The sequence below is a fragment of the Parabacteroides sp. Marseille-P3160 genome (assembly GCF_900162725.1).
Taxonomy (GTDB): domain Bacteria; phylum Bacteroidota; class Bacteroidia; order Bacteroidales; family Tannerellaceae; genus Marseille-P3160.
Genome location: NZ_LT799418.1, coordinates 995,742 through 1,053,412, shown reverse-complemented (window position 1 = coordinate 1,053,412; position 57,671 = coordinate 995,742). Strand labels below are relative to the sequence as shown.

40 protein-coding genes and 1 pseudogene (2 of these 41 cut by a window edge) are annotated in these 57,671 nt (G+C 43.0%); 13 read left to right on the top strand and 28 right to left on the bottom strand.

What is annotated here, in order from left to right; translation table 11 throughout:
• Both BQ8014_RS18950 and BQ8014_RS18945 read left to right on the top strand, forming a co-directional pair.
• Window positions 1-692, top strand: partial view of a cell envelope integrity protein TolA gene (locus BQ8014_RS18950; RefSeq protein ID WP_087880542.1) — the 3' portion only. It extends 130 nt beyond the left edge of the window; only the last 692 of its 822 coding nucleotides appear in the window; its start codon lies off the left edge, out of view; the stop codon is at window positions 690-692.
• A gap of 18 nt (window positions 693-710) precedes the next feature.
• On the top strand, window positions 711-1,265 hold the full coding sequence (locus BQ8014_RS18945; protein ID WP_087880485.1) for a DJ-1 family glyoxalase III: 555 nt from the start codon (window positions 711-713) through the stop codon (window positions 1,263-1,265).
• Between the two features lie 23 nt (window positions 1,266-1,288).
• On the opposite strand, the gene BQ8014_RS04195 is transcribed toward BQ8014_RS18945, so the two are convergent.
• The 12 genes and pseudogenes from BQ8014_RS04195 to BQ8014_RS04135 all read right to left on the bottom strand — a co-directional run bounded on the left by BQ8014_RS04195 (window position 1,289) and on the right by BQ8014_RS04135 (window position 17,309).
• Window positions 1,289-2,269 carry a TlpA disulfide reductase family protein gene (locus BQ8014_RS04195; RefSeq protein WP_080905808.1) on the bottom strand — a complete coding sequence of 327 codons (981 nt, stop codon included), beginning with the start codon at window positions 2,267-2,269 and terminating at the stop codon, window positions 1,289-1,291.
• Between the two features lie 113 nt (window positions 2,270-2,382).
• Window positions 2,383-3,273: a 1,4-dihydroxy-2-naphthoate polyprenyltransferase gene (locus tag BQ8014_RS04190; RefSeq protein WP_080903266.1), complete on the bottom strand. Its 891-nt coding sequence runs from the start codon at window positions 3,271-3,273 to the stop codon at window positions 2,383-2,385.
• A gap of 3 nt (window positions 3,274-3,276) precedes the next feature.
• Complete coding sequence (locus BQ8014_RS04185; RefSeq protein WP_080903265.1) at window positions 3,277-3,957, bottom strand: queuosine precursor transporter; 681 nt, start codon at window positions 3,955-3,957, stop codon at window positions 3,277-3,279.
• Between the two features lie 62 nt (window positions 3,958-4,019).
• Complete coding sequence (gene ispF, locus BQ8014_RS04180; RefSeq protein ID WP_080903264.1) at window positions 4,020-4,499, bottom strand: 2-C-methyl-D-erythritol 2,4-cyclodiphosphate synthase; 480 nt, start codon at window positions 4,497-4,499, stop codon at window positions 4,020-4,022.
• Window positions 4,500-4,506: 7 nt separating this feature from the next.
• Window positions 4,507-5,688 (bottom strand): type IX secretion system outer membrane channel protein PorV, encoded by a 1,182-nt coding sequence (porV, locus tag BQ8014_RS04175; RefSeq protein WP_087880484.1) that lies wholly within the window; start codon window positions 5,686-5,688, stop codon window positions 4,507-4,509.
• Between the two features lie 45 nt (window positions 5,689-5,733).
• On the bottom strand, window positions 5,734-6,813 hold the full coding sequence (locus BQ8014_RS04170; RefSeq protein ID WP_139785070.1) for a hypothetical protein: 1,080 nt from the start codon (window positions 6,811-6,813) through the stop codon (window positions 5,734-5,736).
• Window positions 6,814-6,820: 7 nt separating this feature from the next.
• Window positions 6,821-7,291, bottom strand: a pseudogene (locus BQ8014_RS04165) (PorV/PorQ family protein); the annotation flags it as partial.
• A 57-nt stretch (window positions 7,292-7,348) separates the two neighbouring features.
• Window positions 7,349-10,753, bottom strand: a complete 3,405-nt coding sequence (gene porU, locus BQ8014_RS04160) for a type IX secretion system sortase PorU (protein WP_080903262.1) — start codon at window positions 10,751-10,753, stop codon at window positions 7,349-7,351.
• A 12-nt stretch (window positions 10,754-10,765) separates the two neighbouring features.
• The gene (locus BQ8014_RS04155) at window positions 10,766-11,380 is read right to left on the bottom strand and encodes a fumarylacetoacetate hydrolase family protein (RefSeq protein ID WP_080903261.1); all 615 of its coding nucleotides are present in this window, start codon (window positions 11,378-11,380) and stop codon (window positions 10,766-10,768) included.
• Between the two features lie 290 nt (window positions 11,381-11,670).
• Window positions 11,671-14,097, bottom strand: coding sequence for a glycoside hydrolase family 95 protein (locus tag BQ8014_RS04145; RefSeq protein WP_080903259.1), 2,427 nt, complete (start codon window positions 14,095-14,097; stop codon window positions 11,671-11,673).
• Window positions 14,098-14,149: 52 nt separating this feature from the next.
• The gene (locus BQ8014_RS04140) at window positions 14,150-15,460 is read right to left on the bottom strand and encodes an aspartate aminotransferase family protein (protein ID WP_080903258.1); all 1,311 of its coding nucleotides are present in this window, start codon (window positions 15,458-15,460) and stop codon (window positions 14,150-14,152) included.
• A gap of 19 nt (window positions 15,461-15,479) precedes the next feature.
• Window positions 15,480-17,309, bottom strand: coding sequence for an ABC transporter ATP-binding protein (locus BQ8014_RS04135; protein ID WP_080903257.1), 1,830 nt, complete (start codon window positions 17,307-17,309; stop codon window positions 15,480-15,482).
• A gap of 333 nt (window positions 17,310-17,642) precedes the next feature.
• Between BQ8014_RS04135 and BQ8014_RS04130 the strand changes: the two genes are divergently transcribed.
• The 4 genes from BQ8014_RS04130 to BQ8014_RS04115 all read left to right on the top strand — a co-directional run bounded on the left by BQ8014_RS04130 (window position 17,643) and on the right by BQ8014_RS04115 (window position 20,537).
• Window positions 17,643-18,149: a radical SAM-associated putative lipoprotein gene (locus tag BQ8014_RS04130; protein ID WP_080903256.1), complete on the top strand. Its 507-nt coding sequence runs from the start codon at window positions 17,643-17,645 to the stop codon at window positions 18,147-18,149.
• Between the two features lie 15 nt (window positions 18,150-18,164).
• Window positions 18,165-18,656 carry a radical SAM-associated putative lipoprotein gene (locus BQ8014_RS04125; protein ID WP_080903255.1) on the top strand — a complete coding sequence of 164 codons (492 nt, stop codon included), beginning with the start codon at window positions 18,165-18,167 and terminating at the stop codon, window positions 18,654-18,656.
• On the top strand, window positions 18,649-19,725 hold the full coding sequence (locus BQ8014_RS04120; RefSeq protein WP_080903254.1) for a TIGR04133 family radical SAM/SPASM protein: 1,077 nt from the start codon (window positions 18,649-18,651) through the stop codon (window positions 19,723-19,725). Before BQ8014_RS04125 ends, BQ8014_RS04120 begins: the two co-directional genes overlap by 8 nt.
• Window positions 19,726-19,805: 80 nt before the next feature.
• Complete coding sequence (locus BQ8014_RS04115; RefSeq protein ID WP_080905806.1) at window positions 19,806-20,537, top strand: hypothetical protein; 732 nt, start codon at window positions 19,806-19,808, stop codon at window positions 20,535-20,537.
• 24 nt (window positions 20,538-20,561) lie between these two features.
• On the opposite strand, the gene der is transcribed toward BQ8014_RS04115, so the two are convergent.
• The 6 genes from der to BQ8014_RS04085 form a co-directional block, all read right to left on the bottom strand.
• The gene (gene der / locus BQ8014_RS04110; RefSeq protein ID WP_080903253.1) at window positions 20,562-21,875 is read right to left on the bottom strand and encodes a ribosome biogenesis GTPase Der; all 1,314 of its coding nucleotides are present in this window, start codon (window positions 21,873-21,875) and stop codon (window positions 20,562-20,564) included.
• Window positions 21,876-21,899: 24 nt separating this feature from the next.
• Window positions 21,900-22,790 (bottom strand): GTPase Era, encoded by an 891-nt coding sequence (era, locus tag BQ8014_RS04105; RefSeq protein WP_080903252.1) that lies wholly within the window; start codon window positions 22,788-22,790, stop codon window positions 21,900-21,902.
• Entirely contained in the window at window positions 22,774-23,778 is a 1,005-nt protein-coding gene (locus BQ8014_RS04100; RefSeq protein WP_080903251.1) for a beta-ketoacyl-ACP synthase III, read from the bottom strand. The genes era and BQ8014_RS04100 overlap by 17 nt, the downstream gene beginning before the upstream one ends.
• Before the next feature lie 100 nt (window positions 23,779-23,878).
• Complete coding sequence (gene rpmF, locus BQ8014_RS04095; protein ID WP_080903250.1) at window positions 23,879-24,064, bottom strand: 50S ribosomal protein L32; 186 nt, start codon at window positions 24,062-24,064, stop codon at window positions 23,879-23,881.
• Window positions 24,065-24,091: 27 nt separating this feature from the next.
• Window positions 24,092-24,673 carry a YceD family protein gene (locus BQ8014_RS04090; protein WP_080903249.1) on the bottom strand — a complete coding sequence of 194 codons (582 nt, stop codon included), beginning with the start codon at window positions 24,671-24,673 and terminating at the stop codon, window positions 24,092-24,094.
• Window positions 24,674-24,795: 122 nt separating this feature from the next.
• Entirely contained in the window at window positions 24,796-28,881 is a 4,086-nt protein-coding gene (locus BQ8014_RS04085; RefSeq protein WP_255376297.1) for a hybrid sensor histidine kinase/response regulator transcription factor, read from the bottom strand.
• A 211-nt stretch (window positions 28,882-29,092) separates the two neighbouring features.
• On the opposite strand from BQ8014_RS04085, the gene BQ8014_RS04080 reads away from it, so the two are divergent.
• From BQ8014_RS04080 to BQ8014_RS04050, 7 genes are all read left to right on the top strand, one after another.
• Window positions 29,093-30,541 carry a glycoside hydrolase family 125 protein gene (locus BQ8014_RS04080; RefSeq protein WP_080903247.1) on the top strand — a complete coding sequence of 483 codons (1,449 nt, stop codon included), beginning with the start codon at window positions 29,093-29,095 and terminating at the stop codon, window positions 30,539-30,541.
• 257 nt (window positions 30,542-30,798) lie between these two features.
• Complete coding sequence (locus BQ8014_RS04075; RefSeq protein ID WP_234997979.1) at window positions 30,799-33,939, top strand: SusC/RagA family TonB-linked outer membrane protein; 3,141 nt, start codon at window positions 30,799-30,801, stop codon at window positions 33,937-33,939.
• 12 nt (window positions 33,940-33,951) lie between these two features.
• The gene (locus tag BQ8014_RS04070; protein WP_080905805.1) at window positions 33,952-35,571 is read left to right on the top strand and encodes a RagB/SusD family nutrient uptake outer membrane protein; all 1,620 of its coding nucleotides are present in this window, start codon (window positions 33,952-33,954) and stop codon (window positions 35,569-35,571) included.
• Window positions 35,572-35,605: 34 nt separating this feature from the next.
• The gene (locus tag BQ8014_RS04065; RefSeq protein ID WP_080903245.1) at window positions 35,606-36,730 is read left to right on the top strand and encodes a SusE domain-containing protein; all 1,125 of its coding nucleotides are present in this window, start codon (window positions 35,606-35,608) and stop codon (window positions 36,728-36,730) included.
• A gap of 12 nt (window positions 36,731-36,742) precedes the next feature.
• Window positions 36,743-37,885: a SusE domain-containing protein gene (locus tag BQ8014_RS04060; RefSeq protein WP_080903244.1), complete on the top strand. Its 1,143-nt coding sequence runs from the start codon at window positions 36,743-36,745 to the stop codon at window positions 37,883-37,885.
• Between the two features lie 98 nt (window positions 37,886-37,983).
• Window positions 37,984-39,108 carry a glycoside hydrolase family 76 protein gene (locus BQ8014_RS04055; protein ID WP_080903243.1) on the top strand — a complete coding sequence of 375 codons (1,125 nt, stop codon included), beginning with the start codon at window positions 37,984-37,986 and terminating at the stop codon, window positions 39,106-39,108.
• Window positions 39,109-39,194: 86 nt separating this feature from the next.
• Complete coding sequence (locus BQ8014_RS04050; protein WP_234997978.1) at window positions 39,195-40,325, top strand: glycoside hydrolase family 76 protein; 1,131 nt, start codon at window positions 39,195-39,197, stop codon at window positions 40,323-40,325.
• A 270-nt stretch (window positions 40,326-40,595) separates the two neighbouring features.
• On the opposite strand, the gene BQ8014_RS04045 is transcribed toward BQ8014_RS04050, so the two are convergent.
• From BQ8014_RS04045 to BQ8014_RS04000, 10 genes are all read right to left on the bottom strand, one after another.
• On the bottom strand, window positions 40,596-41,831 hold the full coding sequence (locus BQ8014_RS04045; RefSeq protein WP_080903241.1) for an MFS transporter: 1,236 nt from the start codon (window positions 41,829-41,831) through the stop codon (window positions 40,596-40,598).
• A gap of 11 nt (window positions 41,832-41,842) precedes the next feature.
• Window positions 41,843-43,258 carry a sialate O-acetylesterase gene (locus tag BQ8014_RS04040; protein ID WP_080903240.1) on the bottom strand — a complete coding sequence of 472 codons (1,416 nt, stop codon included), beginning with the start codon at window positions 43,256-43,258 and terminating at the stop codon, window positions 41,843-41,845.
• 4 nt (window positions 43,259-43,262) lie between these two features.
• A complete protein-coding gene (locus tag BQ8014_RS04035; RefSeq protein ID WP_080903239.1) occupies window positions 43,263-44,396 on the bottom strand; it encodes a sialidase family protein in 1,134 nt (377 codons plus the stop codon).
• A 170-nt stretch (window positions 44,397-44,566) separates the two neighbouring features.
• Window positions 44,567-46,747: a hypothetical protein gene (locus BQ8014_RS04030; protein WP_080903238.1), complete on the bottom strand. Its 2,181-nt coding sequence runs from the start codon at window positions 46,745-46,747 to the stop codon at window positions 44,567-44,569.
• 45 nt (window positions 46,748-46,792) lie between these two features.
• Complete coding sequence (locus BQ8014_RS04025; protein ID WP_080903237.1) at window positions 46,793-48,214, bottom strand: FAD-dependent oxidoreductase; 1,422 nt, start codon at window positions 48,212-48,214, stop codon at window positions 46,793-46,795.
• A 155-nt stretch (window positions 48,215-48,369) separates the two neighbouring features.
• On the bottom strand, window positions 48,370-49,908 hold the full coding sequence (locus BQ8014_RS04020) for an FAD-dependent oxidoreductase (RefSeq protein ID WP_080903236.1): 1,539 nt from the start codon (window positions 49,906-49,908) through the stop codon (window positions 48,370-48,372).
• A gap of 25 nt (window positions 49,909-49,933) precedes the next feature.
• Window positions 49,934-51,265 (bottom strand): sialidase family protein, encoded by a 1,332-nt coding sequence (locus tag BQ8014_RS04015; protein ID WP_080903235.1) that lies wholly within the window; start codon window positions 51,263-51,265, stop codon window positions 49,934-49,936.
• 179 nt (window positions 51,266-51,444) lie between these two features.
• Entirely contained in the window at window positions 51,445-54,018 is a 2,574-nt protein-coding gene (locus BQ8014_RS04010) for a YhcH/YjgK/YiaL family protein (RefSeq protein WP_234997977.1), read from the bottom strand.
• A gap of 150 nt (window positions 54,019-54,168) precedes the next feature.
• Complete coding sequence (locus BQ8014_RS04005; protein ID WP_080903233.1) at window positions 54,169-55,623, bottom strand: RagB/SusD family nutrient uptake outer membrane protein; 1,455 nt, start codon at window positions 55,621-55,623, stop codon at window positions 54,169-54,171.
• Between the two features lie 18 nt (window positions 55,624-55,641).
• A protein-coding gene (locus BQ8014_RS04000) for a SusC/RagA family TonB-linked outer membrane protein (protein WP_080903232.1) crosses the window boundary here: on the bottom strand, window positions 55,642-57,671 show its 3' portion. Its footprint extends 1,105 nt past the window's final position; 2,030 of the gene's 3,135 nt are visible here — the last part of the coding sequence; its start codon lies off the right edge, out of view; the stop codon is at window positions 55,642-55,644.

The following is a 57,671-nucleotide window of genomic DNA, read 5'->3' as shown; positions in this document are numbered from 1 at the left end:
TAAATTTCGGGACTGTGGATGCTGCATCCGGTGAATTTGAACCCCTGTATACCGGAAATCTTTCTTCCGAACCGACGGCCCCACCCGACCTGGCACCCGAATCGCCTGCCAAATCATCGGAGAAAGAGGTGGTAACCCAGGATATGGAAGAGAGCGTAGCCATCCCGGAGAAGAAGGTGGACAACTCCAAAGCCAGGGAAGAAGCGCGAATCCGCCAGCAACAAGCGGAAGAGCAACGCAAAGCCGACGAACAAAAACGGAAAGGACAGGCTATTAGTGACAAGGTAGCCGGCGCTTTCGGCGGAATGGGAAACACGGCCAGCAACAGCGAAGGCACAGCTTCCAGCGGCATCGGCAACCAGGGAAGCCCCTTCGGCAATTCGGACACGGGCCCATATGAAGGAGTCGGCGGTTTCGGTGGCACCCAATTGAAGCTGGACGGGCGTGTCGTAAGGGGAGGTTCCCTTCCACGTCCTGCCTACACGATCCAGGAAGAAGGACGGATTGTAATAGACATTCTGGTTAATCCCGACGGCGACGTCATATCCGCCACGATCGGAAAAGGGACCAACATAGCCAACGACTCCATGCGCAAAAGCGCCCTGGAGGCGGCACGGAAGGCTAAATTCAACAACATCAACAGTGTAAATAACCAAAGTGGAACGATAACCTATCGTTACACATTAAAATAACCTAAAAAAGTTCAGATCATGAAAAAGGCATTTGTATTCTTAGCAACTGGCTTCGAAGAAACAGAAGCCATCGGTACGGCAGACATCCTCCGTCGGGGAGGCGTGGAAGCGGCCATCGTATCCGTCACGGACAAAAAGGAAGTAAAAGGAGCGCATAATATCATTGTAACAGCGGATTTACTCTTAGCTGATGCCGATCTTTCCACAGCAGACGCCTTGGTTCTGCCGGGCGGCATGCCGGGAGCAAGCAACCTGAAAGCCAGCGAACCGCTAAAGAAAGCCCTGATATCCCATTACGGACAGGGAAAATTAGTCGCCGCCATTTGCGCCGCTCCTCTTGTACTGGGAGGACTTGGTTTCCTGAAGGGCCGGATAGCCACCTGTTATCCCGGCTTTGAATCCACGCTTATTGAGGCGACTGTGACCAAAAATCCGGTAGAAATCGATGGTAATGTAATCACAGGCAGAGGGCCGGGGTTGGTTTTCAACTTCAGTTTGGCTATCGTGAGCGCCCTGCAAGGCGAGGCCGTTGCCAGGGAAGTGGCCGAAGGACTGTTGCTCTCCTCCTATTGACCGCTCATCCGGTCAAATTATTTTCAGTGAAGAAGTTCGGCTAACTTCTTCTGCAAGTCTTCTCCGTAAAGATTTTTGGCGAGGATAACGCCGTCCGGATCCAAAAGGATATTGGCGGGAATACCGCGTACGCCATAGAGGGCAGGAACTTCCGAGTCCCAGAACTTCAGGTCGGAAACATGCGTCCACGCCAATTGATCGTCGGCAATGGCTTTTAACCAACTGCCTTTTTCTTTGTCCAAGGAAATGCCGATAATCGTAAAGTTTTTGTTCTTGTAAGTTTGGAAAGCTTTGACAATATTCGGATTCTCACGGCGGCACGGAGGGCACCAGGAAGCCCAAAAGTCGAGCAGCACGTATTTCCCCCGGAAACTGTCGAGCGATACCTCCGTACCTGAAGCGTCCGGCAAGCTGAAGTCGGGAGCCGTCTGCCCTATTTCCACCTTTTCCAGCCGGGCAATGATCGAATCCAATTCCATCACATACGGGTAGGTCGCCAGCGATGGGGCCAGCTTGTCGCGAACGATTTTAAGGCTGTCAAGCGGAAGCTGATAGGTAAAGTAACGATAAAGGTAGTAAGCAGAGGCCGGTGATTCGGGATGCTCCGTAACCAGCTGGTCGATGCTGAATTCAGGCAGGAACACTTCCTGTGCGTTCAGGAAAAACAAATCGTTTAGCGGTGAGTCCGGTATCGTCACCGTCTTCCCGTCTTCTTCCAACGTCAGATCGATCTTCTTGTTTTCCAGAAAGAAAGGAACCGGATATTTCATTTCGCCGGCGATCAAACCGTATAGCACCGGTTGTTCCACCTTCCCCTTGAATGTAAATTTTCCGTTGACGATATCGGCTGTATCCACGTCAAAATACATCTTGTTGCGGAAGACCTGCAAATAAATCTTCCCTTCTTTTACATTCTTTGCCGTCCCGTTGATGACGTATCCTTTCTGCTGCTGGCAAGCGCCGAGCAGTAATAAACAACAGAAAAATCCTATTATCTTTTTCATTTTATTCCGTTTTTGCCATTTGCCTATTTTGCAAAAATAAAGAGAATCCCTTGAAAAAAGGAAATTCATTTCCTCTTTTTCTCTTTTTCCGGGCAAAATTAAATAAGCGCTAATTATCGCAATAAAGTGATGCTAAGCAAAAGAGCGAAAAGGAAGACGTTCCGCGCTGTCTGTCCGAGCGTCCGGTTCAATTCTTTTCCCTGTACCCGCCAGAGATCCTGCCAGGTAAAGACAAAAAGGACAAAAAAGAAAGCGTACAGGAACCAGAAGTTCCAGCCTTTATAAAGCAAGACCGGCAGCGCGAAAAGGATCGCCAAGACGCCGTTCAGCAGATAGAACACCTGCCCGAACCTGCGGCCGAAAAGCACGATTGTCGTCCGTTTGCCGGATAACATGTCCTGTTCATAATCCCGGTAATTATTGACCACCAGTATATTGATAGACAAAAAGCCGATGGAGAGGGAGAGCCAGAGCGACAACCAGGAGAAAGAGAGCGCCTGCACATAGTAAGTAAAGCAGACCGGAATAACGCCGTAAAACAACAAGACGCAGAAATCCCCCCAGCCATGATAAGCCAGCGGATAAGGTCCGGCGGAATAGGCCAACACGCAAAAGGCAATTCCAATCCCCACAAAGATCAGTTCCCATCCGCCATAAAACAAAAGGCCCAAACCACACAGGCAGGCGATTCCCAAAGTAATTAACGTCCCCTTCCACATCGCCCGGGGAGAAATCCAACCGGAAGCAACTGCCCGTTCGGGGCCTAACCGATCGGCACGATCCGCTCCTTTTTTATAATCGAAATAGTCATTGGCAAAATTGCTTGCAATCTGCGCCAGCAAAGCCACCAGCAGGCATAAGACAGCCGGTATCCACTGAAAAACTCCTTCCCGGTAAGCCAACGCACAACCGATTAAAACCGGGCTGATGGAAGCCGGTAACGTCTTCGGACGGGCGGCCTCCACCCATGCCATCAATCTCTGCTTTCCTTTTTCTTCTGTCATCTCTCAAATATCTTTTATTTTTAACGGATTAAAGGAGATATCGCCATCATAAACGTCACTCCCCTCCTTCTTCTTTATATACTTGACTACCCGGATGGTAATCGGCAGGATCACCACTTCGTAGGCGGACTTCAATAAAGCTTGTGTCAGAATCATCCATCCCAAGGCTTCCAATGGAATCAACCCGCCAAATGCAATCGGAAAGAAGATCAAAGAATCGGCACTCTCGCCAACCAATGTCGACACAATCGCACGAAGTGAAAAATGCTTCCCTTTTGAAGCCACTTTCATCTTACTCATAATATAAGCATTCAGAAAGGAACCTGTCAGGAAAGCAATAAAGCTGGCCAATACAATACGCGGAGCCATTCCGAACACGAAATTAAAGCCCTCTTCCCCTTTCCAGAAAGGAGCGGCCGGCAGAAGGACCGCAAGCTGCGCAAAGCCGACCACCAGGAAATTCATCGCAAAACCGCTCCAGATAACCAGCCGCGCCTTCTTATAACCCCAAACCTCTACGATACAGTCATTAATAATATAGGAAAGCGGAAAAACGACCAACCCGGCCGTTGCCGTAATGAAGCCGATCTGGACGACTTTCGTCTCCAGCAAATTGGATGCAATCAGGCATACATTAAATAAAATAGCCAATAGAAGGAAAGGAACGGATACTTTTTCTTTCATTTTTCTTGTTTTTTACGTGGTTATACAAGCACACGGCAGCCGCAAAGGTACGGCTTTTTTTATCATTTCCCCATAATCAAGACCGTAGCATAGGCGGCAATACCTTCCCGGCGGCCGACAAAGCCGAGCTTCTCCGAAGTCGTGGCTTTAATGGAGATATCCCCTGCATCGACTTCCATCACTTCCGCCAGCACATCTTTCATGTGCGGGATATGAGGATTGAGCTTCGGACGTTCGGCGGCGACGGTCGCATCGATATTTCCCAGTTCGTAACCCGCTTCGCGAATAAGTTTCATCGTATCCCGAAGCAGGATCTTGCTGTCAATGTTCTTGTATTCGGCATCCGTATCGGGAAAATGAAAACCGATATCCCGCAGGTCTGCAGCTCCCAGCAGGGCGTCGCAAACAGCATGTATCAATACATCTGCATCACTATGCCCCAACAAGCCTTCGGTGTGTTCGATCCGGATGCCTCCCAGCCAGAGTTCCCGGCCTACAGCAAAAGCATGGACATCGTAACCAAAACCTACGCGAATCTTCATTGCTAGATCAGAATAGGTTTTTCAATCCGTCCATATCAAAGGAGAGAGTAAAACGAAGCGTCTGATCCAACGGGTTCGTCTGCGCCGTACTAATCAGGTAGGCAGCGTCCAATTGGAAGACATTCATCCGGAAACCTACGCCGAGAGAGGCATATTGGCGGTTTCCTTTCAGTTTGTTTTCATGGAAGTAACCTCCGCGGACAAAAAATTGGTCGTTATAGCTATATTCCACTCCCAGCGAGAGGTTGACTTCTTTCAGTTCTTCGCTGAACCCGCCCGGCGCATCGTTGAAGGACTTGAATATACCGGTAATGGGAGAAAGCGAGTTATAGTCACTCACCCGTTGCTCAAATGTTTCCTCCGTTTCGTCGGATCCGCGTACCGGTTCGCTCGGCACCAGGTATTTATTCAGGTCGAGATAGAACCCGATCCGGTTGTAATCGTCCAAAGGATAAAGCAGACCCGTACCAATCTTCAGGTTCGTCGGAATAAACTGGTTGGTCGTACCTCCGTCATAAGAAATCTTATTTCCGATATTGGAGATATTGAATCCAAAGCTCCACAGCGACTCGCTGCTACCCAAGACTACATATTTCTCCATATAACCGGCGATATCGGCGGCAACCGCACCGTCCGCCTGCATATCCTGGTCTCCCGCTCCCATATCCGCATGGATATAACGCAAGGCGACCGCCATTGAAAACGACTCGGATAATTTCCGGCTGTAACTGAGATCGACCGCCAATTCATACGGATTCAAGTCCATCTGATGCATTCCCCCGTAATCATACGTCGGCACATTTCCTAACGAAAAATAACGGACGGAAGCGCCGATAGCCTGCAGGTCGTTGTCGCCTATCTTATAAAAACCCGACAGATAGGCCAACGCCACATCATTGACCAACTTACGCAACCAGGGAGTATAGGCCAGCGACACGCCCGCTTTGCTGTACTGGAAGGCATACTTTGCCGGGTTCCAATATTGGGAAGCCACGTCCGGAGTCGTTGCCGCCCCATTATCCCCCATACCTCCGCCGCGTGCATCCGGCGCAATAGACAAGGAAGGAACAGCGGTATTTATCGGGCTGAACTGATCTATTTTATTATCATCTACCTGTGCATTTAAAATTAATGATACGGCCAGAAGACAAACTATCAATGCAAAACTCTTTCTCATTTTTTCTATCATTAAGACAAATCAATTTGTATATCTATAAACTCAATCCCGGCGGCTTTATTGTCCGAGGATAATTAATTTCTTGGCCTCGCTCGCCTCCTGCGAAGTGCCGGTACTAATGGCCGCACGATACAAATAAACGCCCGGCCGGAGGCGGGAGCCCGCCCCGTTCGTCAGGTCCCAGGTCACTTCATATGCCTTGAACAAATCGGACGAGCCACTCTCTTCGTGCTTCCATTGCAAACGTCCCGCCATATCGAATACCTGCAGGCCGACGCGGAGGTAAGATTCCGGCCGGTTATGGTAAAGATGGAAGGTCACTTCTTCACGGGCTGGAACCGGCGCCGCATAAAGCTCCGTCACGTAGGGCTTCAATCCTTCCACGACCTCGAAGGTGAAAACCTGCGTCGTCGGATTGTTTTGGATATCCCAGACTTTAAATTCGCCCGTATGGATGCCGGTCTCCAGTGCCGGGATGGAAAACTTCACCAATCCCTCCCCGTCGCTTCCGACAAGGGTCTGGTAATATGAGTTCAGCGTATAGGTCAGGTAGGGATTGCCGTCGATCATCAATGTCATATCGTGCCCGATACTTCCTCCGCTGATATTCACCCCGCTCTTGTCCCATAGCCTGGCGACGAAGAAAGGCGTTTCGTTGACTTTCCCGCCCTCGGCGAAAATAGAATCATTCAGGTAGAGCTGGCGGATTTCCGGTCCTTCCGTATCCTCTTCTACCTCTTCGGAGGTCCCGCCGATCCGGAAGTTCTTGAAACTTCCATGCGCCTCGTTTCCGCTCGCCTCATCAGCGGCATAAAGGTTCAGTTTCCCATAGTCGTTGGAATAGGAGATATCTTTCGGAACCATAAAGGTAAAGGAGAATTCACCGCTCCGCACCGAGTCGTTCCCTATATAAATCGAATTCGGGTAATCGGTATAGGTATAGGGCCGTCCCGTATGATTATTGTCCAAAGTCGTCCGTTTGATCTGGCTATCCAGAATGGTCACAGACAGTAAGCCGGAGAAATCAGTCGCCTTCTCTCCTCCATCAGTAATTATCTCGCCTTTGACCGTGATCTTTTCCAAGGCCTTGAATTGTACCGGATTGCCGGTAACGGGGATGCCGTTGACCTCGGTCACCTTNCGACTCGGATAATTTCCGGCTGTAACTGAGATCGACCGCCAATTCATACGGATTCAAGTCCATCTGATGCATTCCCCCGTAATCATACGTCGGCACATTTCCTAACGAAAAATAACGGACGGAAGCGCCGATAGCCTGCAGGTCGTTGTCGCCTATCTTATAAAAACCCGACAGATAGGCCAACGCCACATCATTGACCAACTTACGCAACCAGGGAGTATAGGCCAGCGACACGCCCGCTTTGCTGTACTGGAAGGCATACTTTGCCGGGTTCCAATATTGGGAAGCCACGTCCGGAGTCGTTGCCGCCCCATTATCCCCCATACCTCCGCCGCGTGCATCCGGCGCAATAGACAAGGAAGGAACAGCGGTATTTATCGGGCTGAACTGATCTATTTTATTATCATCTACCTGTGCATTTAAAATTAATGATACGGCCAGAAGACAAACTATCAATGCAAAACTCTTTCTCATTTTTTCTATCATTAAGACAAATCAATTTGTATATCTATAAACTCAATCCCGGCGGCTTTATTGTCCGAGGATAATTAATTTCTTGGCCTCGCTCGCCTCCTGCGAAGTGCCGGTACTAATGGCCGCACGATACAAATAAACGCCCGGCCGGAGGCGGGAGCCCGCCCCGTTCGTCAGGTCCCAGGTCACTTCATATGCCTTGAACAAATCGGACGAGCCACTCTCTTCGTGCTTCCATTGCAAACGTCCCGCCATATCGAATACCTGCAGGCCGACGCGGAGGTAAGATTCCGGCCGGTTATGGTAAAGATGGAAGGTCACTTCTTCACGGGCTGGAACCGGCGCCGCATAAAGCTCCGTCACGTAGGGCTTCAATCCTTCCACGACCTCGAAGGTGAAAACCTGCGTCGTCGGATTGTTTTGGATATCCCAGACTTTAAATTCGCCCGTATGGATGCCGGTCTCCAGTGCCGGGATGGAAAACTTCACCAATCCCTCCCCGTCGCTTCCGACAAGGGTCTGGTAATATGAGTTCAGCGTATAGGTCAGGTAGGGATTGCCGTCGATCATCAATGTCATATCGTGCCCGATACTTCCTCCGCTGATATTCACCCCGCTCTTGTCCCATAGCCTGGCGACGAAGAAAGGCGTTTCGTTGACTTTCCCGCCCTCGGCGAAAATAGAATCATTCAGGTAGAGCTGGCGGATTTCCGGTCCTTCCGTATCCTCTTCTACCTCTTCGGAGGTCCCGCCGATCCGGAAGTTCTTGAAACTTCCATGCGCCTCGTTTCCGCTCGCCTCATCAGCGGCATAAAGGTTCAGTTTCCCATAGTCGTTGGAATAGGAGATATCTTTCGGAACCATAAAGGTAAAGGAGAATTCACCGCTCCGCACCGAGTCGTTCCCTATATAAATCGAATTCGGGTAATCGGTATAGGTATAGGGCCGTCCCGTATGATTATTGTCCAAAGTCGTCCGTTTGATCTGGCTATCCAGAATGGTCACAGACAGTAAGCCGGAGAAATCAGTCGCCTTCTCTCCTCCATCAGTAATTATCTCGCCTTTGACCGTGATCTTTTCCAAGGCCTTGAATTGTACCGGATTGCCGGTAACGGGGATGCCGTTGACCTCGGTCACCTTCATGTCAAGCCCGGGATAAGCCAGCGTCAAAGCCGGATCGCCGACAAGCATAAAGCAGTTGGCATAAGAACGATAAGAATTATACATATCCTCCTTCGTTTTTCTCACCACTTCCCCCAGCGTCATCCTTTTTCCGTCCTTTTTCTGAAAAAGGTTTTTCAGGAACGCTTGGTTAATATTAAGATTCGGAACGGAAAAAGCGACCCGGGTTGTCGTAAACAAAGCAATCCCTCCGCTCTTGGGCCTCAGGAAAACATCCTCTCCTCCCGAAGTCGCCATCTGGTCGAAAGGAGTAAAGTCGCAAGAGGCGGTAATCCAAAGCGGCAGGTTGGTATAAGTGAACTGGTTGATATCGGTTTTAGTCACTACCTTTTCATCGCTCCAGGCCTCCGCACTTCCGTGCCCGGTATAATTAATCAGCATAAGCCCCTCTTTCAATTGCTTTTGGATGTTCGACTTGACATCCGGATAAGTAGAATTCCCTCCCGCGTTATTCTTAACGAATGAATCGAAAAACTGTTTGTTTACCAGGAACTCCGGATAATTCGATTCGACCAGTTGGGCCAACGTATCAGATTGGATCATATGGACGGTAGAATATGGAGGATTGTCTATCGAACTTCCGTCATCCCCTACAAAAAGAACTTTGTTTTTCCAACTTCCTTTCGATGTGTTATCCATATAAGTAATAACCTTATCGACAGCCGCCTTCGCTTCCGTCGCCGTCCGGACGGGAAAACGCCCGATTCCCAAGCGGACACGCTCGTCGTTCCCGAGCCTTCCGTAATAATCATCAGTCACATAAGAATAGACGTTCATCGAGTTTTCCGACTGGTAAGTCAACAAATAATTATCCGGCTTTACCCGGTTCCATTCGGACGAGATAAAGCGGTTGTCATAAGCTCCGTCACCGAAAAGCAAGAGATAGTCGGGAGCATCCGCTTCCGAAGCGCTCCGGTCGTAAAACATCTTCATGAAACGGCGGATGGCGGTAGCATCCGGCGTACCGCTCGAAAACTCATTATAGATCGCCTCGGGCGTAACGACGCCGACCGTCAATCCGTTTTGTCCGCGATGCGCTTCGGCCAGGCGCTCCGCCTCCTTGACAAAAGCGGAAGGTGCGACAATAATCATGTCCGTTTGCTCCATGCCGTGCAGGTTCTGCACCGCCACCTCGCCGACTGTTTCGGGAGCCGGGAAGGTTTTCGACAGATCGATAAGGGCAAATTCACGCAAGGCAATGCTCTTGGGCAGGGTGAAAGAGAGCTCCGTACCGCTCAATTGTGTTTCTATCTTTTGGGGGTTCAGCCGGTCTGTTACATCAAAGACCAACATCGAAGACGTCGCCTCCTTAATCACGAACCTCGAAATATTATCGACCGAACGAAGGCTTCGGAAAAGGAGATAAGGCTCATTATAAGCTTTTAATGTTCGTTTGACATGCAGCCGGATATAATCCAGATGCGTATTTTCATCGCCATACTGGCTATAAGTGATGTTTATTTTGGGTGTTTGGCTCTTTTCGCCGCTCCATATACCGTTCCCACGTACTTCTTTTGCTTTCGTGTATGTGGAAAAATCATCATTGACATAGGGAAGGATACTCCAACTGCTGACAGGTGTGAGCGAGGCCTCGTCGACCTTCAGCGTAACGCGCGCAGTAGAATTACTGGTCTTGGAAATAAACCGGAAAGAAACAAGCGCATCTTCCGACGTAATGCCCGGAATACTGAAAGGAAAAGTCTGCGAAAGATTCGTCACAAAGGATTCGCCAAAGAGTTGGCGCCCCGACTGCGCCACGGAATAAAGTTCCTTTTCATGCAGGAAATAATCGTCGAACGTTTCTATTTTCAGCGAAGCTCCTTCCGTCGAAGAAGGCACCTCCGCCATTGTTTTGGTCTCCGTCGCATCGGTCAGAAAATAGTATCCGTAGATGGAATAGGGATTATTCACATGCTCGAAGGTCGTTTGCCCGTCCGATTTGACCTGGCTCCATTGCGTCGCACCCTGGGCGTAAAACAAGAGGTACCCCTCCCCGCGCCAGATTGCCGTCGCCGGCAGGTCATCGATATAAGAAGCCGAGAAGTCTTCGGACAGAGGCGCGCCGCCATATCCGTGAACGGACACTTTGGACGGATCGGCAAAGCCCATCTTCCGGAGCTCCGCATCCGTCAATTTATAGATACCCGTCTCACTGACCCGTATCTTTACCCATTTACCCTCGGCAAGGACCGACTTGTTTGCATATTGGCTCCCGTCCGCCCAGGCGGTGGTGAAAAGGCAAAAAGCAAAAAGGAACAGCCCGTATAATTTCCTTCGCATACATTCTTTTTTTTATCTCACATAGAAATCAAGCAACTTACGTTCCCCGATATATCCCTCCAGATGATCGTCTATATGAACGGGACCGACTCCCGCCGGCGTACCGGTGTAAATCAAATCCCCGATCTTCAAGGTAAAGAAGCGACTGGCATAGGCGATAATCCTGTCTACCGGGAAAAGCATCCAAGCCGTATTTCCCTCCTGTACCTTCTTGCCGTTGAGATCCAGATGGAAAGGAAGTTCCGCGATCTTTCCCACTCTGCCCAACGGGACAAACTCTCCCACAACGGCTGAGGAATCGAAAGCCTTACTGATCTCCCAGGGCAATCCCTTCTTCCTCAAGTCGGTTTGCAGGTCACGGGCGGTAAAGTCGATACCGACAGTCACCTCCTCATAATAACGATCGGCAAACCGTTCCGCTATGTTTTTCCCCAACCGGCTGATCCTGACGACAATCTCCGTTTCGTATTGTACGTCCGACGAAAAATCCGGAATAAAAAACGGCTTTCCGTCTTTCAGCAAAGCTGAATCTCCCTTCATAAAAAGGGTAGGCTCTGATAATTCTAACGAATGATGCATCTCTTTATTGTGATTGGCATAATTCATTCCGACTGCAATGATCTTCATTTTCTTTTCCTTATTTAGTATAATATCTTTAAAATCAAATATCCGTCCAGAGTAAACATATTAATTATCATTTATTTGCATAATGGCATTGGGGGAATCGTCATTATACAATTCCCCCTTCATTTTGAATGAAGATTTCACCTTGGGCTTTATTTCAAAAAAAACTTTTGAGCCGATCGAGTATAATTGAGTGGTTGACATATTATCCCTTAATTCAATGTTGGCATAGCTCAGAGGTTGATTAAACGTATTTTCTATATGGCAAGCTGTCCTGAAAAAATTGGCCTTTATCATTCAAAGAAGAGGCTGATCTCATCCCCGGAATGCATTGAAACGGATAGGCTTCCCCCGATGACTGGCAAAGAGACCGGCTTTTGATTCATCCGCAGGCTCAGGCGCTCGGAATTGGGAGGCAACTTGATCCGGAACGTCCCATTCGTTTCCGCTTTTAGAGCGGCAAAAGTCAACAATCCGTCCCGCCATTTTGCAGCAGCGACTCCTCCTCCCCGGACCCGCAAGCCGGTGAAACTGCCGGTCTTCCAAGCTTCGGGTAACGCCGGAAGGTATTCGACGAAACCGCTTTGGCTCTGAATCAACATTTCGGCGATGCCGGCGCATCCTCCGAAATTGCCGTCAATCTGAAAGGGAGGATGTGCACAAAAGAGATTCGGATAGGTGCCGCCTCCCTTGCCCATATCCATTTTAACGGCATCGGTCGGATGCAATAAGGCTTTCAATAGTCTGTATGCATGCTCGCCGTCATGCAGCCGCGCCCAGAAATTAACCTTCCACGCCATTGACCAGCCAGTGCTTTGGTCACCCCGTACCTCCAGCGTCTTGCGGGCCGCAGCGACCAATTCGGGAGTTTGTTCCGGCGAAATTTCGTTGCCAGGGTAAAGGCCGTACAGATGGGAGACATGGCGGTGCTTGGGATCGGCTTCCGGAAAAGGCTCCAACCACTCCATAATGCGCCCGTCCGCACCGATGGTGGTGGGCATCAGCCGGCTTCGCTTGGCAGCCAGTTCCCGCACGAAAGCCGAATCCACCTGCAAGGCGGCGGCCGCTTCCATCGTATTCGTAAACAGTTCCCGCACGATCTGGTTATCCATCGTAGAGCCGGCGCATACGCTGACGGTCGCTCCAGAAGGGGTCAGATAAGCATTCTCGGGAGAGGTCGTCGGCGCCGTCACCAGATAATGGCTACGCGGATCCTCCACCAACAAGTCGGTAAAAAAGAGGGCCGCTCCCTTCAGGACAGGATAAATTTCCTTCAGGTAGGTTGTATCCCGGTTGTATTGGAAATGTGTATACAGATGCTGGCAAAGCCAGGCGGCCGACGTATTTGTCGCTCCCCAGGAAGGATGCTCGCCGGGAGCGGTAAACTGCCAGACATTGCCGAGTATATGCGTCACCCAACCCCGGGCATTATAGAAAGCCTTGGCTGTGCGCTCTCCGCTCGGAACCTGTTTTTTCACCCATTCGACCAGTGGAAGGTGCAGCTCCGGGAGGTTCCCGACTTCCGCCGGCCAAAGGTTCATTTGCAAATTAATATTCAGATGGTAATCGCCGTTCCAGGGAGTTTGGACGGTATTGCACCATAACCCTTGCAGGTTGGGAGGCAACAGGCCCGGGCGGGTAGAAGAAATCAGCAGGTAACGGCCGAACTGGAAATACAAGGCCATCAGGGCAGGATCTTCCTTGTGCTCCCGGATAGCATGTAGCCGTTCGTTGATCGGCCTGTCCACCTGGTCAGTCTGCCCGAAGTCCACATCGACCCGGTTGAACAGTCTCTGATAGGCGGCAATATGTTCACGTTTCAACACATAATAGCTTTTCCGTTGGGCGGCCATTAACAGCGCGCCGATCTTTTCATTTACACTGCCGCCAAAATAATCGGTCCCCATACTGACCAGGAGAATCGCCTCGGAAGCATTCCGGACCGTCAGGGTGCTATCACCCGGAACCAACTCTCCGCCTTTCGGGAGTAAGATGCGGAGGCGTGCACCATAGCGGATGCCATTGCCGTCTACCCCATTATTCAATTGCCCCTGCATCAGCAGATCCTTGCCTTCGACCGATACCGCATACCGCTCCGGACGGTTCATTCCGACGGAAAAGTTCAGCATCCGGTCCAAATCCGCCGTCAGGTAGACGACACCTAAATCCGAGGAAAAAGAAGTAAATGCTTCACGCAGATAGGTAACCGCTCCACGCCTAAAAGTAACCGAAGAGAGGGCCTCCTGCAGATTCAAATCCCTGCGGTAAGCGTAGGTCGAAGCCCGTTCATCGGGATAATGATAATCGATCAGAAGATTTCCAAGCAATTGATAACAACCATAAGGGGCGTCCGCCGCATTTCCGAGGGCGCTTCCTGCTCCCTTGCAAACAAAGGTTTGGTACATAAGTTCCTGCGCCTCTTCGTTTTTTCCTTCAAAGAGCAAGCTTCGGATACGGGGAAGATACCAGGAGGCGCTGGGATTATCTGCATCTTGCGGCCCCCCCGACCACATGGAAATTTCATTTAATACGATCTTTTCTTTCCGGATTCCTCCGTCGGACATCATTCCCAGACGCCCATTGCCCAACGGGACGGATTCCTCCCATGCAGCCGCCGGGTGATCAAAATAATAGGAAAGCGTTTTCGCTTTATTGACTTCAGGTAGCTCACAGCCAGTCAATAAAAGGATAATAATAAGATACAGATTAAACTTTGCCATACCTAAATATCTCTGTAAAACACTTACAAACAATTGACTCCGATTAATAAATTCAATCCAGTGCAGCCAGGCACCGGTCCAGAATATCCAGCATCAGTCGAATTTCTTCAACGGTGACATCCATGGTCGGGCGTAAACGGATGCTATCGGTGCCAGCTTCCAATAAGATCAACTTTTCTTCATCCTGGGCATACTCAACCAGTTTTGCCAGATTTTGGGGATTGACTAACGAAAAGCCCTGATAAAGGCCCATCCCCCGGACATTCCTTATTTTATCCGGATGCTTATCTTTAAGCGCATTCAAGCCATCGAGCAGAATCGTTGTTTTCTGTGGTACGTGCTCCATAAGATGCCCCTCTTCAAGGACTTTCATTTCCTGGCAAAAACGGACCATATCAGCAAGATTACCGCCCCAGGTTGAATCGAGGATTCCCTTGTCTTCCATCGGATAAAGCATATAGACAACCCCGTTAGCCAACTTTTTACCGGTCGCAATGGCTTGCGGCGGATAGGGCAAATCATAGCTGTCTACCGCAAAGAAAGAGCCGGTCTGGCCCCCTGCTGTCTGTACTTCATCAAAGCCCAGGCTAATCTCAAATTCATGGGCAATCTTACTCAATTCCTGAAAGAAAAAAGGATAAGTAGAGCGATGGCCCCCTGCTCCTTGGATCGGCTCCACAATGATACCCACAATCTCATCGGGAGCAGACTCTATCTCTTTACGCAGAATCTGCAAACAGTCGTTTACAACTTGATTGTTTTCGGCTTCGGTCTTGTCATTATCGATCGCGGGGAAGGGCACCTTGATATTATCGACCGTCATGTGTTCGAAATTACGGTTGATGATGGGTACATGCGAGAGATTCGTTATATTGAGCGTGAAAATGGTCCGTCCGTGAAAAGCCTGATCGAAATAGATCATCCGTTTCACGCCAATAGGTTTATTTTTCTCTTTCATCCTGGCGTCATACAGATTGATAAAGTATTTCAGCAGGTTTTCAATGGCTTCCGCTCCCGAATTTACGGCATAAATCTCCAGCTTCGGATTCTTCATACATAAAGGCGCCAACGCATAGATCTTACGGTAATATTCTACGCATTCCGGAGTCAGGAAGTCGGGATTAGCCATCTTATTGTTGGCGGCAAAAATGAGTTTCTCAATATAATCGGACTCAAACATTTTCGGATGATTATGTCCTATGAGCCTCGAACCGTAATAACCGCACCAATCAAACAACTCCTCCCCGTCGATTGTATGAATCCACATGCCATGGGAATGCTTCAGGTCTACCACAAAAGGGAAAGGCTGCATGACAACATATTTAGCAAACTCGTCTAAATAAACTTTACTTTTTTCGTACATAGTTATAAATCATCTCTTTTTAAAAACTCTGCATGTCGCAAAGCCGTTTATAGTAACCATTCAAAGCATAAAGCTCATCATGTCTGCCGCGTTCCACGATTTCACCTTCGTGGAGCACACAGATCTCATCCGCATTCTTGATAGTGGACAGGCGATGGGCGATGGCAATTGTGGTACGGCTCTTCATCAGCTTTTCGAGGGCATCCTGTACCATATGCTCCGACTCAGTGTCCAGCGCCGAAGTCGCCTCATCCAGTATCAGAATGGCCGGATTCTTCAAAACGGCGCGGGCAATACTAATCCGCTGCCGCTGCCCGCCGGAGAGCTTGCCTCCGCGGTCGCCGATCATCGTATCGTATCCTTGTTCCGTTTCCATGATAAAATCATGTGCATTCGCAATACGCGCCGCCTCCTGCACTTGCTCCGGGGTGGCTCCTTCCGATCCGAAAGCAATATTATTGAAGAAGGTGTCATTGAACAGGATGGCTTCCTGGTTGACATATCCGATCATGCTCCGGAGATCTTTTGTCCTAAAATCCCTGACATTGACCCCATCGATCAGAATTTCTCCTTCCTGGACATCGTAGAATCGGGGCAAGAGGTCGACCAATGTAGATTTTCCGGAACCGGACTGCCCGACCAACGCAATGGTTTTCCCCCGGGGAATGTCCAGGCTGACGTTTTTCAGGACTTCCCTCGTTTCGTACCGGAAGGAGACATTCCGGTATTCGATCTTCTCCTGCAAACCTTTCGGTTCAACCGGATGTTCCGCCTCCTTCATGTTATTCTCCGCCATCAGGATACGATCGATCCGCTCCATGGAAGCCAGTCCCTTCGGAATATTATAACTCGCTTTGGAAAATTCCTTCAGGGGATTGATAATGCTGTAAAGGATGACGATATAATAAATAAAGGTGGGAGCGTCGATACCTGACTGGTGTCGCAAGACCAACGTACCTCCGAACCAGAGCACAATGACGATAAGTGCCGTTCCCAGGAACTCACTCATCGGATGAGCCATCTGCTGGCGGGTATTTACCCGTCCGATAATGGTACGGTAATCGTTCGCACTCCGATCGAAGCGTTCTCTCATCCCTCTTTGGGCGTTAAATGCCTTGATTACCCGCAGCCCTCCTAAGGTCTCTTCCAATTGGGACATCAAGTCGCTCCATTTTTCCTGCGCCTCCAGGGACCGGCGTTTCAGTTTACGCCCTACAAATCCCATAAACCACCCCATTCCGGGCACAATCACGATGGTGAATAGCGTCAACTCCCAACTGATCATCAGGAGTGTTATAAAATAAATCAGGATCAGGATAGGATTCTTAAACAGCATATCCAGAGAACTCATGATCGAGTTCTCCACCTCGTTCACATCCCCGCTCATCCGGGCGATAATATCTCCTTTCCGTTGTTCGGAGAAAAAAGAAAGGGGCAGGCTAAGTATCTTATGGTATATCTGTACCCGCAAGTCGCGTACCACTCCGGTGCGAATCGGAATCATGGTCGCCGAAGAAAAGAAATAAGTCGCCGTCTTCAAAAAAGTCATGACGACCAAGAACAGTCCCAGAATCAGCAAGGCAGTACTCGGCCCGTAATACCGGACGATCTCCGAGATATAATAATAGAAATTATTAATGACCAGATCCTTCAGGCTCTCTCCGGAATCCCAAGGGATAAAGGTGTAAACCGCCTCACTGATATTAAACAGAATCATCAGGATAGGGATGATCAGAGTGAAAGAGAACACATTCAAGATCGCGGATAGAATATTAAACAACACCGCCAGGGCCAGGCTTTTCTTATAAGGAGGCACAAAACGGCTCAGTATCCGTAGGAAATCCTTCATATTATTTCATTCATGTTTATTAAAGGACCGCAAGTTACGCAATATCCTACATTCTGCAAGTCCCGGCAGCCCGGAAAACATTCAAAAGCCATCGCTTACCCGCTAAAAATTCATACCTATGAATGAACGCAGTCATAACTATGAACGAATACAGTCATAACTATGAACGGACACAGTCATAACTATGAATTTTTGAAGGAATCTTCTTTTTCTTTTTTATTCTATACTTTTAATCAGACAGTAGTGAAAATCTTATAAAAACACAATAAACGATGCAGCATTTATCGTCTTTCTCTCATCTATTTATAAAGATTAATTTCTAATTTTACTCTTATGAAAAAAATACATCGAAAACTCATTAAAGGAACCAACTGGGCGTTGGCCGGCATCATTTCCTTACTTGGCTTCTCTGCCTGTTCGGATGACGACGAAGATGAAGATTTAAAAGTGGATGCTTATATCGATAGTGGCTTTATGTTAATGTACGGAACCATACCTACAACATTCAAGGCCGATATTATTTTACGCGGACGAGTGGTCGATGAAAACGGCACCCCTGTCCCCCACCTGCAATTTGAGGCGAAAAGCCAACAATCAGGTTCTCTGCCCTTCGATGAATTCCGGAACGATAAAAAAGGGGAATTCAAACGGAAATATAGGGCCGTAACGCAGGGGGGCGTAGCGTTTGAATTGATAGCGAAGGATACGGACGGGGAATTGAACGGCGGAGATTTCAAAACGGATACGACAGAAATTATTATCTCTAACGAAGAATTGCAAGAAGAACTGGTCAAAAAGAATTACGTGATCCGATTATCCAAAAAGACAATCAATGAATAAAAATAGACAGTAATTATGAAAAAGTTTAGCCAAACGCTTATTAAGGGAATGAATTGGATGCTATTAGGGATACTTACCTTATTAGGTTTTCCTAATTGTAAGAATACGAGCGCAGACGAATACGGCACTCCCTATGCCGAATATGTTATCAAAGGAAAAGTTGTCGGAGAAAAAGAGAATCCTCTTATCGGCATTCCGGTAATTGTCCGTGCCGAATTCACAAAAAAAGATGGAGTCATCCTAGATAATTATCATCTGTATACCGATACCGTCTATACCGATCAGCAAGGAGAATATATCCAACAACGGACAGATTTCCCTTCAGAACTTGACATGACCGTCATCGCCAATGGCGTCGAAGAAAAAAACGATGCAACCTATGCTACCGACTCCATAAAATTCAATATAACCGGGAAAGATTTCTCCGGAGGAGACGGTTGGTATAGAGGGAAAGTAGAAAAAACAGCTCCGACTGTTAAACTCGGAGAAAAAAAGACTGATGAATAAAACATTGACCTTCAAAAAAAAGGTTGCGCTGGAACTATTCAGACGGATTCGGAAGAACCGGACGAAGATACATGACTTACATACGCTCTTCTGGGAATGCACCTTGCGATGTAACCTCTCCTGCAAACACTGTGGAAGCGACTGCCGTGTCATGGCTAATCAACCGGACATGCCGGTGGAGGACTTCCTTAAAGTAGTAGATGAGATTACTCCGCATGTCGAACCGAACAAGGTAATGGTGGTCTTCACCGGTGGCGAAGCATTATCGAGAAAAGACCTGGAAGTCTGCGGCCTGGAACTATATAAGCGGGGATTTCCCTGGGGAGTTGTCTCGAATGGCATGTATATGACCCGCAAGCGTCTGGATTCCCTTTTGGCGTCCGGCTTGCATGCGGCAACCATTAGCCTGGACGGCTTCGAAGAAGTACATAACTGGATGCGGGGACATCCGAAAAGTTTTGAGAATGCAGTCCATGCCATCCGCATGCTGGCTGAAGAGAAAGAAATCGTCTGGGATGTCGTCACTTGTGTGAATCGTAAAAACATAAATGAACTGAAGGAGTTCAAAGAATTCCTTCTGCAGACAGGGGTCAAAAGATGGCGTATCTTTACCATTTTTCCGGTAGGCCGGGCGGCGCAACATCCCGAATTTCAATTAAATGACGAAGAATTTACGCGTGTACTCGATTTTATTCGTGACACTCGCCGCGAAGGACGTATCCGGTTAGACTATGGTTGCGAAGGCTTCTTAGGAGGTTATGAGATGGAAGTCCGCGATCATTTTTTCCAATGCAATGCAGGTATTGACACCGCCTCCATACTGGCAGACGGTGCCATCTCCGGTTGTCCCAGTATCCGGGCAAACTTTCATCAGGGAAACATCTACCGGGACCATTTTATAGATGTTTGGAATCATGGTTTTGAGAAATATCGTAACCGGGCATGGGCACGTAAGGGAAAATGCGCCGACTGTAAGATGTTCCGTTACTGCGAAGGAAACGGCATGCATTTATACGATGACAATAGTAATCTGCTCGTTTGCCACTATAACCGGATTATCGAAAGGTAGAAACTGCTATTTTTTTTCAAATCAATAGTTTGTTGTAAATCAAAATAAATATGATAAATATAATCAAAAGTAATAGAGTTATGAAGAAATTAATATCATGTATCGCTTTATTCGCTTGCATATTCACCTATACCGGTTGTAATGAGATGGAAGACGATGGCTCCAGAGGTTTTATGAGTGATGCTACAATTGTCGGTGATTCAGAGAATGGCTACTATTGCTATTTGGATCATGGCGGGTTAGTCATTTCATATAGCCGGGAACTCGCGGATAAAGAAAGAGGCTACTTTTCTTTCAATTATATGGAGAACGATTGGACAACAGCGCCCAACGGTCTAAAATATATCGACAATGCCCATGTCTATGCTTCTCAAGAATATGACGTGATTCATCCCATCACTCAAAAAGAGGCCGAGGCTAAACACATTACCGATAAGGATAGTTGCTTTGTTCCTTCATTCTTGTCGGTGGATTATCCATCTAATGGCTACTTCGATATAAATGCCAGATTTGCTACTGTAATTAAAGAAAAGGAAGAAAATATCTATGGCGAAGTAAATATCGTATACGATGCTGCAAAACAAGATCCCGATACTTTGCGGTTGCAACTTTGCTATAATCCACACATACCCGACGGTTGGTCGAAAGTAGGAAATATCAGCCGCACCGTCTCGTGTGATATTTCCTCTCTTGCCTCTCTCCAACAATGGAATGACTCGGTAACGATCGTCATTGACGATGCCGACAAGGGTCAATATATAAGGAAAATAAGAAAAAATGATTTTTTGAAGCCGACTGTCAAGGTTGATTAATCGTAATATAATGCGTCCCTTGAGTTATTTCTCCCGGATATTGATGTTAATCGGCGTGCCGGTGAAATCCCAATTCTCACGGATCTTATTTTCCAGAAAACGTTTATAGGGATCCTTTACCCATTGCGGCAGATTACAGAAAAAGACGAAAGTCGGAATACTCACGTTCGGTATCTGCGTGACATATTTGATTTTAATGTATTTTCCTTTCCAGGCCGGCGGCGGATAATTCTCAATCACAGGAAGCATAACCTCATTCAACTTGTTGGTAGGAATCCGTTTCTTCCGGTTGGCGTAGACTTCTTCCACTGTCTCCAACACCTTCATGATACGCTGTTTGGTCTGCGCCGAAATGAACAAAATTGGAAAATCGACAAACGGTGCAAAACGACCATGAATGGCTGAAGTATAGCTGTTGATCACCTGTTGGCTCTTATCTTCAAGCAAATCCCATTTATTCACGCAAACGACCAGCCCTTTTTTATTCTTCTGTATAATGGAAAAGATGTTCAAGTCCTGGCTTTCCACCCCTCGGGTCGCATCGATCATCAGGATGCAGACATCGGAATTTTCGATCGCACGGATGGAACGAATCACGGAATAGTATTCCAAATCTTCGTTAACCTTCCCTTTTTTACGAATGCCAGCCGTATCGACCAGATAGAAATGCTTCCCGAACTTATTATATTGGGAATATATGGAATCACGGGTCGTACCGGCGATATCCGTCACAATATTGCGCTCTTCTCCGATGAAGGCATTGACCAAGGAGGATTTGCCGGCATTGGGCCGCCCGACAATCGCGATACGAGGAAATTCCTCCTCCGGTTCGTCTTCGCTGTGATCGGGGAACAGAGTGATGATCTTGTCAAGTAGATCACCCGTACCGGAACCATTGACCGCCGAAATGCAATACGGATCTCCCAAGCCTAACCGATAAAATTCAGCCGAATCGGCATACATCTCAAAAGTATCGGCCTTATTTGCCACGACCACCAATGGTTTTTTACTGCGCCGGAGAATTCCAGCCACTTCCTCATCCAGGTCGGTGACACCATTTAAAATATCGACCACGAAGAGGATCACATCCGCCTCTTCAATCGCAACCTTAACTTGTTTGTTGATTTCTTCTTCGAAGACATCGTCCGAATTTACCACCCAACCTCCGGTATCGACTACCGAGAAAGCAACGCCTCCCCAGTCGGCTTTACCATACTGCCGGTCACGGGTCGTACCCGATTCTTCATTAACGATTGCCTGGCGCGATTGCGTCAGACGATTAAACAACGTGGACTTACCCACGTTCGGTCTCCCGACTATAGCGACAACATTTCCCATAATTGTTTTTTCTGAATTGTTTTTTTAATCTAACTGGTATCCGAAATTCTTCAGAATCTTATCCCGGTTACGCCAGTCCTTTTCTACTTTAACAAACATTTCCAGAAATACTTTCTTATCAAAGAAACGTTCGATCTCTTTCCGGGCCATTGTTCCGACTTTCTTCAAGGCCTGGCCTTGATGTCCGATAATAATCCCTTTCTGCGAATCCCTCTCTACAATAATCAGTGATTTGATGTGAATGCCGGTTTCGGTTTCCTTAAACATTTCGACGACGACTTCCACCGCATAAGGAATTTCTTTCTGGTAATATAACAAGATCTTCTCCCGAATGATCTCCGTTACAAAAAAGCGGGCGGGCCGGTCTGTCAAAGCGTCTTTCTCAAAGTAAGGCGGAGATTCCGGAATTAATGTCTCCACCCGTTTTTTCACGTAATCTACATTAAACTTATTCAAAGCCGAAATCGGTAAGATCTCCGCTTTGGGAAGCAACTCTTTCCACTTGCCAGCCAAGTCGGCCAAGCCGGCCTGATCGGTCAAGTCGATCTTATTAATCAAAAGCAATACGGGAATCTCCAGCGTTTGTACCCGGTGGAGGAATTCCTGGTTTTTATCGATTGTCTCAACCACGTCGGTCACATAAAGCAATACATCCGCATCGCCCAATGCCGATTCCGAAAAGTTGAGCATGGATTCCTGCAGTTTATAGTTGGGGTGCAAGACTCCGGGTGTATCGGAATACACGATTTGCATCGTATCGGTATTGACAATCCCCATGATCCGGTGGCGGGTGGTCTGCGCTTTCGATGTAATAATCGAAATGCGCTCGCCCACCAACAGGTTCATTAATGTGGATTTTCCGACATTCGGATTACCGACAATATTGACAAATCCCGATTTATGCTGTTCCCCCATTATAGCCCCATTTCAAATAAACGGCTCCCCAAGTGAATCCCGCGCCAAAGGCAGCCAGGATCAGATTATCCCCTTTTTTCAACCTATCTTCCCACTCCCATAAGCAAAGCGGGATCGTACCGGCGCTGGTATTTCCATATCTCTGGATATTAACCATTACCTTGTCATAATCAATCCCCAAACGCTTGGCTGTAGCATCAATGATGCGCAAGTTAGCCTGATGAGGGACGACCCAGTCGATATCGTCATGCGTCAAATGATTACGCTCTACGATCTCTGCCGCCGTATCCGCCATGTCGGACACGGCGCATTTAAAGACGGCTTTCCCTTCCTGATAAACGTAATGCATCCGCTTATCGATCGTTTCATACGATGACGGATAGGCGGAACCGCCCCCGTACATATGCAAATGAGAGCAGCCGGAACCGTCCGTTCTCAGGATAGTATCGATTACCCCCAGGTTTTCTGCCGTCGGCTCTATCAATACTGCGCCGCAACCGTCGCCGAAAAGCGGACAAGTCGTACGGTCGGTATAGTCGGTGATAGACGTCATTTTATCGCCCGCTACAACGATTACCCTTTTGTATCGCCCGGAGCGGATATAGTTTGCTGCTGTTTCCAACCCGTAAAGGAATCCGCTGCAAGCTCCTTGCAAATCAAACGTCATTGCATTTTTGCAACCGGTATGATAAGCTATCAGGGAAGCCGTAGTCGGAAAGCCGAAGTCCGGGGTAGTCGTTGCACACAAAAGCATTTCAATGGATTCCGGATCTACGTCCGTTTTTTTCAATAATTCCTGGACGGCTCGGATTCCCATATAGGAAGTACCTTTTCCTTCTCCTTTAAGGATTCTGCGTTCCTTGATTCCCACCCGCGTCAAAATCCATTCTTCCGTTGTATCAACCATTTTCGAGATATCGTCATTCGTCAATACGTCTTCGGGGACATAGCCGCCGACCCCGGTGATAACCGCGTTTACATTACTCATATCATTTAATCTCTGATCTTGTCACTCCCCAAAAGTAAAAAAAAGCCCTAAATAATCAGGGCTATTTTTCTTTGATTTGTAAAAATCTATAACTATTTTTTTATACAGCGGCTTCTTTTACGATCGCCAATTTACCTCTATAATATCCACATTCACCGCAAACGGTGTGATAGATATGCCATGCGCCACAATTAGGGCAGATGGCCATTGTTGGAACTACAGCCTTGTCATGAGTTCTTCTCTTGGCTGTTCTGGAATGTCCTTGTCTTCTTTTAGGATGTGCCATTTTCTTTCTATTTTAATTATTAATCTTTCAAATCAAGTCCTTCAAGGCATCCCAGCGAGGATCCGCACCTCCGCCGTCACTCCCATCGTCAATGGAAATATCCGTATCGGTATTCGTCTCTTCTTCATCCAGTCCGTCGTCTTCCTCATCCGCGCTTTTAGCCGAATGCTTCTTTAACTTGGAAGACATTGCCTTGTTGCATTTTCCCGGAGGATGTACATGTTTCATTGGGATCGCCAATGCTACAAACTCATAGAGAAACCAAGCTAAATTGATCGCCCCTTCCTCCTCCGGAATGATGACTATTTCATCACTCTCTTCTGCGTATTCTTTCCCAAACTTAACGACCAGCCGGTTCTCCGTCTGAACAGGAATATCCATGTCATCGAGACAACGGTCGCAAGGAACAATGACAGTCCCTTCAATACGGAACTTCATATCAAACACAGAGTTTGTACTTTTTACCGTACAATAGACTTTAACTTTCCCTTTCTGTACTTCAGGTCCGTCAATATCCAAGAAGAATTTATTCTCCAACGTATACTCGATTTCATGTATACCGGGAGTGAATTTCTTCAAATCGACATTATATAAATCAAATTTACTCAAAGTCTGTATATGTAAAAACCTTGCAAAGGTACGAAAAAACTTAACACAATCGCAATACTCCTTTTATATTTTCAGAACAAATGCACTTAAAAAAAATCGACCGTTTCCCAAGGAATTGGATTTCATTCTTGTTTGAAACCCTCTTCTATTTTCACTTCCCGGTATTTCTTAGGTGTCATTCCGTATTTCTGTGAAAAGAGTCGATAAAAATTGCCCCGGTTATTAAATCCGGCTTTATACATGATCTCATCTACAGAGTTCTGGCTGGTTATCAATAATTTTTCCACTACGGAAAGCCGATATTCCTTGATTAAATTCGCAGGAGTTTGATTCGTAATATCTTTTAGTTTTCTATATAAATGCCGCGGACTAAATCCTAATTCCTTAGCCAATTGATCTGTTGAAAAATCCGGATTGGTCAGATTCATATCAATTATCATTACCATCTTTTCAAAAAAATCCTTATTCTCTTTATGAATGAATTTGCCGTCCGCAAACTCATAGGCGCTAATTGCCGAACGGTAATAATCTTTCAAATCGTTTTGACGTTGAAGCAATCGTTCAACGAGTGATTGAAGGTATTCCACATTAAAAGGTTTCACTACGTATGCCTCCGCTCCCGCTGTAATTCCTTCCGTTTGTTCCTCGGGAGTATTTTTCGCGGATAATAAGATAAAAGGGATATGCGAGGTCCGCCGGTTCGCTTTTACTTGCTTCATTAAGGAGATTCCATCTAATTCAGGCATCATGATATCCGAAATAATTAATTGAGGTTGCATTTCCTCCAAATGATTAAACACGGATAATGGATTTTCAATTGAAATGACATTATAACGCTCATTTAAAATTTCGGAGACGAACCAGCACATTTCCGGGTCATCGTCAATTACAAAAACGGTCAGTTTTGAGAGTTCCAATTTATTATAATCCAACATTCGGTTTTTCAGAGACAATTCCATAATGCTTGGAACATCCTCCTCCTTTTTTTTCTCCGTCGCTTTATTGCTTATCTCCTTGGCAGGGAACGATACTCGGAATTTTGTGAATTCATCAGGAATGCTCCTGACTGTTATCTCACCATCCAGTAATTTGACCATATTGTGACAAATCGCTAATCCTAGACCGTTTCTTGAAAAAAATCCTCTTTGTGTCTGTTTTTCAAAATTCTCTAATACCCGGTAACGGTCAAAAACATAAGGAATGTCTTCCTCTTTTATTCCTTGTCCGGTATTGGAGATCGAAAGCTCCAGATAATCTCCCTTTTTTCGAATGTAGAAATCAATTTTCCCTCCATCCGGAGTATATTTGAAGGCATTCGATAATAAATTCGTAAGAATTTTCGTGAAACAATTTTTATCCGAATTCCAAAAAAGTTCAGGTTCTATTTCAAACTGATAATGAATATTCTTTGCTTCTGCAGATTCAGCAAAGGAATCTACAATTTCAGTAGATAATTCGGTGATATCCAATCGCTCTATGATACATAATTTATGTCCGGTTTCAATCCGCCGGAATTCGATCAATTCCTGAATAAGGGAATTAAGGCGTTCGGCATTTTTCATGATCATACCGGTATATTTTTTTATGAAACCGTCGGATTTTTCATACGAAAGAATACGATCGCACGGGCCATAAATTAAGGTCAAAGGGGTGGAAAATTCGTGGGTAATATTCGTAAAGAAACGAAGTTTAGATTCATAAATCTCCTCTTTTTTCTGTTGATGCACCTTCTCGATAAGGTATTCCCGTTTGCGCCTGTATCTTTTTCTAACTAATTGTATCGAATAATATACCATAATAAGAAACAACAATGCATAACATATATAAGCCCAAACGGTCATATACCAAGGCGGAAGAATCACGATGGTTAATGAATAGGCATCTGTTACCGAATCCCCATTATCACATTTGACATGAAGAATATATTCTCCGGGAGAAATATTGGTGAAGTTTACCACATTGGAATGTCCGTTTTCAATCCATTTGGAGTTAAAGTTTTCCAGGTTATAAAAATATTTACAATTCTGTCCATTCATATAATCTAATGCCACAAAGGAAATAGAAAAGAAGTTTTGGTCATAAGTCAGCCGAAGGTATTCCCTATTCTCTTTTCGACGAATAAAATCGTTCAGGTTATGTTCATTCTCATAAATCTTTAAACCCGTGAAAAAAATCTTCGGAACAAATTCTTTTTTGACATAGATGTCCGGTGAGATAGTTACAAAGCCATTAATCCCTCCGAAAAACAAAGATCTTGTATTTTCATCTTTTAGATAGGCTCCATCACTAAATTCAAATACTTCCAATCCACTTTTTTGATTGAATACATGGAATTTCCCCGTTTTTGTATCAAACCGGACGATTCCTCCGTTTGTACTGACCCATAAAGATCCCCTGTCATCTTCTAAAATGCCGTGGATCGTGTTATTGGGTAACCCTTCGATTTCGTTGTAGTTCACAAAGGAGATCTTACGAGTTGCTGCATTATAATGCAATAATTTAATAATGCCGAAGCTTGTCCCCACCCAAAGAATTCCTTTGCTATCCTTATATATACTGAGTATATCATTAATGGTACGAATCTCTTTTTGCGGGAATAGGATTTGTTCGAAAGTTTCATCCTTGAGATTCAACCTTCGTAAACCGTACCCGCGATTACCAAACCAAAGCGTACTGTCGTTCTCCTGACAAGCTGTAAAAAAATAATTAGAAGACATCTCTCCTTTTTGGAATGTAATCCGTTTAATCGATTGGATAACCGGTTCGTCATTTGTACCGGAAATAACAACTTTATATACCCCTGCTCCGACAGAGGCCAACCAAAGGACGGAATCACTCACTTCGCAAATAGCATGAATAAACAGGATGGGAGTTTTCGCATAGGAAGTTACTTCCTTTATCCTTTTTTCTTTATAGGAATAGTAATTCAATCCCGGCCCATCTCCTCCGATCCAAAGGATATTCCGCCGGCTTTTTTCGAAGGCGTAAATTGAATTATTAGTCAGACTACTGTTTGAAGTCGTGATATGTCTGGTCTTTTTGCCATTAATATCTTCGCCTACATGATAGTTCTCTATCAATAAGATTCCATCATCTTTCGTACCGACCCATAGATTATTTTCTTTATCCAGCAACAAAGCCCTAACCGGTTTTTGTATGGAGAATTGTAAATGTTCGAAAGTGGCTGACCGGATGGAAAACAGATTGCGTGTATGCATATATACTCCTTGCCCGTCTGTCCCTATCCAGATGATATCTTGTTTCTCATCTTTATATAAGCAGAAGACACCACAATAAATTTCTATCTCCTTTATTTGGTATTTTATTATATTTTCAGGTGTATTCTGAAGCCTCAATAGCCCGTTGGTTTGGAAAGCAATCAGGTAATCTTCGTTATCTTTAATAATGGAAGAAACAATACCGCGTTGCTCTATTTCTTTCTTCAGATTTAAGATCAGGCTTTTCTTCCGGGAAGTCGCCTCCATTTCGAAAAGGAAGTACTCCTCGTCAATGAAATAAATGCGGTTATTCTCTATAAATGCATAACGGATGCCGCAATGATGGACAAAGTCATTTAAAGCGGTAATAACCGGATGCCCCGAATTAAATGAAATTAGAGCATTATGAATTTCCCCTTTGTTTGTTACAATCCATAGTACATTCTTTTTATCTATAAAAATCCGTTGTATGTCGCTTTTAGTTATACCAGGATAATGGATCGGTATAAATTGTTTTTTATATTTATCATAATAATTAATTGTATTATTCTCATGAATCACGAAAATTTCATTTGTTGATGTCTTGGTCCAATAATATTTTCCTTCAAATTCATTATAACATTTTATCTCTTTTGTTTTTTTATCATAGCGGTTGAGCCCATGGTTTGTATTGATCCATATGATTCCTTCTTCTCCTTCCCAAACCCCTTCGATCAGATTGCCGGAAAGACTTCCGGGGGCATTGATATCAGGCTTAAATATATTTATGTCTGCTCCGTTATACACATTCAACCCGTCGGCAGTTCCAATCCACATGAACCTTTCACTGTCTTGACAGATCGATAAAATAGCGCTGTTCGACAAGCCCTCCCTACTCGATAATTGACGTAAATTATAAGCACCCACTGAGAATGTCAAAAAAAAGAACAACTGAAAAATATATATCTTTTTGATTGGAAATAGGCGTATAAAACATCTTTGATTTTTCATTACTATTGATATAAAGTAAATAAATGCAAAAACAATGACAAATATAAACCCTTTACAAGAAGTTTTTTCGATGGAAATATTATTTTTTTTGCAGCACGGACAGCATGTCATAAAAACGTAAAAGCATGTCATAAAAACGTACACCCCCCTGTCTATTTTCACACTATTTTCGCTTTTGAAACGATTAATATCAGTTAACCAATAACAGATCATGATAACACGAAGAAATTTTTTAAGGAAAGGCGGCTTAGGTTTAGCCGCAATGGCTTTAGGGAATAAAGAGATAATTACCGGAGGAGAAAATATTATTTCCCAGGGAAATCAATTTATTTCAAAACGCCCTGAACTATCAAAGAGAAACTTCACATCAAAAATAGTAGAAGAGACCATTATTCGGGTCACTGCACAAATTAAAGACCCCAAGTTAGCTTGGATGTTCGAAAATTGTTTCCCTAATACATTAGATACGACTGTACATTTCAAAATACAGGACAATAGACCCGACACTTTTGTATATACCGGTGATATCCATGCCATGTGGCTGAGGGATTCTGCGGCGCAAGTTTGGCCTTACCTCAGCTTAATGCAAAAAGATGAACAGTTACAACAGCTGATTGCCGGAGTTATTAATAGACAAACCCAATGTATCTTGCTGGATCCTTATGCCAATGCTTTCAATGACGGAGCTGTCGGCGGCGAATGGATGTCGGATCTTACAAATATGCGACCCGAATTACACGAGAGAAAATGGGAAATAGATTCCCTCTGCTATCCCGTACGTTTAGCCTATCATTATTGGAAATTATCCGGCGACATATCGGTATTTACGTCCGAATGGGAAAAAGCGATGGAGTTAATTCTTAAAACTTTTAAGGAACAACAACGGAAAGAGGACTTAGGACCGTACAAATTCCAACGAAAAACAACGCGGCAATTAGATACGCTAAGTAACGATGGTTACGGCGCTCCTGTCAGGGCTGTAGGATTAATTGTTTCTTCTTTTAGGCCATCAGACGATGCAACTACATTCAATTTCCTCATTCCCTCCAATTTATTTGCGGTCACATCTCTCAAACAAATTGCGGAAATTTTAACCAAAGTACGTAAAAACAATGTATTTGCCTCACAATGTATTGCTTTGGCAAACGAAGTGGAAACTGCTGTCAATAGCTATGCGGTTACCAATCATTTAAATTACGGGAAAATATATGCATATGAAGTAGATGGCTTCGGCAACCGATTATTCATAGATGACGCAAATGTTCCGAGTCTTTTGGCGTTACCTTATTTAGGATGCATAGACAAAAATAATGCGGTATACCAAAATACCCGGAATTTTGTATGGAGCCATGATAACCCCTATTTCTTTAAAGGTAAAGCAGGGGAAGGCATCGGTGGGCCTCATGTCGGATACGATATGATTTGGCCCATGAGCTTAATCATGAAAGCAATGACCAGTGACAACGATACGGAAATCAAGTATTGCATAAAAACGCTTAGGGATACGGATGGGGATACCGGTTTTATGCATGAAAGTTTCGACAAAAATGATCCGAAGAAATTTACCCGTTCTTGGTTTGCCTGGACTAACACCTTATTTGGGGAACTGGTACTTAAGCTAATAAACGAAGGAAAAATAAACCTATTAAATAATATATGACAGAATCACCAATTTCACCTAAATTAACACATTATGAAAAATAGAAATTCCCCATGATTTTTCTCTCTGTATTGAGATGAGGGAGCGTCAAAAATCATTTGTTTATTAACTGAAATAATGATAGTAATGAATGATCGCAACCAGTACTGTGAATGCAAACGTTCATAGCATTGAATTTTTACAGGAAGGATTTGCTTTTGATGCACGCTCGTCTGATTCGTATTTTGAGTTATTATGTCCACCACAAAACATTTATTATGAATGATTTAACAAACAAAACAAAAACGCGGGTTGTTGAAAAATGGCTTATTTGTTTTTTCACCTTATGTTTATTTTTAACATCAGGTGAGCTGAATGCCCAAACACAACCTAATCAAGAAAAGATTAAAGTGACAGGTAAGGTATTGGATCCTTCCGGAGAATCCATGGTCGGCGTCAATATCTTACTTAAAGGAACCAGCTCCGGGACTTCTACGGATTTGGATGGCAAATTCATCTTAGAAGTTCCTCAAGGAGGCATCATTACAATCAATTATCTCGGATATATCCCCGAAGAAGTTGTTATCAGAGATGAAAAGCCTTTAACTATTACATTAAAGGAAGATGTCCAGAAACTGAATGAGGTTGTAGTAATCGGTTATGGTACCCGCCAACGCAAAAGCATTACGGGGTCTGTAGACCAAGTCGGCTCCGAAATTTTTGAAAACCGGCCGGTATCTAATTCCATGCAGGCATTACAAGGCGCTTCCGCCAATTTGACTATCCAGCAAAGGAGCATGAACCCGAATGATAACAGTATGAATATTAATATTCGTGGTATCAGTACAATGGGAAATAACGATCCTTTGATAGTCATTGACGGATTAATATCGAGTACCGGAACTCTAAACAATATGAATCCGAATGATATTGAGAATGTATCCGTATTAAAAGATGCCGGTAGCGCCGCCATTTACGGTTCCCGTTCTTCCAACGGCGTTATCTTGATTACTACGAAGAAAGGTTCTAAAACGAATAAACCCGTTGTAAAATTCAGCGGAATGGCAGGTTATGAAGATCCGGATATTTTGTTTAAACCCGTTGAAGGATGGCAAAATGCCATGTATAGAAACGAAGCGAATATGAACACAGGAAGCAGTCCAGTTTTCACGCCTGAACAGATCCGTGATTTATATGACCACCGGAGTGAAGAATATTGGTACTTGGATAAGGTAATGGAAAAAGGACTTCAACAGAACTATAACCTGAATGTTTCCGGAGGAAGTGAGAACAGTACTTACATGGTTTCTGCCGGTTATTATAACCAGGAAAGCAATTTTGTCGGCAATTTCGGTGTGGAACGTTATAACTTCCGTAGCAATTTGACGACTGAATATGGACGGTTTAAACTTACATCCTTAATGGCTTATAATCGTAAAAACGATCGAACCGTCGCAGGCGGTACCGGAAATGTCCTTATCAACTCTTCCCGTATCCCGCCTTATTATTATTATCAATTGGAAAAAGACGGTAAGTATCTTATCAATGATGTAATTGGTGATGATAACACATTAGCTTATCTTAAAGAAGGCGGTTATGAAAAGAAAGACGAGGATAATTTCATCGGAAGCATGAATCTTGATTTCAAAATTATGCAAGGGTTGACGGCCAAAGGCTTAGTCGGTTTGGACTTAACTCAACACCATCGATACCGCAGAGATATGAAAGTCCCTCTCTATTCGTCGTCCGACCTGGAAACGCCGGTCATTTATATACATCCGAATACTTTGACGGAAGATTATAATAGCAAAAAGCACACCTTGAGTACTCAATTCTTATTGGATTTCGACCGGACATTTAATTCTGTTCATAACGTAACAGGACTGCTCGGCGTGTCTAACGAGTCATATACTTTTAAAGCGAGCCGTATCGCCTGGGAATACACGGATGAAGATCTCGGCCTTCCGACAACGGATAATGCCGTACAGAATAAAGATAATAAGAACTCCAACGGAGATACGGATCAAACAAGCATTACTTCTTTCTTCGGGCGTTTCGGATATAATTATATGGATAAGTATTATGCAGACGCTTCTTTCCGTTATGATGGTTCCTCCAAATTTGCCAAAGACCAACGATGGGGGTTTTTCCCGTCATTCTCTGCAGCATGGAGACTTTCCGAAGAGTCCTTCATGGAGTTTTACAAAGAAAAAATAGGCGATTTGAAGCTTCGTACTTCCTATGGCGTATTGGGTAATCAAAATGTAGACAATTATTCTTACCAGACGGTTTACCAAATGAATACGAATACGTATGCATTCAATAACCTCCCTGTACCCGGAACCAGTTATACGTATGGAAATCCGCTTCTGACATGGGAAAAATCAGGGAATTTCAATATTGGAGTAGATGCAACTTTCCTGGATAATAATTTATATGTGTCGTTTGATTACTTTAATAAAAAGACCTGGGATATCCTTTTATCTCCTCAAGTCTCCAACGTTTTCGGAAGTTCTGCGGCTAAACAAAATGCCGGTGAAATGAAGAATCGTGGCTGGGAAGCGACCATTAACTATAAACTGACCTCCGGAGATTTCAGGCATAATTTCAATTTGAATGTTTCCGACTCTAAAAATGAAGTTACCGATTTTGGAGGGAAAGAACGCATCGACCAAAACGACCAGTTATATAAATTAATCCGTGAAGGAGAAGCCTTAGGTTCTTATTATGGCTATAAGACTGACGGTTATTTCCAAAGTTATGAGGAAATTGCGAATAGCGTACTTCCTGTCGGAGTTTCTGTGCAACCGGGCGATGTAAAATACGTTAACCAAAACGGCGACGATGTCATTGACGAAAAAGATCGTGTCGTGATAGGCAATGCCTTCCCGAGATATACATTTGGCTTTAATTACAACCTTGAATATAAAGGATTTGATTTCGGAGTGCTCCTCCAAGGTGTCGGTAAACGCGATATGTACGTACGTGGTGAACTGATCGAGCCTTTCCATTCCAATTATTCCTATGTCATTTACCAGCATCAGCTGGACTTCTGGACACCGACTAATCCGGATGCGAAATGGCCTCGCTTAGTAGCTCCGGGTTCTGCTTCCAGCAATAACAACTGGGGAAAAGCGGGTTCTGATATTTATCTTCTGGATGGAGCTTATCTGCGCGTAAAGAATATCCAACTGGGATATACATTACCCAAGCAGTTAACTTCAAAATTTGGAGTTCAGAAATTACGTGTCAGTCTGAATGCACAGAATATTTTGACATTATCCAAGAACTCTTTCATAGATCCAGAATCTTCGGAGTTCGGAAATAATATGGGGGGAATTGAAGGTATTGGAGCAAATAGCGCCCGTAACTATCCTACTTTAATATACTACGGATTTGGTTTGGATTTGGAATTTTAATGCATGTATGGTATGAAAAAGATATTATTAAAATATGGTGTAGGAGTAATTTGCATGATATTGGCAACTTTTACTTCTTGTAACGACCTGGATTTGGCACCGACAAATAAGTTTACGGATTTGAATTATTGGACTTCATCGGAGAAAGCCTCTGCCGTATTAAGCATGGCTTATAGCCAAATGTATAATTCGGGATATTTCTTTTCCAATGAGAGACTATCCGACAACCTTTATGAAGGCCGTGGAAACAGTGATGAAAAAATTATTACGGCCGGACAAGCCGACGCTGCCCTCGGACGTTTTTCCACGGAATGGAAGGATTGTTTTGCCGGTATTAAGACTTGTCATACTTTCTTGGAAAATGTAGACCGGGTTCCAAATATGGATGAATCGCTGAAGGAAAGAATGAAAGCGGAAGCCCGGTTTATCCGCGCTTTGCTCTACCTCCGTCTGGCTATGCAGTATGGGGATGTCCCGTTGTTTGATCATAACCTTCCTTTAGAGGAAGCCAATAATGTCTCGCGTTCTCCCAAATCGGAGGTGGTTGACTTTGTAAGGAATGAATTGAATGAAATCGTAAGCCTTTTACCGACCAGACAGGAATATGCCGCCAAAGACAATGGCCGTATAACGCAAGGAGCGGTTATGACTTTGCTTGCCCGTACGTACTTGTACGAAAACGACTGGACAAATGTTTCTTCGGTCTGTGAAAAGATTATCAACGGCCAATACGGGCAATATGAGTTATTCCCCAGCTATGAAGGTCTTTTCTTGCCGGAAAATGAATACAACAGCGAGGTAATCCTGGATATGGGATATGTTCTGACTTTGAGAACCTGGGCTGAGTATTATGATGCGATTCCTCTTTCTGTAGGAGGCCGCATTAACGGTTTTGCACCTACCCAGGAACTGGTGGAGGACTATGTCATGAAAAACGGAAAAGGAATTCGTGAAGCGGGTTCGGGGTATGATGAAGAGAATCCTTATGTCAATCGTGATCCGCGTTTTGCCCTTACCATCGTATATCATGGATATAGATGGAAAAAGGGAGATGGAACGACTTCTACTATTTATATCAAGCCGGGATCTTCGGCCGAGGCAGGTGTTTCCAACCTGGATGAATATGCCGGCCCGGGACAAAACGCAACCGCAACGGGATATTATCTCAGGAAAAACTTCGATCCGACCGCTCCGGCAGGAATAGCAGCCGGGCTGAATTTAATCTTGATGCGTTATGCCGATGTCCTGTTGATGTATGCAGAAGCTAAAAACGAACTGGGGCAGATGAGCGAAGCGGTATGGAACCAAACAATCCGTCCTATTCGTCAACGGGCAGGCTTTACGGATGCTTCCGCCCTGGATTATCCGGGAACGGATTTACAAACGATTATTCGTCGCGAACGCCGTTCCGAATTGGCTGTTGAAGGGTTGAGACTATTCGATATCCGTCGTTGGAAAACAATAGAAACGGTTATGAACGGTTATCCTCATGGAGCGAAATTTGCCTCTAACAACTCTCAGTATATTCAGCTGGATCAGAGGAAATTTAATTCGGCGCGGGATTATCTGTTCGCTATTCCCCAATCAGAAAGAGATATTAATAAGAACCTTACTCAAAATCCAGGATATTAATAATGGGTATGTTTTGAGTTAAAACAAAGAAAATATGAAAACAATATTGTTTAAACTGACTATGATAGTCGCTTTCGCTTTTACCTTTATTGCATGCAGCAATAATGGAGAAGTGAGAGACACGGGAGTGACGGCTGTTAAAACATTATATGAACCGGATAACGGAAAAACGATCGCCTTGCAACCTTCTGCTTCTGCAACTTTATACTTCGAATGGGAACCTTCCAGAGCGGAAGACAGCGGAAATGTACTGTATGAAGTCGCTTTCGATAAAGCGGATGGAGATTTCTCCGACCCGGTTTATATCACTGCAGCTGATAATAACGGCGGAATAAATCATGCAACTATTACGCATAAGCAATTAAACCGGATTGCGGCTATGGCCGGTATTGAATCTTCGGAACAGGGAACCCTTAAATGGACAGTCTATGCTTCCAAAGGAATCAATCCGGTAAAGGCGGAAGAAGAACGTAAGCTGACGGTTACCCGCTTGGCTGGTTTTGCGGATATTCCCAACCAATTATATTTGACCGGAGAAGGTACGGAAGCGGGCGCCACTCTCTCAAGCGCCCTGGTGATGAAGAAAGTAACAGAAGGAGAATTTGAAATATATACCAAATTAACGGAAGGCAAAACATTCAAATTTGTAAACACCCTTACCGGAACGCCTACGGAATATGCTTTAAGCGGCGAAAAAATTGTAGAAGGTGGGACTTCTACAGTCTCTAAGACCGGAGTCTACAAATATTATCTGGATTTCAATATCGGTTCTTTTACCGTGAAAGAGGTTACGAAAGTGAGCTTGTATTTAAATTGGTCGCAGATGAAGATCGAACTTCCTTATAAAGGATTGGGTATTTGGGAAATCACGAATTATACGATTACAGGACTTTCCGGAAATGATGATTCGGACGATCGTTATAAGTTCAGAATGGAAAGCTCGACCGGAGAAACAGAATGGAGAGCGGCCAACAATGACAGCAAGCCGACCGGGAACGAAGCTTATTATTATATGGTGGAAAAGACGGATGTGGAGCAATGGACGAATAACCAGATCTGGAAAAATCCGTCTACGACCGGGTGGAGTGACAAAACATACGATATTACATTCTCTTTGGCGGCAGACGCTCCCTATACTCATAATTTGGTAATCAAATAATAGAATGGAATTATGAAAACAATCTGGATAAATTTAGCATTTATAGCTTCTCTGGTGTTCGCTCTTGTGTCATGTAACGATACGATGGGGGATACGGATAGCCGGTTGGCCGATGTCAAATCCCTTATTGAACCAACCAACGGTAAATCGGTCGCCTTGGAAGCTTCCGCTTCCGCTACGGTTTATTTTGAATGGGAATATGCAAATGCCGGAGAAGGCGGGACTTCTGTTTATCAAATTGCCTTTGATAAAACAGACGGTGATTTTTCAAATCCTGTTTACATGACGGTATCCGACAATAACGGGTTCTACAACCATGTAACGATTACTCATAAACTGTTGAACAAGATAGCAGGCATGGCTGGTATTAATCCTTCTGAAACCGGAACGCTTAAATGGACTGTTTTTTCCTCAAAAGGGATGAAAGCAGTCAAAGCCGGACAGGAGAATACGATTACCGTTACCCGCTTGGCGGGTTTTGCAGATATACCTATCGATGTATATGTGACGGGCGAAGCTTCCGAGGGAGGCACGGATCTGTCGAAAGCTCATAAAATGAAAGCAGTCGCCAGTGGAGAGTTCGAAGTTTATACCAAACTGGCGGCAGGCAAGTCTTATTCTTTTGTTGACGGTATTTCCGGTTCTCCCCGGCAGTTCTATACTTCAGATGGTCTGGTTAAAGAGGACGGGACAAGTACTATCGCGACTGACGGTGTATATAAAATCACACTTGATTTCAATACGGGTGCCTGTACCTATACATTAGTGACGAGAATCGGGTTTTATTTCTGTCCGGACGGCGCTATTTTGTTCGACTTGCCGTATGCCGGCTATGGAGTCTTCAAGGCGACCGGTAAAACTGTTACGTTCAAACAGGAAACCTGGGGCCGCGACGAACGCTACAAATTCCGCATGTTCGTTAAGGAAAACGGAGGAACCGGTGAGGAGAAAGAACTGGAGTGGGCTACGTTGAACCAGACTGATTCACGGCCGACGGCATCCAGTCCGGAGTCTTACTATTATCTCCAATTGCTGACAAATTTGTCGCAATGGGATAATAAATGGAAACTAATGGGTGATTTCGATGGAGTACCGGCTGATTATACAATATACCTGACGGCTGATCAACCTTATACACATACGATAACCAAGTAAAGTCAATTTAATTGTCAATTAAGAATTGAAAATGATTTGTGCTATCTTTAGACACGAATTGTTTTCAATTCTTGGTTTCTTATTTTAATTATAGTGTAATGAAAAAGAATTTTTTTTTACTATCTCTGCTTATTTTACTGGTGGCCTGTAGTAGCGACGATGATCCCAAACCCGATCCCGGGGAAGAGAGTGAGATCAATTGGAGTGCGGCAGCAGACAGTAGCAGCAGAGCGTTAACAAATTCATTCTGGAACGCAAGCGGTAAATATTTTAATTCCGACAGTAATGGAGATGTTAATTTCCAGTATTGGCCGCAAGCGCATGCTTTGGATGTGTTGGTCGATGCCTATCAACGTACAGGTGATGCCGTGTATAAAAATTATATCGACCAATGGTTTGAAGGGGTCAAGATTAAAAACGGGAATACATTTAAAAATGACTTTTATGATGATATGGAATGGAATGCTTTAGCCATTCTTCGCGCTTATAAAGCGACCAATGATTCCAAATTCAAAGAAGCGGCATTGCAAATCTGGGAATATATCAAAGTCGGTTGGAATGAGAACGCCGGGGGAGGAATCTCATGGGTGAAAGGTCAGGAATATAGTAAAAATGCCTGTTCCAATGGCCCAGCCTGTATTTTGGCGGCGCGTTTATACCAGGAGTTCGGCGATGAAAGCAATAAGGAATGGGCGCTCAAAATTTATAATTGGGAAAAATCAACCTTGTTTAATAGCAATAACGGGATGGTTTATGACAATATAAACAGTGAAACGGGAGTGATCCAGAAGGATTGGGTCTTTACTTATAATCAAGGTACTTTTATCGGCTCGGCTGTGGAACTGTACAAGATAATGGGGGAAAGGGCCTATCTGAATGATGCGGCCTTGGCTGCCGATTATACAGCCAGCAGTTTGGTCAGTAATTCGATTCTTAAAAGTGAAGGAACAGGTGATGGCGGACTTTTTAAAGGGATTTTCATTCGTTATTTTACCGATCTGATCCAGCAGGATCGTTTGGACGCTACGGCAAAAAAACGTTATATTCAATTTCTGGAGCATAACGCCGAGACCTTATGGACGCAAGGTACCAATAAGCCGGCTGTTTTCTTTGGCCCTAACTGGAGTACGAAGCCCGGATCGTCAACCGGATTGACCGAGCAGTTGAGTGGAAGTATGCTGATTGAAGCGATGGCGCTCCTGGAGAATAAAGGAGCATTATAAAACTATTACTCTTCAAATGGAACGTTATGAAAGAATTGATGAAATGTAAAATTATAGTATGCGCGTGTTTACTGTGCGCTGTTTGTATGGCAAAGGCTCAGGAAAGCACTGAAAGCAATTTGGATCGTGCCCGGCTGACATTGGAGTCTATCTATAAATATTATTCCGCACAAGGTACGGCTTTACTACATGAAAATTATCCGTTTGACGCTAACTATTCGGCTACTTATTTGGCTTCCGCCGACACGGGAGCACAGAAACAATTTGCCTATTTATGGCCTTTCTCCGGCACTTTTTCCGGCGTAAACGCTTTATTGAGATCATCAGGGGATAAACAATACCTGAAGATTATGACGGAACGGGTATTGGACGGATTGGAGAAATATTACGATCATTCCCGGCAACCGCCCTGCTATGCTTCTTACCTGAGCGAAGTAGGGCTATCCGACCGCTTCTATGACGATAATGTCTGGCTGGGTATCGATTTCGTGGAGTTATACCGCCAAACAAAGAATGCGTCTTATCTGGATAAAGCCAAGGAAATCTGGACGTTTATCCTTAGCGGGACGGATGAGAAACTGGGTGGAGGCATCTACTGGTGCGAGCAGAAGAAGCATTCCAAAAACACCTGCTCCAATGCCCCCGGCTCTGTCTTGGCATTGAAGCTTTTTGAAGCGACAAAAGACAGCTCCTATTTCAAAACGGGATTGGAACTTTATCATTGGACCAAAAAGAATTTGCAGGATCCGGAAGACCTGCTTTATTGGGACAATATAAACCTGTCGGGTAAGATCGGCAAGGCGAAGTATCCCTATAATAGCGGACAAATGCTCCAAAGTGCGGCCTTGTTATATAAACTGACAAGGGATAAACGCTATCTGGTCGAAGCGCAGGCTGTCGCAAAGGCGGGCATTTCCCATTTCACCCATGAGATCGTGACGGAGCAGGGAGAAAAGTTCCGCCTGATAAACCCGGGAAATATCTGGTTTGTAGCTGTTATGATGCGAGGTTTCATCGAATTATACCACCAGGATCAGAATAAAGAATACCTGGAAGTCTTCAACAAAAACCTGGATTATGCATGGAAACATGCACGGGATAAGCATGGCCTGTTCTTTGATCATTGGGACGGTAAGTCGGACAAGCAAGCGAAGTGGCTGCTCGACCAGGCCGCTTTCGTAGAAATGTACGCCTCTATCGCCGCGGTCGATCGTTAATTGCCTATAAATCTTTCTCATGCCGCCAAAAGATCTTTTTATGGGGCTGTCCAAAAAGTCGTGACTTATATGGAAAAAATCCAGTGCACTCAATTTTATAAATGAGTGTACTGGATCAATTCATTGAGTGCACTGGCTTTTTAGGGCAGCGCAGTGCTTTTTTAGACAGCCTCATAGAAAATAAAAGAGCCGGTGCAACGAAAAAGAAATCAGCACGTTGAAATACTCAAAAGCCAACGCCCAAATCGCATCTTCGATTGTACCTTTTTTTTATGTCATTTCGTTCGTTTTAGGGCGCAGGACAAGCAGTTGGATGACCAGTATAATGCCTACCACGCCAGCCATCAGAACGAAATCCTGGCCCAAATGTCCGCTGTCCATGGATTTCCCTAAAAGGGAAGTAACCAAGGCGCCGGCAAAAACACCGGTCATATTCATGATACCATAAGCTGTTGCGCGTAACCGGGAAGGAACGAACTGGCAGAGAATCGGCATGTTATTCGCATCGAACATTCCGAAGCCGAGACCGAAGCAAACAGCGCCTCCAATGACCGGTAGGAAGGTATGCCCATAACCCAGGAATAATAATGCCGGAATCATAAGTCCTAAACCTATCGCACCTGTATACACCCTTCCTCTCAGATTTTTTTGTATCCACCGGTCGGAAAGCATTCCTCCTAAGAGAACTCCGATGAAGGAAGAGATAGCTATAGTAATTGTAGACATAGGACCGGCTTGCGACATATCAATAGATAGATTCTCCGCAAATAAAGTAGGAAGCCAGTTTTTGGTTGCCCATCCCGGTAAACTCGGCACGGCAAAATAGAACAGGATAACCCAGAAGGCTATATTGGAGAACAACATCGCCATTCCTCGCATGACCGAGATTCGAGAGGTTTGTGGAACGTCTTGTTTCAGTTTCTTTATAGAATGTCCTTCCTTTTCATGTAAGAAGAAGATTAAGACAAGACTATAGACAACACCAATGATCCCAAAATAATGAAAGGTAGCTTCCCAAGAATAAAGGTTTGCGACCGTAGCACCAAACCCGCCGATCGCTTGTCCGGCATAAAGACCTGTCATATGGATTCCGATGGCTAAAGAACGTGTTTTGTCACTATGATAGTCCGCAATCATCGACAGCGCAGAGGGTATATACAATGCCTCGCTAACTCCCATAATAGCTCTTAAAACATATAATTCGGTAAAGTTATCGGCATATCCCATCCGCCAGGTAACACCTGACCAAACGAACAAACTTCCGACAATCAACCATTTCCGATTTAACCGATCGGCGATAAGTCCGGAAATAGGACTCATCAAACCATAAATCCAAAGAAAAACAGCCATGAGCCTGCCAAAATTCGCCGCTAATTCTAACTCTTCGATATCAACCATCATCGCTGAACGCATCGTAGATAGCATTTGGCGATCCATATAATTCAACAAAGCAACCACCCATAACAAGGCAACGACAGCCCAAGGGTAATATTTACTGTTTTTCATATCTCTTAAAATTACCAGGTATCCGTCCGGAAGGAAGAAGCGGGTAGTCCTGCATTATTGTATAAATATCCTTCCACATAGTTGTCCCATCCATAACGAACAGCCACGGGTTGTGGTACGGAATCGGAAGACACGATTACATTTTTCCCTTTAATAATTGCTTTAACCGGATAAAATTTCTTATCGCTTCCGGCAATACTAAAGCCTTCCAAAGGTTTACCCAAAGAAGTCAGTCCATTCTCTGCAAAACTGAAATCGAGAATTGCTTCTCCCCCTTCAATCTTCATACTCTTATAAACGGGGCCGGAATATTCAATGCCTTCGATATGATACGTTTTTGCGAGCGCCCAGTAAGCCAACCGTTTCCCCACGGCCACTTTATTCCCCGGATGGATGGTACTGTATTCACCGACATCTAAAGTCACAGCCATTCCGGTATTCGGAACAGACAACATGGTTTTTAATTGGGCTTCCCGCAACTCAGCCGAGTTTTTATCGGAATCATATCTATAAGGAGCGATTTGAACAAAATAGAATGGGAATTCCCCAATCCCCCATTTCTGTCTCCAATTAGTAACCATCGCAGGAAATAGACGTTCGTATTGAGTCGGATTCATTCGGTTTCCTTCTCCTTGATACCAGATAACGCCACGTATTCCATAAGGGATTAAAGGGTGCAACATCGCATTATAAAGAACGGCAGGCGATCTATGTTTACTTTTCTCAATTAATTGTATCGGAATATCTTTAAAAGAGCGCTCCAGTATTTCTTTATCCGTCCATGCTTCCGCCGGAGTACCTCCCCAACTGGCATGAATCAGGCCGATAGGGACATTCAGTATTTTATATAAATAAGCTCCATAGATATAGGCAACGGCACTAAAATTAGCGACTTCTTTCGGCTCGGAAAGAATCCAAGCTCCCTCGCAATCCTCTAAAGGAGTCTCGCTAATGTTTCGTTTTACTGTAAATAAGCGTATCTGAGGATTGTTACTTTGCGCTATGATATCATTGCTTTCATAGACCGGTTGGGAAATAAAACCTTTAAGAGGCATCTCCATATTCGACTGCCCGCTGCAAACCCAAACTTCACCAATCAATACGTCTTTAATTACTTTACGATCATTAGCCGATTGAAAAGTTAATTCATAAGGCCCTCCGGCCTCCGGTGTCTTTACTCTCACTTCCCATTTCCCGTTAGAAGAAGCTACCGCGGAATAGGATTCATCCGGATTCCAATTGGCCTGTACCGAAATACGTTCTCCTTTGTTTGCCCATCCCCAGAGACTCACGGTCGAATTGCGTTGAAGAACCATACGATCTCCAATTACGGAAGGGAACCGTATGGATGCATTGGAAAATGAACTACTTAAGAATAAGAAAAATACGAAAAGAAAACAAGAAGGATATTTACAATAATGTTTCATTGTTTTATTTAATAAGTTGTTCAGAAGAAATAATTATAAAACCTATTTTTTCGTATGGATTTTGTACGCCATATTCATACAACAATCCTATATTACCCTCCGGAAGGTTTACTAAATCGGAATAGGCACTTGGCCCTGGATAAACTAAATGAGAACATGGCCATGTTTTTCCGTTATCTTCGCTCAATCTAATTGTCATTTTCTCTCTTTTATCGGTCGACGCCGGATTAGAGAAAAGCAGTTTATTACTGTTCTTTCCAGATTTATTATAATTCAATGTGCTTCCTTGGCATACGGGTTCAATCAATTCCGGTAAATATTTCATTTCCGACCACGTTTTTCCGCCATCCGAACTGACAGCAATAGAACGGGTTTTATTTTCTTCCCGGTTATAATTTCGCATATTCAGCATCAAATCACCGTTTCCCAATTCTACTACGCTACTTTCATTCCCTCCATGCTCTCTAACCACTCCTCCGAGATTCCAAGTTTCTCCCTTGTCGTCAGAATAAATAATGTGTGAATGATATAATTTTGTACCAGCAACTATGTGATTGGCAGGAATAACAAGCCTTTCCTTATATCGTTTATTTTGTAACTGAATGCCATGACAAGGACCTGTTGCGTACCACGTCCACTCCGAACGTTTGACTGTTGATGTTATTTCTTTTGGTGCAGACCAAGTTTCTCCGTCATTCTCTGAATAAAGAATGAAAATCCTGCGGCTATTTTTACTTGTTTGAGCTATAATTTCTTTTTCATGATCTTCGCCTAAATTCCAACAAGATACTAATATTATACGTCCGGTAGTTTGATCTATCACCGGAGTCGGATTACCACAAACATTATCCCCATCATCCCATACCGTAATCATTTTACTCCAGGTTTTACCACCGTCTTCAGAACGTTTTAAAACCAGATCTATGTCACCTGTATCGGAACAACTGTTTTTGCGTGCTTCAGCAAAAGCCAACAAAGTACCTGTTTTACTCTGAATAATAGCAGGAATACGGAAACAAGCATATCCGTCCTGATTTTTACGAAAAACATTCGTTGTCGCTTGAGTATTTCCCTGAGCATACATAAACATATTTACCTGCGCCAGTAACATAAAATATATTAACACAATTCTATTCATATCATTTTCTTGTTTATTGAGATTATAAATTCAATTCTTTTTCTATTTGCTCTAATGATTTTCCTTTTGTTTCAGGAATTCATATTTTCACAGTTTATACTGTATATTTTCAAACTAAAAGTTTACTACTGTTAATATAGTTTGAGTCTATTGTCTCGTCTCTTTACTATTTATTTATCTAATAATACGGATTTTATGTTTATTTTTAATGAATGCTTTTTCTTCGAATCTAGTTTGATAGGTTTCATCTCTTTTGATAGCTTATCAGGCTGATGGACATAAATGCCTGTACAAGATAAGTCAGAAAGTCTCTCTATTTGAAGTAATCCATATTCTCCTTCTCTATCTATGTCTAACGATAGCGATAGATTTCCAAAAGGCGTTGCAATATCTCGAAGTTTAATGGTCATCCCAGGCTGTATCCATTCAATAGGTAATCCTTCAAATAAATGTAATTCATTTCCACGATCCAAAGCAAGCATGTGAACAACTAAACGGAGAAATTCAGCACTAGCCCAATTGTGTGGCATGTCTCCGACAAATTCCCGATGTAAATCACGAGTATTGTGTTCTTCCCTCCAAGCATAAAGAGGTGACGCGTGGTTTGCAAAAGCATACAAAGACTCTGATGCTCTTTTTCCATCCCCCATCCAAAGACATGCATGCCCGTAAAAACTTGCAAAATAATTCCAAATACCTTCAACAATCCAACCTGTGCCCATAACCATGCCTTCCTGTAAAGTTGTGTGCAACATATTCATAGTTCCTGTTGCTATAGGATCGCCTTGTTCAAATATTTGTCCCGGGTATACCCCATGGCAAAATGTCCATTGTGCCCGTTGTGGTAAATCATGATATTTGGGGTCCATCATTATAGGCAAGTATTTGTTCCCAAAAGTATCACATACTATGTCTCGATGAGCAGCCTGCTGGAATTTTTTGTAAAATTCTCTATATTCTTTTTCCCATGCTTCTGCATCTTCCCTTTTCTCAAGCCAATATGCTGCTTGAATCATAGCTTTTAACCCTGCTAAATTCCAATAAACATTCGAATATTCTGCTTGTCCGGGCCCCCCCCATAAACCACCGTCTATTGAACCAGGTGGCATTAAGCCATCATCCAGATCAATATCATTTTCAAGGCTTAAAGCTCGTAATTTTTGAATGAATTGAACAGTTTTTCTAAGTTTACTCCAGATAGATTCCAACCAATGTTTGTCTTGGGTCAGCATTGCATGCCGGACACATGTCCAGAGCGCAACTCCGTTTGCTTTCCAAAAATCAGGTTTATGCTTTTCGATTTTACCATTTTCAGATTGAAAAGTCAACATGTAATCTATTCCATGACGCGCATCTACACCACGACCAAACATTGTGGCTGCCTCAAGGATAAAGGCACCATCTACAATCCATAACCCACGGTAACAAGTCGGGCCAACTTGAAAACTTATTTTATTGTCGACTATTTCCCGGGATTGCCAGATATTTCTCAGGGAAGCATCAATCAGATTCTGAATTTCTTTGTCCGGAATTGAGATATACCCATATGGAATATCTGTTTTATTATTCCAGTAATCAACAACATTTTTTTTCAAATTGGTAATTTCACGAACAATGGCTTGCGGATTCTGTTTGAATTTATTTGCCAAAACAGATGGCATACCGTTATCATAAAGGACAACTATCTTACGATTGTCTCCGGGGACAAGTTCAATCGGTCCGAACTCAATCAATGTTTTAAAATCAACTAAATTCTTACGTACCCGTTTAACTGGTTCACTGATCAAAACATTCTTATTTCCATTAATATAAACAATGCCATCCTTCAAATCTACCGGATACTTTGAATCAATAATTAGCATTGGTTTTATCGTTCGATGTTGATTTGTTTTGTTTGTCACAGTAGTAATAATAATGTCCTCCCTATTGCCTTCTTTGGTTGAGATGCCAACTTTCATATAGTCCTGTGCAATGGAAAAGGTCTCCTGTAAAATATCCATTCCCCCGTAAGTACTATACGTTTCAACAATTGGTACACGTGGGGAATGTAATTTTTGAGAGTTGATTTTCATTCCTTCATCTGCAAAGAAATGAAGGACCGTATAGAATCCCCGTCCTTTGATGTACGGATAAAAAATCTCCCCCTTTTCTCCGATGGCACTAAATCCGTAAAACATCTGTCCCAAAGGACCAACAACTGTTTTAAATGAATCGTCTGGGAAGCAAATATTTGTAACGTACCAATCAGGTGCATATCTGTAGTCAACCTCTTTAAGCTGAGCAGATAAACAGATGCTTTGGAATGTCAATAAAGAATACAAGAGATATTTTCTCATATCTAGTTGTCTCATTATAAATAATTAAAATATTAACAAAGTCTTTACAGAAGATATAAATTAAACAAGAGCGCCAACTGTTTTTAAATGTTTTCTCAGTTCAACGCCGTTGAGTTCAGATACCGAAACATCATTAATAATGCAAAGAGCTGCAGCAGTTCCTGCAGCTTGTCCCAATGCCATACATTGTGCCTGTACCCTAATTGTTCCAAATGCTTCCCGTGTTGCTGAAAGTAGCGCTCCTGCAACAAGTAGATTTTCAGAGTTCTCCGGAACTAAAGTACGGTAAGGAATATTATAGGGTCTGGTTATAAAACGGGCATTTTGTTGTGTATCTCCAGACAAATGAATATCAATAGGGTGTCCGCCGCGCGCTACTGTATCAGGGAAATTCTGAGGTTCGAGGACGTCATTAGCGGTCATTGTATAGAGTCCATGAATGGTACGTGTTTCACGGATACCGATTTGAGAAGCTGTGTCAATAAGATAACAGTTTGAAAAGGCTTGATGCCGTTTTCTAAATATGTCAATGATGGTATATATTTCTTCTCGTAAAACGAGCTCTGCTTTTGATAAATCGTGTACATCAGCGCCATTCCCTCCTATACGAGTAACATTTACCGATACTTCTCCGGGGCGGATGGTGCTACCATGCACAGTCCACGGTCCACCAAAGTTTCGCAGTCTTCCCGCCCTGACTTCCTCCTGCAAGATTTCTCGAAGGACTGGATTCGCATACTTTACACCATCATTTGCCATTAAAAGGGTTAACCGGCACGTATCCACTCCGCCAAGGCGAAAATACAATGTCATGGGTTGTAACTCGCCAGAAGTATTTCGGTTGCGCATTTCCCATGGCAAGCTCGTTTTTACGATGAGATCACCAGTTCCCGTGCAATCAATGAACATACGCGCAGATATTGCGAAACGCCCTGATTTCGTTTCAACAATAACGTGTGACAATTTTCCAGGTTCTTTTAATTTAACCCCTGCAACTAATGTATGTAATAATACACTTGCACCAGAAGATTGTACCATCCGCTGTGCTGTGATCTTATATGCCTCTACATCGTAAGGTACATTACCACTTGGCAAATCAATAATTGCACCATTCATATCGTGCATAGCCCGGATAAATTCTCCTGGAATTCCGTCAACAATACGTTCTCCGTTAAAATTAAATTTACTTAACGGCCCAACCATTCCGGCTGTTGCCATACCTCCTAGAAAACCATATTGCTCAATCAATAACGTCCGCACACCCATCCGTGCTGCAGCAACGGCAGCAGTAAAACCGGCAGGACCGCCACCACAAACAACAACATCGGTTTCTATACAGACTGGGAGAGAATGGGCTTGTTCAACAATTGAATTTGAAGAAAGAGGGTTATGGTTCTTTCTATCTTCGTATTGACATTGTGGAATTACACTTAGCGTTCCGGTCGCTAATATACTCCTCCTAATAAAAGTTCGCCTATTCATATTAGAATATCATTTATTTTAACAATTACACCTCTAACTTTTATATCAACTAAGTCTTAGATACCTTTGCCATATTCCGGTTTTGTATATAAAACACTACGAAAAGGAACAAAAGCATTAATATGCTTATTCATAATTATAAATTAATTGCGGTTTTAAATCTGATCAACTCTGGGATAAATTACCGGCAGTTGCTCCCGGTCAATAATAGCACCGGCTTCTTTTAACCTAGCACGAAGCCCCTCAATGTCAATATTTGTAAAAGAAGCATTTCCCATAACTACTTGTTTCGTAGCTATTCCCGCAGCCTCCCCCATAGCCATACATGGAGCCATCACTCTCACAGGACCTAACACTTGGCCTTCAACACTTACTGCCCGTCCCGGACATATCAGATTTTTTATCGTTTTAGGGATCATTATTCGGAAAGGTAACGGCGTTGTTAAGCCTTTCTGTACTGTTTGTTTAAACCCTGTTTTTTCATCATCAGCAAAAGGTTGGACGCTCGGTTTATTGGGATCAGGTAAATCCCAACCATACATACTGAAACCAATGCAATCATCAAAAACTTTATCATTTTTAAGATCTTCAACAGTCATTACATAATCTCCAATGATTCGACGAGTCTCTCTCACACCCAGTTGGGAAGCAACAGATTTTATCCGGGCATTTTTAAAGCCGGGAAAATATTTCTGGAATAAACTCATTAATTGATGCGTTTCTTCACGTCCTCGTTTCATTCCTTCCGAAACCGATCTACCATCCGTACCATCAATACCGACCAATCGACAGGTATTAATATAAAACTCTCCTTTCGCTGGTAATCGGGTGCAAATAAAAATATCATAGGGGAATGTCCATTCTCCGATTTCTCTCAACTGACGTATCAAATCACGGAATTTGGGATCTCTGTTCTTCTCTATTGCCTGCGTCAATTCTTGTTCATTTACATTATAGGCATGAAAAACAAGAGAGGTCGGCGTCATTTTTCCATCTTCTTTGCGTCCTTTCATTGTTTCACAATTACTTCGATAGGCCACTTCCGCATTTCCCGTCGCATCGATGACCGCCTTTGTCGGAACAGCGAATAATCCGCTCCGATTATATAGTATGACCTGTGTAATTCTGTCACCTTCTACTACCGTATCTACAAAATAGGTAAAGAGAAGGACATCCACTCCGGCCTCTCCCATTTTTTCATCTAAGAAATAGTCTATGGAAAATGGATCCAAAGGAATGCCATGAATGAACCAATTATACCAACCATATGGATGATAATCTTTATTAGGGCTCAAGGAAGGGATAACGGCATAACCCTTTTTCGCCGCTTCCTCTGCAATAGTTTTAAAAAGTCCTTGAACTACCCATTCGCCTTCTTGAGTACGTCCTCCCAGCCAATGAGATACATGCCCGCTCGTCGCCATACCACCTAATTGCCCCAGACCTTCAACCAGTAAGACTTTCAGACCTTCCCGTTTGGCAGCTAAGGCCGCAACCGTACCGGACGGACCTCCTCCGCACACAATGACATCATATTCTTCCATAAGAGGGATCTCTCTGACAAAGTTGGTATTGCTCATTGCTTTCACCTCATTGCCCGGCCTATTATCGGAACATGAAATCAAAGTTGTCGGAATCAGGCTAACAGTTCCTAATGCAGACATATACTTAATGAATTTTCTTCTACTATTCATACTCTAATGATTATTTTATATTGTTTTATTTTTCTATGGAATCTTTTCCGTCGGTAAGCCATTCCAGATTAAATTTCACACAATACATCGGTTTAAATTTCTCAGTTTCATATAAAACAAGAATACTCTTATCAGGCAAAACAGCGATATCACTGTAAGCAACACGCCCTTTATCCAAAGTCTTTGCCAAATTCCAAGTTAATCCTTCATCATAGCTTATTCTAACAACTAAATTTTTTCGTCCTTCAAGGGACTCATTTTTTGAATATAAAAGCCGACTCTTTTTATTTCCTTCTTTTTTGCTTGTTAATCGAGCCAAACCTCCGTCACAAGAATTTGACAAAGGAAAATTTTTATCATCAATATGTTCTTTCGACCATGTAATTCCACCATCGTGACTAATCGCTATAACTCTATAATAGTTCTTTTCTGTTGGATTATTATTTGTATAACGAGCGTTGATATATATATCTCCATTATCAAGTTCTACCATACGTGATTCATTCATATTAAGCCCATCATGGCCAAAGAAGGAGCCATGTCTCCACGTTTTTCCATGGTCATCACTATAAATGGTTGAAAGTCCATATTGGCGATCTGATACATTTATTTTTGTCCCATTCATCTTCTCTAAATTCTTCCGATGCCACACCTGAAGCAATAAACGTCCTGATGAGAGCTGTATCCCATGTCCCGGGCCAGGCATGTGAAATGCACGACCAAGGAAATCACATGGAAATCCGTTTATATCTTTAATCCATCTTCCGTTTTCATCCTTATTAGGTCTTCCGCTTTCTTTCACATGAAAAATATCTGTTATTTCAACCCTATCAGACCAAGACTCTCCTTCATCATCACTATATCGATAAAACACACGGGTATATCTCTGCAAATTCATACCTTTTACAGCTCCTTCACTCAAAGAATAAAAGAAATAAATACGCCCGGTGATTTTATCCACTAAAGGAGCCACATTAGTCCACACCTCTTGCTTTTCTATTGTATCTACGGGATCTATCATCTCCCGATGCTCTTTCCAGTAACGACCATCACTCTTCTCAATATAGTATGTTTGTGACCACGATAAACCTCCGTCTATACTCCTTTTCATTACTAAATGTTTAGGATCCTCGTCAGCATAAGTTATACGAGACTCGGAAAAAGCCAAAACAGTTCCTTTCGGAGTAACGACAATTCCAGGAATACGATATCCTTCAATGCCGTCTTCTCCTTCATCCCACACAACACTTTTAATATATTGTTTGCCGTTATTCAATGAATCGGGTGACGACGCAGATAAGAATGAGATAGAACAAGATAAAAATATTAACACAATTAAGAACTTACATTTTTTCATTTTATATTTTTATTATATTACTCTATAAAACAATCGTTTTCAATACATTGTATTATTAATGATATCGGCATTAAAGACAGCCCTGCCGGGACATAGAAAGCCTCGCTTATTCCCAAAGCATGCCGACTACAATCCACAGATAGGATTTCTTATTTTGCAACATGGAGTACTTTTTAGATTTATTCTTTAAATGGAATCTTTACGACAATTTTCCTTACCGAATCGTTTCCATTCACTTTTATACAAGGTTTATGGCCATCTTCAGGAAAGAGTACCAGAAAATTGTCTCTATTTGCTAAATGCCGGGTATATCTGTCCTTATCAAAAAACTCAATGTCTTTCTCTCCTTCATAAGGAGTAACTTCCACCCTACCGTCAAGCGGCGTTATCAGGATATATTCCTGTCCATTTGCGACATGTTGAATATCAATATATTTACGATGAGCCTCGAAATGAGCCGAATCTTTCGTCAAGTAATCAGTCACCGTCGCAAAAGTTCCATCGTCCGACAATTCATATTTACCTTTCGTCATTTTATTGAAATTACTTTCTTTCATAAATCTCATCGCCGCTGCCCACGATTGGGGGTTAAGCACATTTTGTTCAACAAACAAGCGTTTATTGATGCTAACATCCGGCTTCATAGGTAATATGGTACTCCATTCAGACTTTACATACCAATCATCTATCTGCTTCTCACTCCATTCTCTTACATTTTTTTCATCACAAGCCGTCATAAACTCTTCCAAAGTAAAACGAGTTGATACTACGGAATTTTGTTCTTTTCCTTCCCTATATTTAATATAAGTCGTAGCCACAAATGTCCCGTCAGGTAACAATTCCAATCCGGGATAGCCGCAATCACCGCCTTTATAACTATGTAACAGTTTTATCTTATACTGCCCTTGTCCTCCATTAATTAAATCTTCATACTTCCCAACCCATGCAACAAAATGATTACGCATGAGGCTTTCTTTCCCCGTATCACGAAAAACAATCACTAGTCTGCCATCTTTGGCATATTTAGCTTTATGCCTATCCCCATGCACAGCTAATGGTAAGGGTTTGATTTCGGACCAAGTCTTTCCTTCATCGTTGCTGATTATATATAAAGAGACTCTTTTCTGATTTTCCCGAATCAAACAAAGTAACTGTTTACCGTCGGGAGAACGGACAATTTCCGGTTCACAGGGTTTCAAACCTCTTATATCAACAATAATTTTGCGAGGAGACCAAGTGAATCCACCATCCTTTGAAATGCTTTGTACAATAACATTCGATCTTTCTTCTTCCTTTTCGTCCGGTCGACGGATATTTGTCATGGCTAACAATTCTTTCCCTCCGTTTATAGGCTCTATAGTGCAAAACGGCATTACACAAGGGCCAAAACCATTGCTTTTCATCTCGGACCATGTTTTACCTTCGTCTTCGGAACAAGCTTGGTACATACTTCCATCCGGCCCTTCTCCAGCAAAAACAAATAATCGGGATTTCCCTTTAGGATCAGATAAACGATAAATGGTGGGGCAGTTTCGAACAGTTGTCCAACTTTTCGGTACGGGTAATAATTCACTCCACGTCCTACCGCCGTCCTCACTCTTTTTCATTGGTCCGCAAGGTCCTCCGTGTTTATAGGTCCATACGCAATAGAGGGTCTTTCCATCCGGCAAAAGAACGGTAGTCGGATGGCCTTGATATATTTCATCTGTCCCTTGAGCGACAACAACCTGCCTTTCCGAGTCCCCGGAAATATCAAACCTCTTTATGCCTTGAATCGGTTGATGCATCATTAAGTTTTCGATAAGACAAGTTAATTTTTCCTTTGGCATTTTGAAAGTAAGGTATTCATGCTTTCCTCGTGTATCCTCTTTCCATCGGTTGCTTCCATCCGGAGCTACAATCATTCGCCCTTTCACTGTATTAAAATATCGCTCATAACCACGAACACCAACTAATACTGTGATTTGATCCCAACTCGACCGTCCTAGGGTATCCTTCTTCAAGCACATAGAATAGACATCTTTAACGGGGCTATTCTTTATGTCACTCGCGATCAAACGTAAGCCTGTATAAATAGGCCGACCTATTTCAAATCCACATAACAAAATATCGGTAGGCCATTCGTCGAATACTTTTTTTGAAGAAATAGAGTCTCTAAAAACATTAAATTCGCGACCTTCAGGAAATTTTCCACCCATTGATACCAAATGTTTGACTTTCTTTCTAACTAAAGCCTGCCCATCCAAATCAGAATATCTATCGGGAGTAGATTGCAATAAAGCTGCTAAATTGGTAAAAAATCCAACGGTAATGATCGTTACGCTGGTATCAGGCTGACTACTAAGAATCTGCCGATACACATCTATTGCGTTCAGAGTCTCAACTGTTTTTTTTATTTTATGAGAATAGCTTAACGGTAATTTTTCCGCCCAGTAATTACCGGAAAAACGTTTATCTATTATATTTTCACCTTGTAATGGCCTTCCTAATGGCAAATCGGGACGATTAAAATATGTATTGATAACTTCGATACAAGGAACAGTATTCTCATATAAATTAGAAGAAATAGTCGCCAAAATATTCACTTCTCCGCTATCAGCTAAAGCATGCAATATGGCCAAAGCTCCTACATCATCGTAATCCGGCCCCATATCCGTATCAAAAATAACAGTTCGTATTGAGCCATAATCAACTGCATTCGAATTAAAGCAATACGAAAAAGAAAAAAGAAAAATGCCAAAGAAAATCAACAAAGAACGTTTCATAATTAATAGATTTATGTCCTCCAATTTAAATTTAAATTCACACTTTATCACGGCAAAAACTTACATAAATCTCTGCTATGCTGATTATTGTATTCATATCAGCATAGCAAAAAGGATTTAATCTGAATATTCTATAAATCAATCATATCCGGGAGTTTGAATTATTGCCGGATTCGTATTTATTGAGGCATTATTAACAGGCCACAATAAAATATTTAACTCATTTTCTCGCCCTCTTAAAGTCTCTACTCTCTCAAACACTTTACCGAAACGGATTAGGTCGAACCAAGATTTTCCTTCACTACATAATTCCTTCAATCTCTCATCAAGTAATATATTCTCTATTTCTTGTTGGGTATATGTACCTTTATAAAAATTATCAATCCCATATGCCCGTTTCGCAATACGATTAAGATAGGTTAAGGCTCCAGCATAATTATTTTTTGCAATTTCAATTTCCGCTTTAAAGAGTAATGCTTCTGCAAAACGATATATACGGATATCGGAGTCAAAAATACGCGTACCTTCCTTCCAGGTCCCTAAATATTTATTTATCCATGAAAAATATTTACCACTAGGTATTGTGAAATCATCAATATTAATCTGAGCACGAGTATCTTCCTCTTTTTCCCATAAAAGATTTTTATGTATTGCTGAAATTGTTACCCATTGAGCATGACTACCTATTTGTACAGGGTTATTCTGGTATTCAGAAGGAACATTTGTCAGACCTAATAAAAAGTCACCAGCAAAAGAACTTGTATTTTCTGCTTCAATAAATGCAATTGAAAATATTATTTCTTTATTTAAATCATCTCTAAAAATATCCTCATAACTACTTGAAATGTCAAAACCAGAATTTAACACATACGACAAAGCATTATCTGCTTTATCAATAGTTTCAGTTCCTTTTTTATTAACTTTAGCTTGCCATAAATAGAAATCTGTCTGTAACATACATACTGCCTCCTTTGATATTTCGAGAGGTGATTTTCCGCCTTTGATACTGATTAATTTAAAAGCCTCACTAAGATCTTTCTCTATCTGATTAAATACTTCATCTGCAGGATTTCGAACAGGAAATAAACCCTCTTGATTATCTGATTCAAAGCCTTCAATCAACACAGGGGCATCCCCCCAAAGACGAACAATATAGTAATAACAAAAGGCTCTTAGAAAGTAAGTGCTCCCCATTATAAAACTCTTTTCGCTCTCATCTGCAAATGAAATTTCAGGAGCATGTTTTAAAATAAGATTACAATCATTTATTGAAGTATATAGAGAAGACCAATCGGTTCCAATTGTACTTGGTATTAGTTGATTGTTCCAAACATTGCCTCGTTCAACCGCTCCATTATCTACTCCATTTGTATAGAACCCAGTCCTATAATCACCCCACACAATATAATTGGTTTGAAATGCCGAACGGAAACGATTAAATGTTCCATTCAACGCAGCCTTAACATCATTCGAATTTTTCCACATAGAATTTACCGTTATAGAACTTTGAGGTTCCAAATCAAGCCAACTATCACAAGATGCTATAAAGAATCCTGAGAGTGATAGAAAAATATATATTATTATCTTTTTCATTTTACACTATTTTTATGATTAAAACTGTACTTTAAAACCTAAAGAAAAGCGTCTGATAGGAGGATAACCTGTATTTGCATTGTTAATCGTTCCCACTTCGGGAGGAGTTGCCTGGACTGCTGTAAAGTAATGAAGGTTATTTCCTGAAAGAAATACTGTTGCATTTTGTACACCTGCTTTTTTCATTAACTTATTAGGTATATTGTATCCTAAAGAAACATCTCTTATACAGAGATAATCTCCTTTAAAGGTTATAATATCACTCTCTCGCCGATAGTTCCAGTTTTCGTTACTATCATGAGCTGCTATCCTTGCCCATTTTGTTCTTGCGGCATCCCCCGGTTGTTTCCATGCGCTTAATGCTTCTCTGACAATATCTGAATTACCGTTAAAAGTAGACATCATATGATATCTAAAATCTGAATCTAATACTGTGTGCCCAATTGCCCAATCCAAATAAATTCTTAATGAGAAATCTTTATATGTAAAAGTATTAGTTAATCCCCCTGTAGAATGTGGTACGGTAACCCCCAGTTCAAACTGATCAACTTCCGTAATTTTTCCATCGCCATTTCTATCACACCATTCATAATCTCCTGCAAATTTTCGTCCTTTTGTGAATGTTTGAGTTTTATAATCCCACCCCCTTGCAAGTTCATCATATCTTGCATTTGCAGCTTGTTCTTCGGTATCAATCAGATAATCGACTTTATATCCATAAATCCGATAAAGTGATTCTCCTTCCGCTATACCACCATAGCTTTTCCCATCAGGAAGATATGTTCCTCCGATCCGATTTTTCACTTGACCATTATCTGGTAATGATACAACCTTATTTTTAACAAAACCCCAAGCAAAACTCGTTTCCCAAGAGAAATCTTTCTCTTGAACATTTTTAGATGTCAATTCGACATCAAACCCATAAAATCTAACGGATCCAACATTTGTCTCAATTGACGAAAATCCAGATGTGTTGGGTAAAGGTTTACTGAATATCAGATCGTCTGTTTTTTTGTTAAAGACATCTATATTTAACAACACTCTATCCTTAAAGAGACCTACATCAAGGCCAGCATCTATTTGTGTTGTAGTTTCCCATGTAAGATTCTGGTTGGGCATCGCCGTATTTACAATACCTGCCACATTATTATATTTATATGTTGCGGCATAAGCTCCTTGCGCAGTATATAGTCCAACCGCATTATTCCCCGTTTGTCCAATACTTGAACGCAACTTCAAAAAAGACAATATATTATTCTTTTGAAGAAAATTTTCTTCAGAAATAACCCAACCAACAGAAACTCCTGGAAAATAAGCCCATTTATGATTAGTCCCAAAACGGGAAGAACCGTCTCTTCTTAATGAGGCTGACAAAAGATATTTGTTGTTGTAATCATAAGAAACTTTTGCAAACACACTTGCCAAGACCTCTTCCGTTTTTGTAGTGGAAGCATTTGTCTTTTCTGGTGCCGCATTTAATGTTTCAATTTTATCAGAACTAGCTCCTTGAGCTGCAGCATCTAACGTTTTCACTTTCGTATTCATATATGATAGACCTACAAATCCAGACAAATTGTGATTCCCAAACCTATTATTATATTTAAGCAAACCCTCATATTGTGTTCTCTCTGTATCATCCAGAGTTGAAGTAGCTGGTCTAAGAGCATTAAATTCATTTGCTCTTTGAAACCCATCAAATTCTGTTGATGAAAAATAAGAAGTCGCTGTTGCTGTTGCCATCAAATAATCTGTTATCCCCCAATCCAATCCTCCAGAGATTGTAGTCTGACGTAAAACAGTCTCTCTTTGATAAACATTAGTCCACCAAGGTAAAGGTGAAGATGTTGCATTAACCCCTTTTGAAAATGATCCATCATCATTATATATTTTTTGAGTCGGTGGCAAATAAAGAGATCTTGATATAGCATTCGCTTGACTACTATAATCTTCAGTTGTACTACGCTGATAGCCAATATTAGAAAATATCCTTAGGTTCTTTCTAATGGCATAATCAACCAGACCTCGAGCTGAAAATCGTTTCCAACCTG

Excerpts from the sequence above, each read along its gene's own strand:
- BQ8014_RS18945 (WP_087880485.1), top strand. The coding sequence starts at position 711 with ATGAAAAAGGCATTTGTATTCTTAGCAACTGGCTTCGAAGAAACAGAA.
- BQ8014_RS04195 (WP_080905808.1), bottom strand. The coding sequence starts at position 2,269 with ATGAAAAAGATAATAGGATTTTTCTGTTGTTTATTACTGCTCGGCGCT.
- BQ8014_RS04190 (WP_080903266.1), bottom strand. The coding sequence starts at position 3,273 with ATGACAGAAGAAAAAGGAAAGCAGAGATTGATGGCATGGGTGGAGGCC.
- BQ8014_RS04185 (WP_080903265.1), bottom strand. The coding sequence starts at position 3,957 with ATGAAAGAAAAAGTATCCGTTCCTTTCCTTCTATTGGCTATTTTATTT.
- ispF (WP_080903264.1), bottom strand. The coding sequence starts at position 4,499 with ATGAAGATTCGCGTAGGTTTTGGTTACGATGTCCATGCTTTTGCTGTA.
- porV (WP_087880484.1), bottom strand. The coding sequence starts at position 5,688 with ATGATAGAAAAAATGAGAAAGAGTTTTGCATTGATAGTTTGTCTTCTG.
- porU (WP_080903262.1), bottom strand. The coding sequence starts at position 10,753 with ATGCGAAGGAAATTATACGGGCTGTTCCTTTTTGCTTTTTGCCTTTTC.
- BQ8014_RS04155 (WP_080903261.1), bottom strand. The coding sequence starts at position 11,380 with ATGAAGATCATTGCAGTCGGAATGAATTATGCCAATCACAATAAAGAG.
- BQ8014_RS04145 (WP_080903259.1), bottom strand. The coding sequence starts at position 14,097 with ATGGCAAAGTTTAATCTGTATCTTATTATTATCCTTTTATTGACTGGC.
- BQ8014_RS04140 (WP_080903258.1), bottom strand. The coding sequence starts at position 15,460 with ATGTACGAAAAAAGTAAAGTTTATTTAGACGAGTTTGCTAAATATGTT.
- BQ8014_RS04135 (WP_080903257.1), bottom strand. The coding sequence starts at position 17,309 with ATGAAGGATTTCCTACGGATACTGAGCCGTTTTGTGCCTCCTTATAAG.
- BQ8014_RS04130 (WP_080903256.1), top strand. The coding sequence starts at position 17,643 with ATGAAAAAAATACATCGAAAACTCATTAAAGGAACCAACTGGGCGTTG.
- BQ8014_RS04125 (WP_080903255.1), top strand. The coding sequence starts at position 18,165 with ATGAAAAAGTTTAGCCAAACGCTTATTAAGGGAATGAATTGGATGCTA.
- BQ8014_RS04120 (WP_080903254.1), top strand. The coding sequence starts at position 18,649 with ATGAATAAAACATTGACCTTCAAAAAAAAGGTTGCGCTGGAACTATTC.
- BQ8014_RS04115 (WP_080905806.1), top strand. The coding sequence starts at position 19,806 with ATGAAGAAATTAATATCATGTATCGCTTTATTCGCTTGCATATTCACC.
- der (WP_080903253.1), bottom strand. The coding sequence starts at position 21,875 with ATGGGAAATGTTGTCGCTATAGTCGGGAGACCGAACGTGGGTAAGTCC.
- era (WP_080903252.1), bottom strand. The coding sequence starts at position 22,790 with ATGGGGGAACAGCATAAATCGGGATTTGTCAATATTGTCGGTAATCCG.
- BQ8014_RS04100 (WP_080903251.1), bottom strand. The coding sequence starts at position 23,778 with ATGAGTAATGTAAACGCGGTTATCACCGGGGTCGGCGGCTATGTCCCC.
- rpmF (WP_080903250.1), bottom strand. The coding sequence starts at position 24,064 with ATGGCACATCCTAAAAGAAGACAAGGACATTCCAGAACAGCCAAGAGA.
- BQ8014_RS04085 (WP_255376297.1), bottom strand. The coding sequence starts at position 28,881 with ATGAAAAATCAAAGATGTTTTATACGCCTATTTCCAATCAAAAAGATA.
- BQ8014_RS04080 (WP_080903247.1), top strand. The coding sequence starts at position 29,093 with ATGATAACACGAAGAAATTTTTTAAGGAAAGGCGGCTTAGGTTTAGCC.
- BQ8014_RS04075 (WP_234997979.1), top strand. The coding sequence starts at position 30,799 with ATGAATGATTTAACAAACAAAACAAAAACGCGGGTTGTTGAAAAATGG.
- BQ8014_RS04070 (WP_080905805.1), top strand. The coding sequence starts at position 33,952 with ATGAAAAAGATATTATTAAAATATGGTGTAGGAGTAATTTGCATGATA.
- BQ8014_RS04065 (WP_080903245.1), top strand. The coding sequence starts at position 35,606 with ATGAAAACAATATTGTTTAAACTGACTATGATAGTCGCTTTCGCTTTT.
- BQ8014_RS04060 (WP_080903244.1), top strand. The coding sequence starts at position 36,743 with ATGAAAACAATCTGGATAAATTTAGCATTTATAGCTTCTCTGGTGTTC.
- BQ8014_RS04055 (WP_080903243.1), top strand. The coding sequence starts at position 37,984 with ATGAAAAAGAATTTTTTTTTACTATCTCTGCTTATTTTACTGGTGGCC.
- BQ8014_RS04050 (WP_234997978.1), top strand. The coding sequence starts at position 39,195 with ATGGCAAAGGCTCAGGAAAGCACTGAAAGCAATTTGGATCGTGCCCGG.
- BQ8014_RS04045 (WP_080903241.1), bottom strand. The coding sequence starts at position 41,831 with ATGAAAAACAGTAAATATTACCCTTGGGCTGTCGTTGCCTTGTTATGG.
- BQ8014_RS04040 (WP_080903240.1), bottom strand. The coding sequence starts at position 43,258 with ATGAAACATTATTGTAAATATCCTTCTTGTTTTCTTTTCGTATTTTTC.
- BQ8014_RS04035 (WP_080903239.1), bottom strand. The coding sequence starts at position 44,396 with ATGAATAGAATTGTGTTAATATATTTTATGTTACTGGCGCAGGTAAAT.
- BQ8014_RS04030 (WP_080903238.1), bottom strand. The coding sequence starts at position 46,747 with ATGAGACAACTAGATATGAGAAAATATCTCTTGTATTCTTTATTGACA.
- BQ8014_RS04025 (WP_080903237.1), bottom strand. The coding sequence starts at position 48,214 with ATGAATAGGCGAACTTTTATTAGGAGGAGTATATTAGCGACCGGAACG.
- BQ8014_RS04020 (WP_080903236.1), bottom strand. The coding sequence starts at position 49,908 with ATGAATAGTAGAAGAAAATTCATTAAGTATATGTCTGCATTAGGAACT.
- BQ8014_RS04015 (WP_080903235.1), bottom strand. The coding sequence starts at position 51,265 with ATGAAAAAATGTAAGTTCTTAATTGTGTTAATATTTTTATCTTGTTCT.
- BQ8014_RS04005 (WP_080903233.1), bottom strand. The coding sequence starts at position 55,623 with ATGAAAAAGATAATAATATATATTTTTCTATCACTCTCAGGATTCTTT.